This window comes from Lentzea sp. NEAU-D7 (assembly GCF_026242055.1).
Lineage (GTDB): Bacteria > Actinomycetota > Actinomycetes > Mycobacteriales > Pseudonocardiaceae > Lentzea.
The window spans coordinates 57,672-115,342 of the sequence record NZ_JAPJDL010000023.1 but is presented as its reverse complement, the minus strand read 5'-3'; the positions used below and the strand labels follow the sequence as shown (position 1 = coordinate 115,342).

At 72.1% G+C, this 57,671-nt stretch carries 23 protein-coding genes and 1 pseudogene (2 of these 24 cut by a window edge); 8 read left to right on the top strand and 16 right to left on the bottom strand.

The window, feature by feature from the left end; genetic code table 11:
- Positions 1–367, bottom strand: partial view of a sensor histidine kinase gene (locus ORI60_RS35615; RefSeq protein ID WP_266042405.1) — the 5' end (the start) only. The gene continues 740 nt to the left of window position 1, outside the view; 367 of the gene's 1,107 nt are visible here — the first part of the coding sequence; it begins with the start codon at positions 365–367; its stop codon lies beyond the left edge, outside the window.
- Between the two features lie 212 nt (positions 368–579).
- Here ORI60_RS35615 and ORI60_RS35610 point away from each other — a divergent pair, with 212 nt between their 5' ends.
- Positions 580–2,016: an alpha/beta hydrolase family protein gene (locus tag ORI60_RS35610; protein ID WP_266042404.1), complete on the top strand. Its 1,437-nt coding sequence runs from the start codon at positions 580–582 to the stop codon at positions 2,014–2,016.
- Between the two features lie 142 nt (positions 2,017–2,158).
- Here the strand turns inward: ORI60_RS35610 and ORI60_RS44800 are convergent.
- The 3 genes and pseudogenes from ORI60_RS44800 to ORI60_RS35600 form a co-directional block, all read right to left on the bottom strand.
- Positions 2,159–2,254 (bottom strand): annotated as a pseudogene (locus tag ORI60_RS44800) (hypothetical protein); the annotation flags it as partial.
- Positions 2,226–2,600: a hypothetical protein gene (locus tag ORI60_RS35605; protein WP_266042403.1), complete on the bottom strand. Its 375-nt coding sequence runs from the start codon at positions 2,598–2,600 to the stop codon at positions 2,226–2,228. The gene ORI60_RS35605 and the pseudogene ORI60_RS44800, both read right to left, overlap by 29 nt.
- A gap of 74 nt (positions 2,601–2,674) precedes the next feature.
- Positions 2,675–3,178 (bottom strand): hypothetical protein, encoded by a 504-nt coding sequence (locus ORI60_RS35600; protein WP_266042402.1) that lies wholly within the window; start codon positions 3,176–3,178, stop codon positions 2,675–2,677.
- A 135-nt stretch (positions 3,179–3,313) separates the two neighbouring features.
- On the opposite strand from ORI60_RS35600, the gene ORI60_RS35595 reads away from it, so the two are divergent.
- From ORI60_RS35595 to ORI60_RS35580, 4 genes are all read left to right on the top strand, one after another.
- Positions 3,314–3,829: a VanZ family protein gene (locus ORI60_RS35595; RefSeq protein WP_266042401.1), complete on the top strand. Its 516-nt coding sequence runs from the start codon at positions 3,314–3,316 to the stop codon at positions 3,827–3,829.
- Between the two features lie 165 nt (positions 3,830–3,994).
- Positions 3,995–4,327 (top strand): zf-TFIIB domain-containing protein, encoded by a 333-nt coding sequence (locus ORI60_RS35590; RefSeq protein WP_416234543.1) that lies wholly within the window; start codon positions 3,995–3,997, stop codon positions 4,325–4,327.
- A gap of 317 nt (positions 4,328–4,644) precedes the next feature.
- Positions 4,645–6,180 (top strand): MFS transporter, encoded by a 1,536-nt coding sequence (locus ORI60_RS35585; protein ID WP_266042400.1) that lies wholly within the window; start codon positions 4,645–4,647, stop codon positions 6,178–6,180.
- A gap of 42 nt (positions 6,181–6,222) precedes the next feature.
- Positions 6,223–6,831, top strand: a complete 609-nt coding sequence (locus ORI60_RS35580; RefSeq protein WP_266042399.1) for a TetR/AcrR family transcriptional regulator — start codon at positions 6,223–6,225, stop codon at positions 6,829–6,831.
- 122 nt (positions 6,832–6,953) lie between these two features.
- On the opposite strand, the gene ORI60_RS35575 is transcribed toward ORI60_RS35580, so the two are convergent.
- Together ORI60_RS35575 and ORI60_RS35570 are read right to left on the bottom strand one after the other, a co-directional pair.
- Positions 6,954–9,527, bottom strand: coding sequence for a BTAD domain-containing putative transcriptional regulator (locus ORI60_RS35575; RefSeq protein ID WP_266042398.1), 2,574 nt, complete (start codon positions 9,525–9,527; stop codon positions 6,954–6,956).
- A 28-nt stretch (positions 9,528–9,555) separates the two neighbouring features.
- Positions 9,556–9,768, bottom strand: a complete 213-nt coding sequence (locus ORI60_RS35570) for a hypothetical protein (RefSeq protein WP_266042397.1) — start codon at positions 9,766–9,768, stop codon at positions 9,556–9,558.
- Between the two features lie 757 nt (positions 9,769–10,525).
- On the opposite strand from ORI60_RS35570, the gene ORI60_RS35565 reads away from it, so the two are divergent.
- From ORI60_RS35565 to ORI60_RS35555, 3 genes are all read left to right on the top strand, one after another.
- On the top strand, positions 10,526–13,429 hold the full coding sequence (locus ORI60_RS35565) for an AfsR/SARP family transcriptional regulator (RefSeq protein ID WP_266042396.1): 2,904 nt from the start codon (positions 10,526–10,528) through the stop codon (positions 13,427–13,429).
- A 145-nt stretch (positions 13,430–13,574) separates the two neighbouring features.
- A complete protein-coding gene (locus ORI60_RS35560; protein WP_266042395.1) occupies positions 13,575–14,987 on the top strand; it encodes a class I adenylate-forming enzyme family protein in 1,413 nt (470 codons plus the stop codon).
- A 588-nt stretch (positions 14,988–15,575) separates the two neighbouring features.
- A complete protein-coding gene (locus ORI60_RS35555; protein ID WP_266042394.1) occupies positions 15,576–16,142 on the top strand; it encodes a carboxymuconolactone decarboxylase family protein in 567 nt (188 codons plus the stop codon).
- Positions 16,143–16,244: 102 nt separating this feature from the next.
- On the opposite strand, the gene ORI60_RS35550 is transcribed toward ORI60_RS35555, so the two are convergent.
- The 10 genes from ORI60_RS35550 to ORI60_RS35505 all read right to left on the bottom strand — a co-directional run.
- Positions 16,245–16,511: a DUF5988 family protein gene (locus ORI60_RS35550; RefSeq protein ID WP_266042393.1), complete on the bottom strand. Its 267-nt coding sequence runs from the start codon at positions 16,509–16,511 to the stop codon at positions 16,245–16,247.
- A 78-nt stretch (positions 16,512–16,589) separates the two neighbouring features.
- Positions 16,590–17,333, bottom strand: a complete 744-nt coding sequence (locus ORI60_RS35545; protein ID WP_266042392.1) for a thioesterase II family protein — start codon at positions 17,331–17,333, stop codon at positions 16,590–16,592.
- A complete protein-coding gene (locus ORI60_RS35540; protein WP_266042391.1) occupies positions 17,330–18,391 on the bottom strand; it encodes an HAD-IIIC family phosphatase in 1,062 nt (353 codons plus the stop codon). Before ORI60_RS35540 ends, ORI60_RS35545 begins: the two co-directional genes overlap by 4 nt.
- On the bottom strand, positions 18,388–19,527 hold the full coding sequence (locus tag ORI60_RS35535; protein WP_266042390.1) for an acyl-CoA dehydrogenase family protein: 1,140 nt from the start codon (positions 19,525–19,527) through the stop codon (positions 18,388–18,390). The genes ORI60_RS35540 and ORI60_RS35535 overlap by 4 nt, the downstream gene beginning before the upstream one ends.
- Before the next feature lie 11 nt (positions 19,528–19,538).
- Positions 19,539–19,790, bottom strand: a complete 252-nt coding sequence (locus ORI60_RS35530; RefSeq protein WP_090062986.1) for an acyl carrier protein — start codon at positions 19,788–19,790, stop codon at positions 19,539–19,541.
- 45 nt (positions 19,791–19,835) lie between these two features.
- Positions 19,836–20,687 carry a 3-hydroxyacyl-CoA dehydrogenase family protein gene (locus ORI60_RS35525; RefSeq protein WP_266042389.1) on the bottom strand — a complete coding sequence of 284 codons (852 nt, stop codon included), beginning with the start codon at positions 20,685–20,687 and terminating at the stop codon, positions 19,836–19,838.
- 108 nt (positions 20,688–20,795) lie between these two features.
- Complete coding sequence (locus ORI60_RS35520) at positions 20,796–23,582, bottom strand: type I polyketide synthase (RefSeq protein ID WP_266042388.1); 2,787 nt, start codon at positions 23,580–23,582, stop codon at positions 20,796–20,798.
- Between the two features lie 7 nt (positions 23,583–23,589).
- Entirely contained in the window at positions 23,590–32,385 is an 8,796-nt protein-coding gene (locus ORI60_RS35515; RefSeq protein WP_266042387.1) for a type I polyketide synthase, read from the bottom strand.
- Positions 32,386–32,415: 30 nt separating this feature from the next.
- Complete coding sequence (locus ORI60_RS35510; protein WP_416234544.1) at positions 32,416–38,721, bottom strand: type I polyketide synthase; 6,306 nt, start codon at positions 38,719–38,721, stop codon at positions 32,416–32,418.
- 103 nt (positions 38,722–38,824) lie between these two features.
- On the bottom strand, positions 38,825–57,671 hold the 3' portion of the coding sequence (locus tag ORI60_RS35505) for a type I polyketide synthase (protein WP_266042385.1). It continues 3,272 nt past the right edge of the window; 18,847 of the gene's 22,119 nt are visible here — the last part of the coding sequence; the start codon falls outside the window, past its right edge — the gene reads right to left on this strand; its stop codon occupies positions 38,825–38,827.

Here is a 57,671-nt window from a genome sequence, read left to right as displayed (position 1 = left end):
CGCCGTCCGTCGCCCAGCGCAGGCAGGCGAGAACGGCCCCGATCTCCACGACGGTGACGGCGACGAGTGTCACGCGCCTGCTCGACTTCGCGGCCACCGCGTAGAGGGCCACCAGCAGTGCGATGTCCGCGGGCAACTGGACGTCCACCAGCCATTGGACGAAGGCCGCGGTCGCCACCGCGCCGAACACCACGAGCGGAGCCCTGCGCCGCCACACCAGGGGCAGCGCGAGCGCGGCGGTGAGCGCGGCGGCCGCCGGCAACTCCGCCGGCGCAGACGTGGTCAGGACGTGCAGCAGCAGAAGCGCGGGCAGCAGCCAGTCCCACACCGCCGGCGGCAGCCGGGACGCCCAGCGCCGCTCGGTCATCACACGGCGATGGTAGGCCGATGCCCCCGCCTCACACATGAGCCCGCCGTCTGATCGCGGCGAGCCGGATTGCGACCACGGTAGGAGTCCACCTACCTCCTGCAGTCGTAGTCCGGCCGCTGATCCAGGCGCTCGATTGCCACCGGGGACGGCACTGAGATCGCGCCTGGGGAGCGATGTGGCCGCGTGGGCCCGGCGCCGACCATGACCGGGTGAACGAGATCATCACGGGACTGAACCTGTCCCCGCTGGAAATCCTGACTTTCCTAGGTGCCGTCGCGCTGGTGGTGGTGCGCTGGTTACCAGCCGCCGCCCGTCCACGCGTCACCATCGCGGCGGGGACGGTGTTCCTGCTGTCCGCGATCGCGCTCTGCGCGACAGGGCTCCGCTGGCAACTGCTGCCGGTGCTGGCGGGCGCGATCGTCGCGGCGCCGTTCGCCCTCTCCCCGCTGGTGCGAGGCCGTGCCCGGCGGGCCCGCTGGTGGCTGGCGTTGCCGGGTTCGATGGCCTGCGCCTGCCTGATCACCGCGGGCCCCGTGACGGCGTGGGCCTTTCCCGTCCCCGACTTCCCGGAACCCTCCGGCGGCTTCGCGGTCGGCACGCGCGTGCTGCAGTGGACCGACCCTGACCGCCCCGAGACCTTCACCGCCGATCCGCAGGACCGGCGCACGGTCGTGACCCAGCTCTGGTACCCCGCGCGGAACAGCCCGGCGGACACACGCCGTGCCCAGTACCTCGGACGCACCGAGGACGAGGCGCGCACCGTCTCCGAAGCACTCGCCCGAGGAGTCGGCCTGCCGGGTTTCCTCTTCGACGGCCTTCCGCACGCCCGCACCCGCGCCGTTCCCGATGCCCCGGTGGCCGGCGAGGGAGGACGGTTCCCGATCGTGCTGTTCTCGCCGGGGTCCGGCGGTGTCCGCACCCAGAACACCGCGTGGGCGGAGCAGATCGCCAGTCACGGCTACGTCGTCGCCGCGCTCGACCACCCGTACGACTCCGCCGCCGTCGTGCTCGCCGACGGCCGGACGATCACCACCGCGACCGTCTCCACCGGCGACCGGGACGAGGACGACAGGCTGGCCGAGGACTGGACGGCGATCCGGGCCGCCGACCTCGGCTTCGCGCTGACCCGGCTGGAGGGCCTCGACCGAGGCGACGGCGCCGACCCGCTGGCCGGGCGCCTGGACACCGGCCGGGTCGCCGCGACCGGTCACTCCATGGGCGGTGCCGCCGCACTGCAGGCGGCCAGGCAGGACCACCGGGTCGACGCCGTCATCGACCTGGACGGCTACCCCCGCGGTCCCCTGACGCCCGACCTCCGCCAGCCGGCGCTCGCGCTCACCCAGGCCATCACCCCGGACACCGATCCGCGCTACCTGCCGCAGCTCACCGAGGTGCTCACGCGCGGCACGGCGACGAACTACCGGCTCACGATCCCCGGCGCCGCGCACCTCACGTTCATGGACGGCCCCCTGTACCTGCCGCCGGTGCCCGCGCTGGTCGGCTCGCTGGGTCGCGACGAGAGCCAACGCGTCGTGGCCGCGGCCACCCTTGCGTTCCTGGATTCCTTTCTGCGCAACGGATCAAGCGACTTGGCAGGCGCTTTGTCGACTCACGGTGAGCTCAGTGTGTTCGACCAGGGCAGCTGAGCGCGGATCAGGCGAGCCCGAGTGCGGGGAACTCCACCGCCACAGCCGGTGCGCCTGCCAGTTCGCGCCAGGCGCGGTAGGTGAGTTCATCCGGGCTGATGACTCCGTACGCCTCGTGCAACGCAGCAGTGCAGCGCCGTGCCAGCCGCATGAGCTCGGCGGTGACCACGGGGCGTCGCAGCGAGGAGGTCCAGTTGGGTTGTGCGACGTCAGGTGGGGCCCAGTCGAACCTGCGCAGCTGGAACTCGTCGGCGTCCGGAACGACGTCCGTGGCCGGCGCTGACCTCGGTGGTGAACCGGAGCTGCGGGTCGTCGAACGCGATCACCTTCGCCGGCGGGCTGCGGTGGTCGGCCCGCTTGAAGCCCTCGGCGGCCGCCTTCGGGTCGCGTGCGGTCACGACGTAGCCGCCTGGTTCGCTGGAGCTGACCTCGACGGGCATGCCGCGGTAGGTGCCGGGACGGGAGAGGTCGTAGCAGTCCAGCACGTCGTCGTGCGCGAGTCGCCTCACGAAGGTGCGGCGCCCCGTCCTGGTGAACGACTCGTCGACCGGGTCGTTCGAGGAGATCCACCACTTGCCGGGCATGTGCTGCAGTCTGTACGCAACGTCGCGATACCTGACGAATCGGCCGGGCACGGTGAGGTGGTCGCTGTCCTGGTTCACCGGTGTCCGGCCTTCCGGTCGAGCTCGATGTCCTGAAGGGGACGCAGATGTGCGCGAATCCGGTCGAACTCGGCCGCCATCTCCGGGGACGCGAGGAAGTCGTCCAGGTCCGCTGACACCTCGTGGTCCACCGCCTCCAGCGAGCGGATCGCCAGCTGCACGACGAGCTCGGGGTCGCGGTCGGTGAGGAAGCCCGCCCAGTGCTCCAGGACTTCCAGCGCCCGCAGCACCTGCGGGTCCATGTCCCCGTCCGACAGCGTTCCCCCGTCGATCGTGTCGAGCCACGCGCGCAGCCGGTCCGGCGCACTGCCCGCCGGGTCGGTCCGCGCCCGCGCGAACGCCTGCCGGGCGTCGTCGTCGAACTCCGCCTCCGCCGCGTCCGCGAGGTCGTCGTCCGCGGTCAGCCTGACCACCGTGGCCGCGCCGAACCGGTGCCGGCTCTCGTCGTCGGCTGCCGTGACCAGGTCGCGGACGGCCTGCTCGACCTCGTCGTAGCGCACGGCGGTATTCAACCAGGACGGCCAGACGCGCGTTGGCGACGATCCCGCGGAGTCGTGGCCAGATCCGCGTTCCTGCCGCGTTCAGTAGGCTCGCCACTTCGAATTCCGTTGTGGGGCGGGGGAATCTGAGCTGTGGTGGATCAGGTGTGGTGGGCGCTGGACGCCGTCGTCTTCGTGTTGTCGGATCCGCTGACCTCGGGCGGGCTGGTCGTCGGAGCGGTGGTGCTGGGCGCGGGCGCGTGGTTCGCGGCGCGGAGGTTCGGGTGGCGGCCGGTCCACTCCGTGTTCGCGGGGATCTTCCTCGGTCTTGTGCTCGCCCTGACGTTCTCGCGGTCCCAGCCGAGCTGGGCGTTGGTCGGCACCCAGTTCTGCCTCCTCAACGGCTTCTCGCTGCACGGGGTGTCGGAGCTGTTCAACGCGCTGCTGTTCGTGCCGCTGGTGTGGTGCGCGGTGCTGGCGACGCGGCGGCCGCTCGCGGTGCTGGTCTCGGCGGTGGCGATGAGCGCGGTGATCGAGGTCCTGCAGCCGCTCGTCGGGCGCGGTCTGTGCGAGACGCAGGACTTGTTCAACAACAGCACCGGAGCCGTGGTGGCGGCTGCTCTCGCGGCCGGATACGTGGCGTTGCGCGACCGCATCGCGGTACACCGATAATCGGGATCCCCGTTCAGCCGAAGTCATGCGCACCTGAACCCGTCAAGTGACATCGAATGGGCGCGCAATTACCGGGCAGTTACCGCCACAGGTGGGCGAGTGGGTCGGCCGTGGGATGAATCGCCCTATCCTGGCTTTATGATCTGCCCAAAATGCCAACGCGCCATGCACACCTTCGACCGGAACGGGGTTCACCTCGAGCAGTGTGAGAACTGCCGGGGCATCTACCTCGACAACGGCGAGTTGGAGCAGATTCTGCAGTCCTACCGAGCCCATCTGCTGTCCACCGAGTTCCGCCAGACCTCCTCTCCCCTGTCGACGCCCCCGCCCTACCAGCCTGCGCCGATGTCGGCACCGCACCACCCGGCACCGCCGTCCCACAAGAAGAAGGACGACTTCTGGGGCGACGATGACGACTTCTTCGGTGAGAGCAGGGACTCCCACGGGAAGAAGAAGAAAAAGGACAAATGGGGGTTCCTCGATGACATCTTCGGCTGAGGCCTGACGGCCCGGGAGAAGCAACGCAGGATTCTGGCGGCGAGCGTCCGCATTGCCTGGACCAGGCGGTGCACGGCGCTCGCCGGCTGTTCAGCCTGCCTTCGGCAGGAGCAATGCAGAAGCGCCGCAAAGCTCAGGTGCACGCACATGTGGCTCATGCACCAGGAAACACCAGCGAATCCTCGGCGCGACCGCGTGCCTTGGACCGAGACAACTCCGGAGTTGCAGATGTGTCGAGCCGAGCGACGCAGAGGACCGCGCGGGCAGCACGCGTGTGTCCGAGTTCCTTGCTGCCGCCGCACAGCGACGGTCGTCGCATGACCAGCCGGGCGGCGGGCTACGCGACGATATTCGTGTCGTGCCTCGCGCAGCTGATCGTCACGGTGGACATGACCGTGCTGTACCTGGCGGTGCCCGAGCTGACCGTCGAGCTCGGCGCTTCCAGCGTGTCGATGCTGTGGATCGTGGACATCTACGGGTTCACGATGGCAGGCCTCCTGGTCACCATGGGCAACCTGGGCGACCGCGTGGGACGGCGGAGGATGCTCGTGTGCGGCGTCGTCGCGTTCGCGGTGGCCTCCGTGCTGACGGCGTACGCGCCGACCGCCGAACTGCTGATCATCGCGCGGGCTTTGCTGGGCGTGGCGGGAGCGGCGATCCTGCCCACCACGACGTCCTTGCTGCGAGTCGTCTTCACAACGCAAAAGGCTCGCACGGCCGCCGTGGGCGCCAGCGCGGGCGTGTCCGCGGCGGGCTTCGCGGTCGGACCGATCCTCGGCGGAGTCCTGCTGAACCAGTTCTGGTGGGGCTCGGTGTTCCTGGTGAACGTCCCGATCGCGCTGCTGATCCTGGTCGCGGCCAAGTTCATCCCGGAGTCGCGCGCGCCGCACCGGCTGCGGCTGGACCTGGCCAGCGTGCTGCTGTCCGTCGTCGGCGTGGTCGCGGTGGTCTACACGATCAAGTCCGTCCTGCACGTGGGTCTCGGGCAGCCGACGGTGCTGGGCGCGCTGGTCCTGGGGGTCTTCGCGCTGGGGCTGTTCGCGCGGCGCCAGCTGCGGCTGCCGGTTCCGCTGATCGACCTGCGGCTGTTCCGCAGCCGGGAGTTCACGTCGTCCGTGGGATCGAACCTGATCGCGGTGTTCACCTTGTCGGCGTTCGGTTTCATCGTCAGCCAGTACTTCCAGCTGGTCCTCGAATGGGCACCGCTGAAGGCGGGACTCGCCTACGTGCCGGGAGCTCTGGCCGCCGTGGTGGCGGGCGGCGTCCTCGCCGCGCCGGCCATCGGCAGACTCGGCCGCGGGTACGCGGTGGCGCTGGGACTGCTTCTCATCGCGATCGGTTTCGGCATGCTCGCCACCGTCCAGATGGACTCGCCGTACGGCTTGGTCGTCGTCGCGCAGATCGCGGTCGGTGCGGGCGCGGGTCTCACCCTGACGGTCACCGGTGACACGATCCTCGGCACCGTTCCCCGGGATCGCGCCGGCGCGGCCGCCGCCATCTCGGTGACCGCGTACGAGTTGGGTGGTGCGCTCGGCATCGCGATCGTCGGAAGTGTCATCTCCGGGATCTACCGAGCGCAGCTCGTCCTGCCCCAGGGCGTTCCGCAGGCGACCGTCGAGCGGGTCCAGGAGTCGTTCAGCGCGGCCGTCGTCTCCGGCCTGCCGGAACCGGCCGCCACAGCCGTCCAGACGGCCGCGACCGAGGCGTACCTCGGCGGCATCCGCACGAGCATGATGTTCTGCGCCGCCATCACGGTCCTCCTCGCCGTCGTCGTCGCGAGGTTCCTGCGCGGAGTTCCCAAGGTCATCGAAGAGGAACCGGCGCGCGAGCAGGACTCCGCACTCGGCACCTGAGCAGCTCTTCGTTTCACCACAGCATTGAGCACAAAGGAAAACATGCCGAAAATCGTGATCGCAGGAGAGCGGCGGAAGGAGGTCGGCGACGCCGTCGTTCGGATCATGGTCCGAGCGGGTGTCGACGGCGCCTCCCTGCGCAACCTCGCGGACGAGACCGGACTCTCCATCGGAGCCATCCGGCACTACTTCGAGAGTCACGACGAGCTGGTGGTCTTCGCGATGCGCGAACTCGGCCGGCGCATCAGGCGCCGGGTGGCCTCCCGCTTCGACCGGCTGCCCGCCGACGGTCTCAGCAGCGCTGTCCCGGTCGCGGAACTGCTGGCCGGGCTTCTCCCCCTCGGCCGGACACGCGAAGAGGACATGGCCGTCTGGCTGGACTTCGTCGGTGCCTCGCGGACGAAGCCCACGCTGCACGTGGTCGCGGCCGAGCACCACGAGCGCACGCGCCGCCTGATCACCAGGATCCTCGAGCAGGCCATCGCCTGCGGCGGACTGCCCGCGGAGCTGGATCTCGGCATCGAGTGCCTCCGGTTGAGCGCACTGCTGGACGGGCTCACCATGCAGGCGGTCCTGCACCCGCAGCACATCACGCCGGACCTCCTGGTGGACGTTCTACGACGGAACGTGCACTCGCTGACCAACGCGTGAACGGACGAGGACCAGGACCGCCGGCATCCCGGCGGTCCTGGTCCTCGTCGTCAGTGGAGATAGAGCTGAACGCCGGGCCGCGGTGGGGTGGGACGCGGCCCGGCGTTCAGCGTGTCGCCGGGTCATCCAGCCCGGCGGTCGGTGAGGTCGAGCGCCATCCGGTCGAGCCAGGCCCGCGCCCGCTCGTGCTTCGACGCCCGCTCGGCACGAGGGATCTGCTCGGCGACGACGTCGCGCACGAGCAGGTGCCGGAACCCGTACTCGATCTCCCCGGTCTCGCTGTTGCGGCCCTGACGGCGCAGGAAGTCCCGCTGCTCCAGCAACTCCAGCGCCTTGGCGACCTCGAGGGCGTCGCGTTGACCCGTCGCGGCGACCGAACTGGGCGACACGAGGTCACCGGTGAGCGCGGCGTCCTGCAGGACCGCCTTCACCTCGATCGGCAGCGAGTCGAGCTGAGCGGTCAGCACCCCGCGCACCGAGGACGGCACCGGCAGCGAGATGTCGTGCTGCAGCAACGGCGTGCGCGGATCCGCCACCATGCCGGCGTACTCGGTGGCGAACAGCGGGTTGCCGCTGGCACACGACACGAGCGTCTGCCACAGTTCCGACGGCAACTCCCGTGCCTGCAGCAGCGAGTTCAGCAGCTGACGGGTTCCGTTGTGGGACAGCGGTTCCAGGCTGATCGTGGTCGCGTTGCGCTTGCCGCCGAACCACGAGGGCCTGCGCTGCAGCAGCTCCGGTCGCGCGGTCGCGATCACCAGCAACGGCACGGAACCGGCGTTCTCACCCAGTTCCTCCACGAAGTCGAGCACCACGTCGTTCGCCCAGTGCACGTCTTCCAGCAGCACGATCAGCGGCTCGGACTCCGCGACCTCCTCCAGGAACCGCCGCCACACCGGGAAGTCCGGCCGCACCTCGGCTGCGGGCTCGGCCAGGCAGGCCAGGCCGGCGTGCAGCCGGTCGGCGAGCTCACCGACACCCACGAGCTTCACGAGGTCGGCGCGCAGGGTCGCGAAGGAGGAGAACCCGCTCACGACCTCGGCCAGCGGCCCGTAGCCGTGGTCGTCGCCGAAAGCCGTCGCGGTGCCGCGCAAGGCGGTCGTGCGGGAAGACGTGAGCTCGTTGACGAGCCGCGTCTTGCCCATGCCCGCCTCGCCGAGAATGGTCACGAAGTGCGGGCGGCGACGCGTGCGCACCTCGTCGAGGAGCCCTTGCAGCACCAGCAGCTCGCGCTCGCGCTCCACGAACGGCACGGCGGCCTGCGCGCGGCGGTTCGCGCCGCGCGGTGACACGCACGAGATCGCCTGCCAGCCTCCGGCCGGGGCGCTCTCGGCCTCCCAGATCACGGAGTCGGCGGCATCACGGGTCGAGGCGCACGCGCGCACCGTGCCCGATGGCGCCGATGCCATCAGCCGGCGGCACTGGTCGAGCAGGACACCACTGGCGGTGGGGAGGCCCGACGAGGGCAGGCGCACGAGAGCGTTGCCGGTCGCCACGCCGATCTGCACCTCGGCGACGGCGTCCAGCCGGTCGCGGATGGCGACGGAGGCGCGCACGGCGCGATCGGCGTCGTCCTCGGCGGTCCTGGGCGCACCGAACAGGGCCAGGAACACGGATCCGACGCTTCCGCCGACCACACCACCCAGCCGGGACACTTCGGCGGAGACGACGGAAGCGACTTCCTGGTGCACCGCGTCGACGTCCTCCGGGTCACCGTCACCGGCCGCGAGACCGAGCTGGGCGGACACCATCACGACGCTCACGAGCTTCCGCTCCGCGGTCGCGAGGTCCGGCGCGTCCACCACGGCCGCCGGAGCGACGGGCTCCACGGCGGGCCGCGTGACCACGACGGGCGTCCGCGCGGGAGCGGGGTCCTGGCCGACGGCGAGCAGATGCCTGCGCTGCACCGACGACGGAAGGTCCAGCGTGGGCGTGTGGTCGAGGATGGCGCGTTCGAGCTCCTGCAGTTCACGTCCCGGTTCGAGACCGAGTTCCGCCACCAGCGCCGCCCTCGTGCGGCGGTAGACGCTCAGCGCGTCCACCTGCCGGCCGCACCGGTACAGCGCGAGCATGAGCTGGCCGCCCAGGCGTTCGCGGTACGGCTCCAGCTCGATCAACGACTCGAGCTCGCCGATGATCTCCCCGTGCCTGCCGCAGGCGAGCTCCGCCTCGAAGCAGTCCTCCTGCACCGCCAGCTTCCAGTCCTTGATGGCGGTCAGCTCCGGCCAGTTGATCCCGGTCTCGGCGAGGTCCGCGAGCACCGGTCCGCGCCACAGGCCCAGCGCGCCGCGGAGCACCTTCGCGGCCGCGGGCCAGTTGCCCGCGGCGAGTTCGGCCCGTCCCTGTTCGGCCAGCTGCTGGAAGCGCGACAGGTCGAGGGAGTTCGGGTCCACGCGCAGCAGGTAGCCCGGCGCGTGGGTCAGCAGCATCGGGCCCCCTTCGGGGTTGCCGCCCGGCGAGGCGAGAACGCCTCGCAGCCCTGAGACGGCGTTCTGGAGCATCTTGCGCGCCGTGGGCGGGACGTCCCTCGGCCACAACGCGTGGAGCAACTTGCTCGTCGCCACCACCCGGTTGGCCTGCAACAGCAGGAACCCCAGAGCCGCGCGCTGCTTGACGCCGCCCAGAGGCACGGGTAATTCGCCGTCGAGGACTTCCAGTGAGCCCAGCAGGTGGAATCGCAAGGTTCTGACCTCCATCGGTGTTCGTCCGGTCACGGAGGACAGGTCAGCCCCAGGGGGTGTCGCCGCCCCGCGACGCGTCTCCGTTGAGCGGGAGGTCGGACGCCGTGATGGACCGTCCCCACGGGGTGTCGGTGCATGTGACCGAACCCCAGGGGGTGTCGCCGTCGGCCTGCGCGGTGCCGGCGAGGAAGGTCATCGTCAGCACCGCCGGGACAGCGGCGAGAACCAGGGCGGCTGCGGTCGCCTTGCGGAACATGTGGGTCTCCTTGGCTTGATCGGATCGCGGTCCGAGTCGTGATTCAGCACCTCCGTGCGGTGCCATGGTGCGAAGTTAGAAGTGCCGCCCATCGTCGGTCTATCGCGCGCACCATCGCGTATCAATTGGCCGTGATGGCAGCGGTCAGCGCGCCGATGGGACATCCACATAACTGACTCGCCAGTCAACGCTCTGCTGATACCCGGTCGTTCACCACAACCCCGAGAATGCGTCGCGACGCATGCGACACCGGAAAGGCTCGGCGATGTGAACGAACAGCCTGTGCCGCGCGATCCAGCAGCGATGGGACGTTCAGAGCAGGTGGTGACACGTCGCACAATTACCACGAGGACGGCCTGTCCAGTGGCGAGTTCGACATCGTGCGCGCGAGTTAATATGCGGTGACATCTTGGCCATGATCACGCCCAAGTGAGATACGCGCGAAGGCCGGTCGCATTGCCGCGCAGCGCGTATTGATACACAAGAAGATCTTGACAGCTTTCACTTCCAGCGTTAACTTCGGACAGGTCACGCGCTGTATGCGAGGATCACTCACATCGGGTTCAACTCCTTGGATGACCCCCCGCAGAACCACTGGCACACCATCGGCTGTCTTGATCAGAAAAAGGCACAGCGACCGGCACATCACAAATAAAGGCACGAGGGGTCGCCGATCATGAGCCTCGCCCCTGACGAGGAATTGATTTTCAAGCTACTGGGAACGATCGAGATAGTCGGGCCAAAAGAGCAGATATCGATGCCGCCGCGACGTCAGAGGACCGTCCTGAGCGCATTGCTGCTCGAAGCAAACCGCGTCGTGGGCATGGACCAGCTGATCGACGCCGTCTGGGAGCACACCCCGCCGTCGACCGCGCGAGCGCAGATCCAGATCTGCGTGTCCACGCTCCGGCGGGAGTTCAAAAGAGCCGGTGTCGACGCCCAGATCGAGACCCGTCAACCGGGCTACCTGCTGCGAGTCGCCGCGGACAAGATCGACGTCGTCCTGTTCGAGCGCCGCGTCGCCCTCTCCGACCTCGCCGTCCGCCAGGGCCGCCCGGAAGAGGCCGCGACGGTTCTCCGCTCGGCCCTGGCCCTGTGGCGCGGACCGGCGCTCAGCGGGGCCGGTGCCACGTTGCAGCACAAAGCACTCCGACTCGACGAGAAACGCCTGTCGGCGCTGGAGAACTGCGTCGAAATAGAATTGTCGCTCGGCCGCCACCACGCTCTCATCGACGAATTGCAGAGCATGGTGAACGAAAACCCGCTGAGAGAGCGCCCGCGAGGCCACCTGATGCTCGCCCTCTACCGCTCCGGCCGGCAGTCCGAAGCTCTCGACGTCTACCGCGCGGGCCGCGACCTGTTCATCGAGCGCCTCGGTCTCGAACCGAGCGACCACCTGCGCAAGCTCGAGACGGCGATCCTCACCGACGACCGGGGGCTGCAGCTCGACCAGGAGGAACCGGCTCCGGTCACCGCGCACAACGTCGTGTCACCGCACCAGCTCCCGGCCACCACCTCGGACTTCATCGGCCGCCAGGACGTGGTGGCGCGTGCTGAGAGCGTTCTCTCGGGCGACAACACGACGATGCACGTGGTGAACATCTCAGGCAAGGCGGGCATCGGTAAGAGCGCTCTCGCGGTCCACGTTGCCCATCGCGTCGCCACCGAGACCTACCCGGACGGCCAGCTGTACTGCGACCTGCGCGGTACCCAGGCACAACCGGCCACACCGGCCGAGGTCCTCGGCCGTTTCCTCTCCGCACTGGGTGCCGCGGGCTCGACGTTGCCCGACGGCGTCGACGAACGGGCGGACATGTACCGCAGCATGCTCGCCAAGCGGCGCGTGCTGGTCGTCCTGGACGACGCCGGCAGCGAATCCCAGGTGCACCAACTGCTTCCGGGCTCGCCGACGTGCGGTGTCATCGTCACGAGCCGGGCTCGTCTGACAGGTCTCGCCGGATCTCATTTGGTCGACGTCGACTGCATGAACTCCGACGACGCGCGGGAACTGCTGGGGCGCATCATCGGCAGCCAGCGGCTGGAGAGCGAACCGGCCGCCGTGACGGCGTTGATCGACGTCGTGGGAGGGCTCCCACTGGCGCTGCGCATCATCGGCGCGCGCCTCGCCGCCCGTCCGCACTGGTCGCTCGCCTCGATGGTCGGTCGTCTCTCCGACGAGCGCCATCGCCTCGACGAGCTCGTGCACGGCGACATGGTCGTGCGCGCCAGCCTGTCGCTCACCTACGACGGCCTCGAACCCGACGCCCGCCGCGTGATGCGGCTGATGTCGTTGCTCGAAGCGGAAAGCCTCCCCGTCTGGACGGCCACGGCCCTCACCGGCGACCCCCACCACGGGTTCGACCTCGTGGAGCGCCTCGTCGACGCACAGCTGCTGGACGTGGTGGGCAACGACGTCACGGGCCTGCCGCGGTACCGCTTCCACGACCTGATCCGCCTGTACGCCAAGGAACAGCTCGCCGCGCACGAGGCCACAGCCACGCAGCTGGCGTCCGTGGAGCGGGTCGCCGGAGGCTGGCTCGCGATGGCCGAGCAGGCGCACCGGCGCCTCTACGGCGGCGACTTCACCCTGCTGCACGGCCAAGGGAAGCGCTGGCAGCCACACGGACCGTACGTCGACCAGGTGCTGCAGGATCCGATGGGCTGGCTGGAAAGCGAGCGCGCGAACCTCTGCGCGGCGGTCCTGCAGACCGCGGACGCGGGCCTGGACGAGCTCTGCTGGGACCTGGCGATGACGCTCGTGACGTTGTTCGAGACCCGCAGTTGCTTCGACGACTGGCAGCACACCCACGAACGCGCCCTGGACGCCGTGCGCAAGGCCGGCAACAAGCGCGGCACCGCCGCCCTGCTGTGCTCGCTCGGTTCACTGCACCACGGCCAGCGGCGCATGGACGCCTCCCGCGCCGCGCTGGAGCCCGCGCTGGACCTGTTCACCGAGCTCGACGACGACCACGGGGTGGCGTTGACGCGCCGCAACCTCGGGCTGCTGGAGTACAACGAGGGACGCCCCGAGGTCTCGCGGCAGATCTTCGAGCAGTCGCTGGCCGGCTTCACGCGCGTGGGCGACGTCATCGGGCAGGCCCACGTCGTGTCGCACCTCGCGCAGCTGTCGCTCGACCGCGGCGAGCACGAACTGGCGTTCGGTCAGCTGGGCGACGCCCTGGCCATGTGCCGCGAGGTCTCCAGTCCGCGCGTGGAGGCCCAGGTGCTGTACCGGCTCGGCGGTGCGATGCTCGCGCAGGGGCGCTACGAGCAGGCGCAGCAGCTCATCACGTCGGTGCTCACGATGGTGCAGCGTTCCGGCGACATCGTGGGCGAGAGCTACGCTCTGCACTCGCTCGGCCTGATCCACGGCCGCATGCGCATGTTCGCGGAGGCCGGACGCCTGCTGCGGCGCGCGATCCGGCTGTGCGAGGAGAACCTCGACCGGCTCGGGGCCGCGCGGATCCAGCTCGACCTCGCCCAGCTGGTGTCGCAGCGCGGCGACACGTTCCACGCGATCGCCATCGTGGAGCAGGCGATGATGACGTTCCAGGAGCTGCGGCTCTCGCTGTGGGAGAGCAAGGCTCTGGCCGTGCTGGAGAAGATCACGGCGGAGAACCTGCTGTCGGCCGCGGGCACGTCGAACCGCGGCTCGGTGTAGGTCCGCCGGAGTTCGGTGCACAGTGCCTTTCGGGGCGCAGCAGGGAAAGAACCAATCAGTTCTTCGGTTACCGCGCAGTGGGCGGGAGGTGGGGTTTCGTGCAATAGCCTGATTCGCAATAGTCGTTTGGGAGGAGTTTGACCCTATGTCGGCAAAATTGTTCGCCCCGGACGTCACCCTTACTTTTGACGAGCTCGAACAGCGCGCTCTCAGCGCCGCGGACGTGCTGCGCGGCCGGGGTCTCGGCCTCGGCGACCGCGTCCTGCTGAAGGTCGACAACTCCGTTTCCTATCTCAGCACGCTTTTGGCGTTGATGCACGTGGGCGCATCAGTGGTGCTCGTCGACCACCAGCAGAAGCCCGACGACACAGCGCAGGCCTGCAGCCGTTCCTCGGTGAAAATGGTCATCGTCGACGACGACGCCCCCATTTCGGATCATCAGGAGATCGTCCACTGCTACGAGCTCGCGGTGGGCGCCTGTGGCCGTCAGCCGACCGACGCGGTGCTCGACTTCTCGGCGTGGTGCGCGCTGCCGGACAGCATCATCATGTGGTCCTCCGGCTCGACCGGCGAGCCCAAGGGAGTCGTGAAGAACGGCGCCCGGTTCCTGAAGAACCTGCGGCGCAACGCCGACCTCGTCGGGCACCGCTCCGACGACGTCCTGCTCCCGCTGCTGCCGTTCAACCACCAGTACGGGATCTCGATGATCCTCATCGCGTGGCTCGTGCGGTGCTCACTGGTCATCGCCCCGTACCGCCGGCTCGACCGCGCGCTGCGGCTCGCCGGGATGGTGGGCGCGACCGTGGTCGACGCGACGCCCGCCACCTACAAGAGCATCCTGAACATCGTGGAGAGGCGCCGTGCGTTCGCCGACGCCTTCAGCGACGTGCGCATGCTGTGCAGCGGTGCCGCGCCGCTCGACCCGGCGCTGTCCCGGCAGGCGCTGGAGGTCTACGGCCTGCCGTTGCTGGACTCCTACGGCAGCACCGAGATGGGCAACGTCGCGTTCGCGACACCGGACAACCCGATCGGCACGGGACAGCCGGTCGACGGAATCTCGGTGCGGATCCGCGGAGAGGACGGCGAGGAGCTCCCCGCCGGCGAGATCGGTGAGATCGAGGTGCTCGACCCGGACCTCATGGAGGGGTACCTCGGATCGGAGGGCACGGTGACGCCGGTGGAGCGGGGGTGGTACGCCACCAACGACTTCGGCTACCTCGACACCGACGGGAACCTGTTCATCGCCGGCCGCAAGACGGCCGTGCACCGCAACGGGTACACGCTGCACCCCGAGATCATCGAACACACGCTGGCCGCGCACGGCTGCGTCGCGATGATCGTGGCGCTGCCGTGCGAGCGACGTGGCTCGACCCTCGTGTTCTACGTGGAGGACGAGCAGCAGCGCGACCCGGCCCACTGGCGTGAGCTGATCAACACCGTCCTGCCGAAGTACGAACAGCCGAACCGGGTGAGCGTGCTCGAGCGCTTTCCGCTGAACCGGAACGGAAAGCCGAACCGCAAAGAGCTGGAACAGCTCGCACTGGCGAAGACCTCGTAGCACCGCTGCGGCACCGGCTGGTCAGGGAACTCGGTGAAGACGACCGGGACGGCCTGGCCGGCCTGCCGGATGCGGTGACAGCTCGGTTCAGCCCCGAAGCGGGCCCGATCTCGGTCCGGACCCAACCGGTCGGTCGAGCCGCGCCGGCGAACGCCTTGGTCGCGTGCGCCGCCATTCTGCTCCTGACCTGGCTCGTCGCGGAACGCCCCGCTTGACGACGTGCACGCCGAGCCGGGGGCTCACACGCCGCCGGTTTGCAGTCGGCACTGTTTGACTCTGCCGAGTTCCGCCCGGTTCGACCGAATTCGACAGGCCCGTTGAGGCCGTTCGGCTCAACGGATGCGGCACTGCGGCCGAACCCGGATCGACACCTGGAGTGCACCGAAGGTCACCGGTCGTGAACCGGGCACAACTCGGGCAAAATATCACGGGTGTGCGGTATCGGCCGCCACGTTCCACGGGTGTTTCATCGGACCGTGAGCGCGGCCGTACCTTCTTCCACCACGTGAACAGTCAGCACAATTCCGAACAGTTCCTCCGCGATCGAAGTCGCGCGCAGACTCTGCCACGGAACTCGGAGAATCGAGCATGATCAGTCACCAGGCCCGGAACGCCGACGACGTCGACGAATCGCCCCAGGAGCAGTTCGAGGTTCTCCGCGGTGCGGGCGGCTTCGCAAGACCGGACGTCGGCCTGATGGCGAAATCGCCGGCGCTGATCAACGCGTTCTTCTCCGCGTACGGTCATTTCCGCGGTGGGGGGACGTTCACCCCGGACGAGCAGCAGGTCCTGTTGCTGTCCAACGCGGTCGCGAACCGCAGCGAGTGGTCGGTCGCGTTTCACACGATGGAGGCTCTCGCGGAGGGCGTGGAGCTGTCCGCGGTGGAGGCGATCCGCCAGGGCATGCTGCCGAAGGATCCGCGACTGGCGGCGCTGTCCTCGTTCACCCAGTCGGTGATCGAGCTGCGCGGCCAGGTGGACGACGCGGAGGTGGCGGCCTTCCAGGCCGCGGGCTTCACGCGCGAGCAGGTGCTGGAGGTGATCACGGGCGTGGCCATCTCGGCGATGTCGGACTACGTCACCAACCTCGCCCGCCCGCCGCTGGAGGACGAGGCGCTCCCCTACTCCTGGAACGCCAGGGAACTGGGTTTCTAGCCGCACACGCCGTGCGCGGAGACCTCGGGGCGGCCGTGGACCGAGCCACCGATGCCGCGGGCTGTGAGGCCCGCGGCATCGGTGGCGATCCGGCGTCGCACCTCACTCGGCGACGCGGGTGCGTCCGATCCAGCGGAACACCACCTCGGTGCGCCCGTCGAGCGCGGCGCCGTCCCGTTCGAAGTGCTCGTGCCCGCCGTAGTGCGGGATCTTGACCTTCTTCTCCTCGCGGTGCACCCGCTGTGCGCGCGTCTCCTGCGGCAGGTCGGCGGGGCCGCCGTGCAGCACCGCGTCGACGAGGTGGCCGGAACTGCCGTCGGCGACGACAGCGATGTCGTTCACGCTCTTGGTCTGCACACCCTCGGTCATGGTGGGTCCCTTCGCTACGGGTGGGGAACTTCGCCTGCGACGTCCTCACTGCTGCTTGCCGGAGCTGGAGACCGGAACTCAGCCGGCCATCCTGCCGCGGACGACCTCGAGCATCTCCGGCACCCGGTCTTCCAGGTAGAAGTGGCCACCGGGGTAGGTGACCAGCGCCGAATCCGCGGACAGCTCCTGCCACGCGGCCAGTTCGGCGTGCTCGGCGCGGGGGTCGTCGGTCCCGCCGAACACCGTCAGGGGGATCGGCAGCGGCGGTCCGGGCACGTGCCGGTAGGTCTCGTTCACCGACATGTCCGCGCGCAGCAGCGGCAGGAACAGCTCCAGCAGCGACCGTTCCTTCAGCAGCACGTCCGGGAGGCCACCGAGCGCCCGCAGCTCCCCGACGAGGTCGTCGGTGGGCAGCGCGCGCAGTTCCCTGCGGGTGTTGGGCAGCTGCGGCGCGGGCCGGCCCGACACGAACAGGTGCCGGGGTGGCTGCCCGCCCCGCTCGACGATCCGCCGGGCGACCAGGTAGGCGACCAGGGCTCCGACGCTGTGCCCGAACAGGGCGTAGTCGCCGGTGAGCTCCGCGCCCAGACCGCTGATCACGTCGTCGGCCAGCGCTTCGGGGTCGTGGTGCGGGGTCTCCCGCCCGCGTGCCGCGCGACCGGGGAGCTGCACCGGGCAGATCGCCGGGTCGCCGTTGCCCGCGGTGCGCCAGCCGGCGTACACCGCCGCGCTGGCACCCGCGTGCGGGAAGCAGAACAACCGGGTCCCGGTTCCGGTGCTGCCGTAGGGAAGCCAGGACCGGGTGATGCTCGCCGTGGTCATTCGACGTTCACCTTCAGGTACGCGGGAGGCGGCTGGATCTGGTCGAGGCCGGACTCCAGCACCAGGCGGTTGTCGTCGCGGGAGATCTCGCTGAAGCCCGCGAACGCGTAGGTCACGTACATCACCCGGTTCCGCCCGGTCTCGACGAAGTCCGCCCGCAACCGGGCACCGTCCGCCTTCGCCAGCCGCATCACGTGGTTGAGCAGCACCGTGCCGACACCGCGGGCCATCACGCGGCACGACATCAGCATCATCCGCAGGTGCCACGCGGGCTGCCCGCGCTCCACGAGCGCGAGGCCGATCTTGCCGTAGCCGCCGTACTTGTCGGTCAGCGACGCGACCAGCAGCAGGTGGTCCGGCGAGGTGCGCAGCGCGTCGAGCTCGTCGTAGGAGTACGTGCGGCCGGTCGAGTTCAGCTGGTTGGTGCGGACGGTCAGCTCCTCCGCGCGCTGCAGGTCCTCCCGCTTGGCCCGGCTGATCGTGAACGTCATGTCCAAAGTGGACAGGAATGCCTCGTTGGTGCCCGTGTAGTCGAGCTCGGCCTGGTCACGCACCACGGCCGCGCGGTAGAGGTCGCGGCGCACGCGGGACTCGTCGGTGACGAACCTCGGCTGGAACTCCTCCGAGGCCAGCTCCGTGGCGATCCGCGCGGTGTCGACCGTCTTCACCGCGGGCAGCGCGTGCGCGACCTCCTCCAGCTCGAACGGCTGGTCGTCGACGAACGCGATGGCGTCCAGCCCGATGTTGAGCTCCTTGGCGATCCGCTCGACCGACTGGGACTTGGGGTTCCAGTTGATCTGCGGGTACAGGAAGTACTCGTCGAGGCCTTCCACCTTCAACCGCGCCATGGCGGCGTCGTGGTCGTTGCGGCTGGCCACCGAGTGCAGAACGCCGAGGGCGTCGAGCCGTTTGATCTCCTCCACGACCTCGGGACGCACCCGCACCGCGCTGTCCTCGAGCAGGGTGCCGTCCCACAGGGTGTTGTCCAGGTCCCACACCACGCACTTGATGCGGCCGCGCTTCGGCTTGACCGAAGCGACGACGTCCGTCTGCGTCACTGCGCCACCTCTCGATATGCCTCGGCCGCGATCGTCAGCTCCTGCACCTGGGTGCTGCCTTCGATGACCTCGGTGACCTTGCTGTCCCGGTACAACCGCCCGACCGGGTGCTCAGGGCTGAACCCGTTGGCACCGTGGATCTGGACGGCGTCTCCCGCGGCCTGCACGGCCGCCTTGGAGGCGTGGTACTTCGCCACCCACGTGGCCATGATCGTGGCCGGGTCGCCCGCGTCGCTGAGCGCGCCCGCCCTCTCGCACAGCAGCCGTCCCGCGTCGCGGGCCGTCACCATGCCGCTCATCATCTGCCGCACGTGGGGCAGGTCCCGCAACGGAACACCGCCGGCCGACCGGACCGACGTGTACTCCGCGCAGGCGTCGATCGCGGCTCGGATGATGCCGACCGCGCCGCACGCCACGCTGTAGCGGCCCAGGCCCAGGGCGTTGGTCATGACCGTCCCCGCCGCCCAGCCCTGCGGGCCGAGCAGAGCGGACGGTTCCAGCCGCACGTCGGTGAACTCGACCAGGGCGAGCATGCTCGCCGTGGTGCCCGCGACGTGCGGCAGCGCGGTGACGCGGACACCCGGCCGGTCGGCCTCGACCAGGAAGGTGCACATGCCGCTCCCGGTCGTCGCGAACACCATGAAGAGGTCGGCGACCTGACCGCCGGTGATCCACTTCTTGGTGCCGTTGAGGACCCACCCGTCCTGGTCCCGGACCGCCGTGGTGCCTTCCGCGGTGGCGTCGCTGCCACTGCGGTCGGGTTCGGTCAGGCAGAACGCGCCGAGCTTCTCGCCGCAGGCGAGTGCCCGCAGCCACTTCTCCTGCTGTGCCTGGTCGCCCCAGCGGTGCACCGACGCGCTGACCATCGAGTGCACGGTCAGCAGGCTGCGCAAGGAGGAACAGCCCCGGCCGATCTCCTCGTGCACGCGGCCGAGCGTGACCATGTCCATGCCCGCGCCGCCGAACTCCGAGGGCAGGAACGGCGCCCACAGGTCGAGTTCGGCCACGCGTGACAGGACCTCCCGCGGGATCCACTCCGCCCGCTCGAAGGCGTTGGCGTGTGGTGCGATCTCCAGATCGACGAACCGCCTGACCTCGGCGAGGCCGGCCGGTCCGCTCCGCGTCTCCGCTTTCATCACCGCTCCGCTCAGCCCACGGCGGCGGACGTCTGCCGCGCCACCAGGTCGGCCATCAGCGCGACGGACCGGAAGTTGCCCAGGTGGAGCTCCTCGTTCGGGATGCGGGTACCGAACGCCTTCTCGATGAACATGACCAGCTCCATCGCGAACAGGGAGTTCACGAAGCCGAGCGCGAAGATGTCCTCCTCGTCGGAGAAGGTCACGTCCGGGAACTTGGTCGTGATGAAGGTGCGGATCTGGGTGCGGGCGTCGTTCGACATTTCTGGACCTTTCTCGACTGGAAACGCGGGAACCGAGGGGCGAGATCAGCCCATGCTCTGGTAGACGTAGAAACCCTTGCCGCTCTTGCGCCCGTGCAGACCGGCGTCGGTCATCTTCTTGAGCAGCGGGCAGGGGCGGTACTTGCTGTCGTTGAACTGCTCGTAGAGCACCTCGACGCTGTACAGGATCGTGTCGACCCCGATGAGGTCGGCCGTTTCCAGCGGTCCCATCGGGTGGCCGAAACAGCTGCGGAACACCTCGTCGACGGTCTTCGCGTCGGCGACGCCCTCGTGGACCAGGAAGGCCGCTTCGTTGACGGTCAGCATGAGCACGCGGTTGGACACGAACCCGGGGGCGTCGTTGACCGGGATCGACTTCTTGCCGACCGAGTCCAGCAACGCGCGGACGACGTCCTTGGTCTGCTCACTGGTGTGGTAGCCGGGGATGAACTCGCACGCGGCCTTCATCGGCACCGGGTTCATGAAGTGCACGCCCATCACCTTGTCCGGGCGCGAGGTGAGAGCGGCGATCTTCGTGATCGGGATCGCCGACGTGTTCGCGACGAACACGGTGTCCGCCTTGCAGACCACGTCGAGCTGCGCGTACAGCGCGCTCTTGAGGTCCCAGTTCTCGGTGATGTTCTCGATCACGACCTCGGTCTCGGCGAGCAGTTCGAGCGAGGTGCCGGTGGTGATCGACGCGAGCACCGCCTCGGCGTCGACCTGCGGGCCGCCGAGCATCCGGCTCATGCGGCACTCCAGCTCGATCCGGGCGAGCGCCGCGTCCAGCGCGTCCGGGTCGTTGTCCACCAGGACCACGCTGTGCCCGTGCTGGGCCAGGTCCTGTGCGACGCCGGTGCCCATCACTCCGGCTCCGACAACTCCGACGTTCGTCATCGCTACTCCTCGACTGCATTGCTCATGGGGGAAGGGAAACGGCTCGGCCACGCCGGCTCCGGGCGTGCGCGGGCACGACGAAGCCGGGTTCGGCGAAGCGGTGTTCGGTCAGCGCGTGCCGCCGGTCTCGGCGGCCGCTCGGGTGCCCCTCGGGACCACGGTCTCGGACCCCGGGGCGGTGGGCTCGATCCAGTAGCGGTCGCGCTGGAAGGCGTATCCCGGCAGGGTCGTCTTCCTGGCTCCGCGACCGGACTGGTAGGCGTGCCAGTCGACGTCCACACCGGACAGCCAGAGCCTGCCGAGCGCCTCGGCCGCCGACTCGGTGTCCTGCCGGGGATCCGCTTCACCGGGAAGGGTGGGCACGAGGTGCGCCCAGGACCTCTGCGGGAAGTCGGGATGTCCCCGGAACATCGAGCCGAGCGACTGTCCCGCGCCGAGCTCGACGAACGCGGTGTCCGGCCGAACCGCTGCCAGGTGGGCGATCATGGTGGCGAACTGCACCGGGCGGCACATGTGCTCGGCCCAATAACCCGGGTCCTTGAGCTGCTTCTCGGTGATCGGCAGTCCGGTGACGTTGGACAGGTACGGCGTCTCGGGGGCACGCGGCTTGAGGTTCAGCCTCGCCCAGGCGGTGAGCTCCGCCGCCACCGGCCGCAGGGACCGCGAGTGGAACGCGTGGGTGGTCCGCAGCGGCCTGGCGGGCACGCCCTCGGCGGCGAGCTTCTCGGTGAGCTGGACGACGCCCTCGGGAGAGCCCGAGACGACGATCATGCGGGGACCGTTGACCGCGGCGACGTCGACGGCGAAGACCCCGAGGTCACCGACCAGCCCGGTCAGCTCGCTCTCCGACAGCGGCACGGCGGCCATCGCCCCGGCCGGCAGCGCCGAGATCAGCTTGGCCCTGGTGGCGACCAGGGCGGTGGCCTCCTGGAGGGTCAGGCTGCCGGCGAGCGCCGCCGTGGCGAACTCGCCGACGCTGTAGCCCGCCATCACCGAGGGCTCGACGCCCCAGGCCGTCATCAGCTTTCCCAGCGCGTAGTCGACGGCGAAGACGCCGGGCTGGACGACGACCGTGTCCGCGGGCCCGCCATCGCCGGTGTCTGCTTCCGGTGCGCGGCCGAGCAGGGCGGCCAGACCTCCGCCGCCGGCTTTCCTGGCACCGACCAGGCGGGCGACGGGGTCGAAGCCGAGGTGCTCGCGGAACAGCTCGGCGCACTCGTCGATCGCCGCGCGGAACACCGGTTCGGAGGCGTACAGCCCGCCGGCCATGCCGTCGTACTGCTCCCCCACGCCGGCCAGCAGGAACCCGGCTCGTCGCGTGCTCGCACCGTTCTCGGCGAGCACGCGGGTCTGCGAGGTCAGCGCCTCCGCCGCGTCGGCGCTCGACGAGACGACGGCCATGCGCCGGTGGCCGAACATCCTGCGGCCGCACTGCAGCGTGTAGGCGGCATCCGCCGGATCCGCCCACCGCGCGGCGTCCGCGGCCAGCCTCGTGGTCGCGGCGTCGGCCGCTTCTGCCGTGTGAGCCGACCAGACCAGCAGCTGGTGCGGACGCGCCGGCGGGCGCACGTCGTCCTCCACCGCCGGCGCCTCCTCGATGACGACGTGGACGTCCGCGCCGCCATAGCCGTGCGCGTTGACGCCGGCCAGCCGCGGCCGTTCGCCCCGCGGCCAGTCGGTCAGCTCCGTCACCACGGCGAGCCTGTCGCCGGAGGTCTCCAGCCGCGGGTTCGGCGCGGAGAAGTTCACGGCGGGCGGCAGCTTCTCGTGGTGCAGCGCGAGAGCCGCCTTGATCAGCCGGGCGATCCCGCCCGCCTGGTTGATGTGGCCGAGGTTGCCGTCGGTCGAGCCGAGCGTGACCCGCTCGACGCCGTCCACGCCGAAGACCTTCTGCAGCGCCATGATCTCCACGGCGTCGCCGAAGGGCGTGCCCATCGCGGTCACCTCGACGTGGTCGATCTCGGCGGGGTCGACGCCCGCCACGGCCATCGCCTCGGCCATCACGGCGGTCTGCCCGGGGACACCGGGCACGCCGAACCCCTGGCGGCCGTTCCTGCCCTCGTGCAGCGCGGCCCAGCCGCGGATGACCGCGTAGATGCGGTCCCCGTCGGCCTGCGCGTCCTCCAGCCTCCGCAGGACGACCACGCCGAGGCCGTCGCCGGGGATCTTGCCGTTGGCACCGGCGTCGAGGACGCGGCTGACGCCGTCCGGGGAGAACTCGCCGCCCTCGTGGTAGAGGTAGCCGGGGTGCTGCGGGACGATCACCGAGACCGCGCCCGCGACGACCACGTCCGACTCGCCGGCGAGCAGGCTGCCGCAGCCGGCGGCGACCGCGGCGAGCGCGGTCGAGCTGCAGCTCTGGACGCTCACCGACGGACCGGTGAGGTCGAGCGCGTAGGACACCCGCGACGGGAGCAGGTCCTTCTCGTTCTGCAGCACGAGGTGGTCGGGCCCGTAGGTGAGCACGGCGTGGTCGTTCTGCAGCAGGTTGGACAGCAGGTAGGTGCTCGGCGCACCGCCCGCGAACACCCCGACCAGGCCGTCGAAGCGGCCGGGGTCGATGCCCGCGTCCTCCAGCGCGTGCCAGGAGCACTCGAGGAACAGGCGGTGCTGCGGGTCGGCCACCTCGGCGTCGGACCTGCTGAAGCCGAACAGGCCGGCGTCGAACCGGTCGACGCCGGACAGCACGCCCGACGCGGCGACGAAAGCGGGATCGTCCACCAGCTGCCGCGGCACACCGGCCGCCAGCAGCTCGGCCGGGCTCATCCTCGTGATCCCGTCCCGTCCCGCGCACAGATCGGCCCAGAACCTGTCGATGTCCGGAGCGCCGGGGAAGTTCCCGGCCATGCCCACGATCGCGATGTCGTGGCTGGTGTCGCGTTCTCGCGTGGTCACTTGGTCCTCACCTTCGGGTTCCGGCCTGGCGCCTGCGCAGGCCTCCGGCGCGCGCCCGGCGGCGTTCACCGCGGGCCGACGCGTCCTCGGCCACGTCCGCGAGGTCCGGTCCCGCGGCCGTCTCCGGCGCGGCGAGCAGGGTCGCGAACTCGGCGATGGTCGGCTTCTCGAACAACATCGCCGGCGCCAGCTCGACGCCGAGCTCCTTGCCGATGCGGCCGATCACGACCAGGCCGATCAGCGAGGTGCCGCCGAGGTCGAAGAACCGGTCGTCGACACCCACCTGCTCGAGTCCCAGGCAGGCCTGCCAGATCTCGGCCACCTGCTGCTCGGCCGGCGTGCTCGGTGCCACGTACGGGGTGCGCAGCTCCGGACGGGGATAGCGCTTGTCGTCGGACAGGTCGACCGCCGCGCCGCCCACGAGGGCGTCGAGGGAGTCGAGCTGCGACAGTGCGGCCAGCGCGTCGGACAGCTCCAGCGACAGCACCGCCACCTGCGTCTCGCCGGAGGCCACGATGCGGGACAGCAGTTCGGTCCCCTCCTCGGTCGGGATGCCGAACTCCTCGCGGAACCGCTTGGAGCTCTCCTGCATCTCGGCCGAGTCGGCGAGACCCGCCGACGTCCAGGGGTCGAGCTGCCACGGTCCCCACGCCACCGAGACGACGCGCTTGGCGACCCCGCCCGTGTTGGCCTCCACGACCGCGAAGGAGTCGAGGAACGCGTTCGCCGCCGAGTAGTCGGTCGCGCCGACGCCCACGGTCAGGCTCGCCACCGACGAGTAGAGCACCAGCAGTTCCACCGGGTCGTCGCGCAGCGCGTCGGCCAGGGCGAGCGTGCCCGCCACCTTCGGCGCGAGCACCGCGGCCGCCTGCTCCTCGGTCTTGGTCTGCAGCAGGCCGCCACCCGCGACGCCCGCCGCGTGCACGACGCCGTGCAGCTCACCGAAGTGCGACCGCACCTCCCGCACCAGCGTGGCGACCTGGGCGGGGTCGCTGACGTCGGCCTGGGCGACGAACACCTCGGCGCCCAGGGCACGCAGCTCCGCCACGGCCATGAGCACGCCGCTGGTCTTGTCGTTGACGCCCTTCTCCGCGATCCAGGAGTCCCAGGTCTCCTCCGGCGGCAGGCCCTTCCGGCCGGCCAGCGCGAGCCGGGTGCCGAGCGGGGCCAGCCGCCGCGCCAGGGCCAGGCCGAGCTCGCCCAGGCCGCCGGTGATGAGGTAGACGCCGCCGGGGCGCCAGGCGTCGGAGTCGGCGACCTCCGGCAGACCGACCACCTCGAAGTCGCGGACCCAGCGGCGGCCGTGCCGCCACGCGACCACGCCGACACCGTCCACGGTGTCCGAAGTGGACGCCGCCAGGGCGTCGAGCTCGCGCAGCGCCTGGCGGGCGTGGTCGCCGTCCGGTCCGAGGTCGGCGTACTGCGACCGGACCAGGGGGTACTCCGCGGCGATGGCGCTCGTGATCGCCGCGATGGTCGCGGCGTGCGGGTCCTTCGCGTCGCCGTCGAGGACCTCGAAGCCGTTCGCGGCGAGGCTGAGCAGCTCGACGCGGCGGTTGGCGCACTCCGCGCCGATGGCCTTGCCGAGCCGCATCAGGCTGTAGAAGCCGCTTTCCTGGCCGGTGTCGGCGAGACCGTAGGCGTGCACGATCCGCACCGGTTCCCCGGTGGTGCCCGCCAGCAGAGCGCGATAGCCCTCCTGGTCCTGCGGCCGGGTGTGCGCGTGGACGACCTCGTGCCCGGCTTCCCTGGCCAGTGCGGCGAACCTGTCGGCGAACTCGCCCGGTTCGGCGAGGAGCACCAGCGGTCCCGCGGTGGCGGGCAGCGGACGGCTGTTGTCGCGCCGCCAGGTGGGCACGTGGGCCTTCAAGCCGTCGTACGACGGCATCCCGGCGTTCGCCGCCGCGGTGGCGGTGCTCGCGGGTGCCACCGAACCGGTGTGCGCCGCGACCTCCGGCCAGTAGCGGGTGCGCTGGAAGCGGTAGGCGGGCAACGGGACGAACACGCGTTCCTCACCCGCACCGCTCGCCCAGTCCACTGGAACGCCGTGCTCCCACAGAGCACCGAGCGCGGCGAGCCACGACCGGCGGCCTTGCTCCAGCGGCAGGCCGACCACCGGCGTCGACGCCGGGGACCCGTTCACCGCGTCAGTGCTCAAACCCGCCTCGACGAGGACCTCCGCGTGCCGGTCCAGCACCAGGAGGCCGTCGGCGACCCGGTCGGACCCGCCGGCCCAGTAGGCCGCGTCACGGACCTCGGACGCGGTCAGCGCGGCACCGGTGCGCGGTGACACGACGGTGACCGCGGGCTCCGCCGCCGCGGCGGGCACCGTCCCGTCCAGGGCCAGCGCCAGGCCGTCGGCCGGGGACAGCATTCCGCCCACGACCGCGGCGACGCACTCCCCCACCCCGGTGCCCAGCACGACGGCGGGAACCAGGTTCCGCGAGGCGAGCAGCCGCGCGAGGCCGTACTCGACCGCGAACACGGCGGCACGCTCGTCGGCCTCCGCCTCGCCGTACAGCGCGCCCAGCAGGTCCACCCGCCCGTGGAGCAGACCGGCGCACTCGTCGATCGCGGCGCTGAACACCGGTTCGGTGCGGTACAGCTCCTCGGTGGTGCCGCGCCAGGCGCCGGGGTCCGCCGGGAGGACGAGACCGAAACGGCGCTTCTCCTCGACGACCGACCCGGTGACGCCCGCCCGCAGGGACGCGATGGCGTCCGCGGTGTCGCGCACCGGCAGTGCGGCCCTCACCGGCAGCGCGCTGCGCCCGGACTGGGTGGTGTGCGCGACGTCGGCCAGTTCCAGCTCCGGGTGCGCCTCCAGGTGATCGGCCAGCGCCACGGCGTTCGCGCGCAGGCTGGACTCGCTGTGCCCGGACACCGTGAGCAGCTGCCACGGTGAGCCCGGCCGCGGCGCCGGGGCCTGCGGTGCACGCTCGAGTACGAAGTGGACGTTCGAGCCCGACCAGCCGAACGAGCTGACGCCCGCTCGCAGCACGCCGTCGGAGTCGGCGGGGAAGGGCATCGCGGTCTGCACGGGACGGACGGGACCGTCCAGGGTGACGACCGCGTTGGGGGTGGTCATGTTCAGGTTGGCCGGGATCTCGCCGTGTTCCAGCGCGAGCACGGTCTTGACGAGACCGGCCATGCCGGCGGCGGCCAGGGTGTGGCCGACGTTGGACTTGACCGCGCCCACGTACAGCGGCTCCGGCGCGGAGCGCTCGCCGAACACCTCCTGCAGGGCGGTGAACTCGATGGCGTCGCCGAGCTGCGTGCCGGAGCCGTGCGCCTCGACGTAGCCGATGTCGTCGGTCCGCACGCCCGCGTCGGCGTGGGCGGCGCGGATGACCGCGATCTGCGCGGCCCGGTTGGGCGCGGTGAGACCGTTGCTGCGGCCGTCCTGGTTGGTCGCCGTGCCGCGGATCAGCGCACGGGTGCGCTGCCCCGGCTCGACGTCCTGGGCACGGCGCAGGACGACCACGCCGCCGCCCTCACCGATCACGTACCCGTCGGCGGACTCGTCGAAGGTTTTGGTGCGGCCGTCGGCGGCGAGCATGCTCATCTTGCAGGACTGGACGAACACCTCCGGGTTGATCATCGTGGAGGAGGCGCCGACGATCGCGATGTCGCACTCGCCGCGGCGCAGGCTCTGCACGGCCAGGTGCATGGCGCTGAGCGCGGAGGAGCACGCGGTGTCCACGGTCAGGCAGGGACCGCGCAGGTCGAGCTGGTGCGCGATCCGGCCGGCGGCCGCGGACAGCGAGCTGCCCAGGCCGAAGTACGGGTCGTCCCCGGCCTCGGCACCGTCGACCTCCAGCTGGCGCATGCTGTACTGGATGGTGTCGATCAGCCCGGCGAACACGCCGGTGCGGCTGCCGCGCAGTTCCTCCGCGGTCAGCGAGGAGTCCTCCAACGCCTCCCAGACCAGCTCCATCAGCAGCCGGAAGCTCGGGTCGGTGCGGCGCGCCTCCTGCGGCGAGAGCCCGAAGAACCCGGCGTCCCAGCCCGCGATGTCGGTGACGAACGCGCCGTGCTGGGTGTAGGCCTTGCCCGGCGCGGTGCGGTCGGGGTCGAGGTAGTCGGCGGCGTTCCAGCGGTTCGCCGGGGCCAGGCTGACGAGGTCCTTGCCCTGCATGAGGTTCTGCCAGTACTCGTCGATCGTGTCGCTGCCACCGGCGAAGCGGCAGGACATGCCGACCACGGCGATCTCCTGGCCCTGTGCGGTGTTCGCGCGCACGGCGGCCTTCGTCGCCGAGGGCTGCTCCCGCGGGCCGAGCTCGGCGAGCAGGTGTGCGGCCAGGGCGGCCGGGCTCGGGTGGTCGAAGACGATGGTGGGCGGCAGCGCGAGGCCGGTCTCGGCGTTGAGGCGGCCGCGCAGCTCGACCGCGGTGAGCGAGTCGATGCCCAGCTTGGTGAACAGCTGCTGGGAGCTGACCTCGTCCTGGTGGCCCAGCACGGCGGAGGTGTGGGTGAGCACGAGCTGGTGCAGCACGCGCTCGCGCTCGGCCTGGGGCATGCCGGAAAGCCGCGTCCGCCAGGCCGTGGTGACCTCGGCGCCCTCCTCCGCACGCCGCGCGTCGGCCTCGGCGATCGCCACGACCTCAGGCAGGTCGGCGAGCAGGGGGCTCGGTCGCAGCGCGGCGAACGGTGGTGCGAACTTCGGCCAGTCGAACGCCGCCACGGTCAGCGCGGTCTCGTCCCGGCCGAGCGCGCGTCGCAGTGCGAGGACGCCCAGTTCCGGTGCCATGGCAGGCACTCCGAGGTCGCTGAGCAGCGCGTCCGCCTGCCCGCTGACACCCATGCCGACCTCGCCCCAGCGACCCCAGGCGACGGAGGTGGCGGGGAGACCGCGGAACCGGCGCTGCTGGGCGACGGCTTCCAGGTAGGCGTTCGCGGCGCCGTACACGCTCTGCGCGGGGTTGCCGACGGACGCGGCGATCGAGGAGAACAGCACGAAGGCGTCCAGGTCGAGCCCGTCGGTGAGCTCTTCGAGGTTCCGCGTGCCGGAGACCTTGGCGCGCAGCGCGTCCACGTAGGAACTGCGGCCGATCTTCTCGATCGGCCCGACTTCGAGGACTCCCGCGAGGTGGAACACGGCGCGCAGGTCGTCGCGGACGTCGTCGACGACGTTCGCGAGCGCCTCACGGTCAGCGACGTCGCAGGCGACGATGGAGACCTTGGCGCCCAGGTCCTCCCGCAGGGACTCGGCGCCTGGCGCGTTCTCGCCGGTCCGGGAGACCAGCACCACGCGGTCCGCGCCCGTCTCGACGAGCCAGCGGGCGACCACCCCGCCGAGACCGCCGGTGCCGCCGGTCACCAGGACGGTGCCGCGCGGCTTCCAGGAACGCGCAGGCTCGGCGTTCTCGGCGTGCGCCAGGCGACGACCGAACGCACCCGTCGCGCGGATCGCCACTTGGTCCTCACCACGAGGTCCCGTGACCACGGCGCCGAGGAGCGCGCTGACCCGATCGGACGGCTCGGCCGGAACGTCGACCAGCCCACCCCACGACCGCGGGTGTTCCAGCGCGGCGGCCCGGCCGAAACCCCAGAGCTGCGCCTGGACCGCGGAGGCGGGCGCCTCGTGCGGACCGGTGGCGACGGCCTGGCTCGTCAGCGTCCACAGTGGAGCTTCGACCTCGCGGGCCGCCAGTTCCCGCACCAGCGACAGGGTCGCCTCGGCGCCGAAGGACAGGCCGCCGGTCTCGTGCTCGTCCAGCCCGACCAGGGAGAGCACACCGTCGAACGCCGGCACACCGTCCAGTGCGGTAGCCACGGACGCCTGGTCCGGCGCGTCGAGCACCACGTGCTCGACCTGGGCTCCCCGCAGTGCCGCAGCGGCGGCGTCGGTCCAGTCGCCGGACCGCGGTGAGGACACCAGCAGCCAGCGCCCGGACGCCGTCGCCTGCACGGGCGTGAACTGCTTCCAGTGCACGCGATATCCCAAAGCGTCCACTTCGGACTCGTTCGCCCGGGAGCTGCGCCAGCGCGCCAGCGCCGGGAGGAGGTCGCCGAGAGGGGCCTGCGCGTTCGGCAGGTCCAGCTCCGCGGCCAGTTCCTCGGCGTCGCCGCTCGCCACGACGGACCAGAACCGGGCGTCCTCGCCACCGGTGCCCGCCGTGACGTCCCCGGCGTCCTCCAGCCAGTAGCGGCGGCGCTGGAACGGGTAGGTCGGCAGGGGGACGACACGGGCGCCGGTGCCACCGAGGTAGGCGGCCCAGTCGACCTCGACGCCGTGGACGTGCACCGCGCCGAGCGCGGAGACCAGGGTGTGGACCGGATCGCGGTCCTTGCGCTGGGAGGCGGCGAACACCACGCCGTCCGGCAGCGCGGAACGGCCCATCGCGGTCAGCGGGGCGTCCGGTCCCAGTTCGAGGAACGCGGTCACGCCGCGCTTGTGCAGGGTCTCGACGGCGTCGGCGAAGCGCACCGCCTCGCGGGCGTGCTCGACCCAGTACCGCGGGTCGGTCAGCCGCTCGGCGAGCTCACCGGTCAGCGTGGAGACGACCGGGATGGCGGGCTCGCCGTAGGTGAGGTCACCGGCGACCTCAGCGAACTCGGCCAGCATCGGGTCCATCAGGCTGGAGTGGAAGGCGTGCGAGACCCTCAGGCGCGTGGTGCGGCGGTCGGTGAACCGCTCGGCCACCGCGAGGACGGCCTCCTCGGCTCCGGACAGCACCACCGAACGGGGGCCGTTGACCGCGGCGAGGCACACGTCGTCGCTCAGGTGGGGGCGGACCTCGTCCTCGGTCGCCTCGACCGCGACCATCGCCCCACCGGCGGGCAGCGCCTGCATCAGGCGGCCCCGGGCCAGCACCAGCCGCGCCGCGTCGGCGAGGGAGAGCACACCCGCGACGTGGGCGGCGGCCAGCTCACCGATCGAGTGCCCCGCGAGCAGGTCGGGGACCACACCCCACGAGGTGACCAGGCGGAACAGCGCCACCTCGAAGGCGAACAGCGCGGGCTGGGCGAACTCGGTGCGGTTCAGCACTTCGGCGTCGTCGCCGAACACGACCTCGCGCACACCCGGCAGGTACTCGCAGACCTCGTCGAACGCGGTGGCGAAGGCCGGGAAGGCGTCATGCAGCTCGCGGCCCATGCCGATCCGCTGCGAGCCCTGGCCGCTGAACAGCACGGCCAGTTTCCCGGCGGTCGCGAACCCGGTGACCGTCCCGGCCTCGCCGCCGGCCACCGCGCGCAGTCCGGCGGTCAGTTCCTCGGGGGTGGCGCCGACGACGACCGCGCGGTGGTCCATCGCCGCGCGGGTGGTGGCCAGCGACAGCGCGACGTCCACGGGCTCGTTCGGGACCTCGTCCGCGCTGCGCAGCAGCGCCGCGGCCTGCGCGCGCACCGCGGCAGGAGAGGCTCCCGACAGGACGTAGGGCACCACGGCCGGTGCCTGGACCTCCCGTGGCGGCAGCGGCTCTTCCGGTGCCTGTTCCAGGATGACGTGGGCGTTGGTACCGCTGATGCCGAACGAGGACACGCCCGCGCGGCGCGGCCTGCCCGTCTCCGGCCACGGCCGCTGCTCGGCGAGCAGCGAGATCGTTCCGGCCGACCAGTCGATGTGCTCGGACGGCCGGTCGACGTGCAGGCTCGCCGGCAGGACGCCGTGCCGCATCGCCTCGACCATCTTGATGACCCCGGCGACGCCCGCGGCGCACTGCGTGTGCCCGATGTTCGACTTGACCGACCCGATCCACAACGGCTCGGTGCGGTCCTGGCCGTAGGTGGCCAGCAGGGCCTGGGCCTCGATGGGGTCGCCGAGCTTCGTGCCGGTGCCGTGCGCCTCGACCGCGTCCACGTCCGACGGGGACAGCCTCGCGCCGTCCAGCGCCTGGCGGATCACGCGTTGCTGGGACGGGCCGTTCGGGGCGGTCAGGCCGTTCGACGCGCCGTCCTGGTTCACCGCGGAGCCGCGGATCACCGCGAGCACCGGGTGGCCGTTGCGCCGGGCGTCGGAGAGCCGCTCCAGCACCAGCACGCCGGCGCCTTCCGCCCAGTTCGTGCCGTCGGCGGCGGCGGCGAACGGCTTGCACCGGCCGTTCGCGGCCAGTCCGCGCTGGCGGGAGAAGTCGACGAACGGGCCGGGGCTGGCCATGACCGTCACCCCGCCCGCCAGTGCCAGCGTCGACTCCCCCGTCCGCAGCGAGTGGGCGGCCAGGTGCAGGGCCACCAGCGACGACGAGCAGGCGGTGTCGATCGACACCGACGGCCCCTGCAGGCCCAGCACGTACGAGATCCGGCCGGACACCACACTGCCCAGGGTCCCGGTGGCGAGGTACCCCTCGTACTCCCCCGGCACCGCGGTGAGGCGGGTGGCGTACTCGGTGTTCGTGACACCGGCGAACACGCCGGTGGCGCTGCCCTTGAGCGAGGCCGGGTCGATGCCGGCGCTCTCGACGGCCTCCCACGCGGTCTCCAGCAGCAGCCGCTGCTGCGGGTCGGTCGCCTCGGCCTCGCGCGGCGAGATGCCGAACAGCTCCGCGTCGAACTCGTCCGCGTCGTGCAGGAAGCCGCTTTCGCGGACGTAGGTCGTGCCCGGCCGCTCCGGGTCCGGGTCGTAGAGCCCGTCCAGGTCCCAGCCGCGGTTGGTGGGGAACGGCGAGACGGCGTCGCCCCCGGTGCTGACGAGGTCCCACAGCTGCTGCGGCGACCGGACCTCGCCGGGGTAGCGGCAGCTCATCGCGATGATCGCGATCGGCTCGGCCTGGCGTTCCTCGGACTCCCGCAGCTGCCGACGGCTCTCCCGCAGGTCAGCCGCCATTCGTTTGAGGTAGTCGACGTACTGCTCTTCGGTGGGCATCGGTGATGGCTCCTATGACGGCTGGGCTGGTCAGCGCGTGCCGAACTCGTGGTCGATCAGCGCGAGGATGGTGTCCGGGGTCGCGGTGTCGAGATCGCTTCCGGAGGAGTCCGAGCGCTTGGCCGTCCAGTCGGACAGCAGGCGCTGCAGACGCCGGTCGACCTCGGTGTCGCCCGGATCCGTGCCGGCGAGCATCGCCTCCAGCCGGCTTATCTGTTCGATCAGCGCGGTGCCCTCCGGCTCCGCGTCACCGGCCAGTTCGGTGTGCAGGAACGCGGACAGCGCGGCCGGGCTGGGGTAGTCGAAGACCAGCGTCGAGGACAGCCGCAGCCCGGTGGCGGCGCTGAGGCGGTTGCGGAACTCGACCGACGTGAGCGAGTCGAACCCGAGGTCGCTGAAGCCGCGGGCGGGCTCGACGCTGTCCGCGCCCGTCCTGCCGAGCACCAGCGCGGCCTCCCGCCGGACCAGGTCCAGCAGGAACTCGTCGCGCTGGGCCGGTGCCAGGCCGGCGAGCTCGCGCAGCAGGTCGCAGGACTGCTGCGCGGTGGCGGCCCTGGCCCGCACGCGGCCTGAGGCGCCGACCAGACCGCGCAGCAACGGGGACATGGAGGTGTCCGAGGCGTGGGCGCGGACCGTGGCGCGGTCGACCTTCAGCGCGAGCAGGACCGGGTTGGCGGTACCGACGGCGATGTCGAACATCGCCATGCCCTCGGAGGACGTGATGGGCGGGAAACCGCTGCGGCGCAGGCGTTCCTCGCCCTCCTCGCCGAGCCGGCCGCCCATGCCGCCCGACCACAGGCCCCACGCGATCGAGTGGGCGGCCAGTCCGTCGCCGCGGCGTCGGGCGGCCAGGGCGTCGAGGAAGCTGTTGGCCGCGGCGTAGTTGGCCTGTCCCGCGTTGCCGAGCACGCCCGCCGCCGAGGAGAACAGGACGAACCAGCGCAGTGGCAGGTGCCGGGTCAGCTCGTGCAGGTGCCCGGCGGCGAGAACCTTGGGGGCGAAGACGCGGTCCACCCGTTCCGGGGTGAGCGCGTCGACCAGGCCGTCGTCGAGAACGCCCGCCGCGTGCACGACACCGGTCAGCGGGTGCTCGGCCGGGATGGCGCCGAGCAGGTCCGCCACGGCGTCGCGGGAGGCGAGGTCGCAGGCGGCGACGGTGACCGAGGCGCCCAGACCGGTCAGGTCGGCGGCCAGCTCGGCGGCGCCCGGCGCGTCCGGACCGCGGCGGCTGGCCAGGACCAGGTGCCGGACACCGTGCTCGGTCACCAGGTGCCGGGCGAGCACGCCGCCGAGGTCGCCGGTGCCGCCGGTGATCAGCACGGTGCCGTCGGCGTCGGGACCGCTCGGGATGGTCAGCACCAGCTTGCCGATGTGCTTGGCCTGGCTGAGGTGGCGGAACGCCTCCGGCGCCTGCCGCACGTCCCAGACGCGGGTCGGCAGCGGCGTGAGCACACCGCGGTCGAACAGCTCGACCACCTCGGACCACATCCGGCTGAGCAGCTCCAGCTCGGCCTCGATCAGGTCGAAGGGCCGGTAGAGGACTCCGGGATGCCGCGCGGCGACCTCTTCCGGGTCGCGCAGCCCGGCCTTGCCCATCTCCATGAACCGGCCGCCGCGCGGCAGCAGCCGCAGCGAGGCGTCGACGAACTCACCGGTCAGCGCGTCCAGCACGACGTCGACGCCGCGCCCGCCGCTGGTGGCCGTGAAGTGCTTCTCGAAGTCGAGCGTGCGGGAGTCGGCGATGTGGCCGTCGTCGAGCCCGGCCTCGCGCAGGACGTGCTGCTTGCCGACGCTCGCGGTGGCGTAGACCTCCGCGCCGAGGTGCCGGGCGATCTGCACGGCGGCCATGCCGACGCCGCCGGCGCCCGCGTGGATCAGCACCGACTCGCCCGCGCTGAGCCCGGCCAGCTCCTTGAGCCCGTAGTAGGCGGTCAGGAACACCAGCGGGACCGAGGCCGCGGTCTCGAACGACCAGCCGTCGGGCACCCGCGTCACGTAGGCGCGGGGCGCGGTGGTGACCGTGCCGATGCCACCGGCGGCCACGCCCATGACGGCCTCGCCGACCGACAGGTCCGTCACCCCGGACCCGACCTCGACCACCACGCCCGCGACCTCGTTGCCGAGAGGGCCGGGCTCGCCGTCGAACATGCCGAGCACGTTGAGCACGTCGCGGAAGTTCAGGCCCGCCGCGGCGACGGAGATCCGGACGTCGTCGGCCGCCAGCGGTTCCAGTGCCTGCGGGTACGGCTCCAGGCGCAGGTTGTCCACGGTGCCGCGGGCGGTCATGCCCAGGCGCCAGGCCGGGCCGGCCGGTGCGACGAGCTCGTCCGCTCCCGGCAGCGGGGCCAGGCGCGGCGCGGCGAACTCACCGCCGCGCAGGAGCAGCTGCGGCTCGCCCGTGGACAGGGCCGCCGCCAGGTGTGCCGAGGTCGGCTCGGTGTCGGTGTCGATCAGCACGTACCGGCCGGGGTGCTCGGACTGGGCCGAGCGCACCAGGCCCCAGACCGCGGCGGCCGCCGGGTCGGCCTGGTCCGTGCCGGCCGCGTCGCGGGTGAGCACCACCAGGGTCGTGCCGTGCAGGCGCTCCTCGGCGCTCCACCGCTGGAGCACGGCGAGGACGCGGTGGGTCTCCGCCAGCGCGGTGGCAGCCACGTCGGCGGCTCCCGTGCGCACCGGGAGCACGACGACCGGCGGGGGCGGGACCTCGTCGTCCAGGTCGTCGGCGAAGGCCCACTCGACGTCGTGCTCGCCGGAGACGGCGAGCGGTGTCCAGTCGAGGCGGAACAGCGAGTCGAGCGCACCCGGTTCGGCCGACCTGAAGTGGTCGGCGCTGATCTGGCGCAGCAGGAGCGCACCGATGGTGGCCACCGGAGCGCCGGTGCCGTCCGCGACCCGGAGCGTGACCGCGTCCGACTGGCCGGGGGTCAGCCGCAACCGCAGCGCGGTCGCGCCGATCGCGTGCAGGGCGACGTCCTGCCACAGGTAGGGAACACGGGGACCGGAGTCCTCGTCCGCGGTGAGACCGATGGCGTGCAGGCAGGAGTCGAGCAGCGCCGGGTGCAGGCCGAACCTGGCCGCGTCCTTCTGCGCCTCGCCTTCCTCGGGCAGTCGCAGCTCCGCGTAGACCTCGTCGCCGAAGCGCCAGGCCGCCCGCAGACCGCGGAACACCGTCCCGTACTCCAGGCCGTTGCGGGCGAAGGCCTCGTAGACGTCGTCCAGGTCGACGGCGGTGGCGCCGCGCGGGGGCCACTCGGCGAGGTCGAAGTCCGGTGCCGCGGCGGAGGGGCTCAGCGTGCCGGAGGCGTGCTGGACCCAGGTCCCCTCTCCCGCGCGGGAGTGCAGGGACACCGGCCGGCGGCCCGACTCGTCCGGCGCGGCCAGCACGACCTGCAGGTCGCGGGCGCCGTCCAGGAGCACCGGCTCGAGCAGGGTGAGCTCCTCCAGGTGCGGGCACCCGGCCTCGTCGCCCGCGCGGAGCGCCAGCTCGACCAGCGCCGTCCCCGGCAGGATCGTGGTGCCGGCGACGGCGTGGTCCGCGAGCCACGGGTGGGTCGAGAGCGACACCCTGCCGGTGAGGACGAGCCCGGACCGGTCGGCCAGCGCCACCGACGCGCCCAGCAACGGGTGGCGGGCGTCGGCCAGGCCCAGCCCGGCCGGATCTCCGGCGCTGCCCGAGGACTGCAACCAGAAGCTGTCGTGCTGGAACGCGTAGGTGGGCAGGTCCACCGCGCGGGCCCCGGTGCGTTCGTAGAACGTCCGCCAGTCCACGCGCCCGCCGCGCACGTGCAGCGCGGCGAGGGCGGTCGTCGCCGTCACCGGCTCGGAACGGCCGGCGCGCAACATCGGCACGGCGAGCACGTCCTCGTCGGGCAGGACGCGGGCGAGCATGGCGGTCAGCACCGAGTCGGGTCCCAGTTCGACGAACCGCGAGACGCCCTCGGAGCGGAGCCAGGTGATCGAGTCCGCGAACCGGACGGGCTGCCGCACGTGCCGCGGCCAGTACCCCGGCGCGGTGACCTCGTCGGTGCCGGCCAGCTTGCCGGACACGTTGGACACCACCGGGATGCTCGCGGCTCCGTAGGACACGCTCTGCGCGACCGCGGTGAACTCGGCGAGCATGTCGTCCATGCGCGCCGAGTGGCACGCGTGCGTCATGCGCAGCCGCTTGGTCTTGCGGCCCCGCCCGGCGAACGACTCCGCCACCGCGAGGACCGCGCTCTCGTCGCCGGACAACACCACCGCGTCCGGACCGTTGACCGCACCGATCTCGACGCCGTCGGTGAGCGCGGCGCGCACCTCTTCCTCCGAGGCCTGGACGCTGACCATGGCACCGCCGGCGGGCAGCGCCTCCATGAGCCTGCCGCGCGCGGCGACCATCTTCGCCGCGTCCGGCAGCGTCCAGACACCGGCCACGTGCGCGGCGGTGAGCTCGCCGATGGAGTGGCCCGCGACGAAGTCGGGACGCACGCCCCAGGACTCCAGCAGCCGGAACAGCGCCACCTCGACCGCGAACAGAGCCGGCTGCAGGTAGCTCATCCGGTCGAGCAGGTCCTGGTCGTCGCCGAAGACCACGCCGGCGAGCGAGCGGTCCAGGTGCTCGTCCACCGCCGCCACCACCGCGTCGAACGCCTCGGCGTAGGCGGGGAAGGCCCGGTACAGCTCGCTGCCCATGCCGCAGCGCTGGCTGCTCTGCCCGGTGAACAGGAACGCCGTGCGCCCGATCAGCGGGGTGCCCGTGACGACGGCGGGCGAGGGCGAACCCTCCGCCACCGCGGTCAGTCCGGCCACCAGGTCGTCACGGGTCGAGCCGATCACCGCGGCCCGCCGGTCGAGCGAGGCCCTGGTGGTCGCGAGCGAGCAGGCGAGGTCGAGCGGATCGGATCCGCCCACCGCGTCTAGCAAGCGGGACGCCTGCGCCCGCAGTCCGTTCTCGTTCTTGGCCGACAGCACCCACGGCAGCACCGGAGGAGTCGCCCGTTCGACGTTCTCCTGCTCCTCCATGACCTGTTCGAGGATGACGTGGGCGTTGGTGCCGCTCAGGCCGAACGACGACACCGCGCCGCGGCGGGGACGGTCGACGGCGGGCCAGGGGCGCTCGCCGGTGAGCAGTTCCACGGCGCCCGCCGTCCAGTCGACGTGGGGCGACGGCTCGTCGACGTGGAGCGTGCGCGGCAGCACGCCGTGCCTCATGGCCTCGACGACCTTGATGACCCCGGCGACTCCGGCGGCCGCCTGGGAGTGACCGATGTTGGACTTGATGGATCCCAGGTACAGCGGCACGTCCCGGTCCTGGCCGTAGGTGGCCAGCAACGCCTGCGCCTCGATCGGGTCGCCGAGCCGGGTGCCCGTGCCGTGCGCCTCGACGAAGTCGACGTCCGATGTGGACAGTCGAGCGTTCGCCAGCGCCTGGCGGATCACCCGTTGCTGCGACGGACCGCTCGGAGCGGTGAGCCCGTTGGAGGCGCCGTCCTGGTTGACCGCCGAGCCGCGGACGATCGCGAGGACGCGGTGCCCGTTGCGGCGGGCGTCGGACAGCCGTTCCAGCACCAGCACACCGGCGCCCTCGGACCACCCCGTGCCGTCGGCCGCGGCGGCGAACGCCTTGCACCGCCCGTCGACGGCCAGCCCGCGCTGGCGGGAGAACTCGACGAACGTCTCCGGCGTGGACATCACCGTGACCCCGCCGACCAGGGCCAGCGAGCACTCACCGGTGCGCAGGGCGTACCCGGCGAGGTGCAGTGCGACCAAAGAGGACGAACACGCGGTGTCGATCGTCACCGCCGGGCCTTCCAGGCCGAACGTGTAGGACACCCGCCCGGACAGCACGCTGTTGGACGAGCCGGTGCCCACGAAACCCTCGATGTCCTCGGACACCGACGTCAGCCCGGACACGTACTCCGTGCGCATCGCGCCGGCGAACACCCCGGTGGCGCTCCCCCTCAGCGAGGCGGGGGCGATTCCGGCGCGTTCCAGCGCTTCCCACACGACCTCGAGCAGCAGGCGCTGCTGCGGGTCCATGGCCAGCGCCTCGCGCGGCGAGATCCCGAACAGCTCCGCGTCGAACCTGTCCGCGTCGTGCAGGAACCCGCCCGCGGTGGTGTAGGTGGTGCCGCGGTGGTCGGGGTCGGGGTGGTGGAGCGAGCCGACGTCCCAGCCCCGGTTCTCCGGGAAGCTGGTGACGCCGTCACCGCCCTGCTCCACCAGTCGCCACAGGTCCTCCGGCGAGGCGATCCCGCCGGGGTACCGGCAGGCCATCCCGATGACGGCCAGCGGCTCGGATGCGCTCTCCTGGACTTCGTCCAGGCGACGCCTGGTGTCGCGGAGCTCGGTCGTCAACCGCTTCAAGTAGTCGAGCGTCCGGTCGTCGCTGGTCATGCCGCTTCCTCCTTGTGACGGTGCCCTGTGCGGGCACCGCCACGAACGGAAAGGTCGAAATGGGTCAGAGTTCGTTGTCGAGCAGGGAGAACATGTCGTCCAAGGTGGCCGCCTCGATGTCCGCCCGGTCGTCCGTGCCCGCACGGGTCTTGTCCCGCCACAGCGCGACCAGCTGGCGCAGCCTCGTCTCCACCCGGGCCCCGTCGGTGTCCGCCGGGTCGAGCGCCGACAGCGCCGCCTCCAGGTGGGTGATCTCACTGTCCACACCGGATATTCCGGTGGCGGCAGCGGGGACCACTTCGGCCTGGAGGAACTCCGACATGGCGTCCGGAGTCGGGTAGTCGAAGATCAGCGTCGCCGGCAGGCGCAGGCCGGTGGCCTCGCCGAGCTGGTTGCGCAGCTCGACCGCGGTCAGCGAGTCGAAGCCCAGGTCGGTGAACGCCCGGTCGGGCTCGATCGTGTCCGGCCCCGCGTGACCGAGGACGGCCGCCGCCTGGCGGCGGACCACCGCCAGCAACGCCTGCCGGGCATCGGCCTGGGACAGCCCGGCCAGACGCCGCTTCAGCTCGTCCGCCTGTCCGGCCGAGTCGGCCGAGGCCGACCGGCGGGCGCGCTGCGGCGGCACCAGTGCCCGCAGCAGCGGCGGAACCGAGGCCGTCTCGGCGAGTGCCCTGAGCCTCGCCACGTCGAGCTTCATCGGCACCGTCGCCGGCGCCACCATGGACGTGGCCAGGTCGAACAGCGCCAAGCCCTCGGTCGCGGTGAGCGCACCGAAACCCTCCCGTGCCATCCGGCCGGCGTCCGTGGCCGCACCCATGCCGTCGGCCCAGAGGCCGTAGGCCAGGGACGAGGCGGGCAGGCCCAGTGAGCGCCGGTGTTCGGCGAGCGCGTCGAGGAAGGTGTTCGCCGCGGCGTAGTTCGCCTGGCCCGGCGTGCCCAGCACGCCCGCGGCCGAGGAGAAGAGGACGAACATCGTCAGGTCTCGCCCGCGGGTCAGCTCGTGCAGGTTCCAGGCCGCGTCCACCTTGGGGCGCAGGACCTTCTCCAGCCGGTCCGGCGTCATCGAGGTGAACAGGCCGTCGTCGAGCACGCCGGCCGCGTGGACCACACCGGTCAGCACCGGGATGCTGTCCAGCAGGTGTTCCAGTTCGGACCGGTTCGCCACGTCGCACGCGGCGACGCGGACCTCGGCGCCCAGCCCGGTCAGTTCGCGGGCCAGTTCCGCCGCGCCCGGCGCGTCCACGCCGCGCCGGCCCACGAGAACGAGGTCCCGCACGCCGAACTCGGTGACCAGGTGCCGGGCCAGAACCGCGCCGAGGCCACCGGTACCGCCGGTGACGAGAACCGTTCCGCTCGCGTCGAGCACCCGCGGCACGGTCAGCACGACCTTGCCGGTGTGCTCGGCGTGGCCGAGGAAACGGGCCGCCTCGGGAGCCTCGCGGACGTCCCAGGACCGGATCGGCAACGGGTTGAGCACACCCGACTCGAACATCGTGATCAGCTCCTCCCACATCGCCGCGATCCGTTCGGCGTCCGCGTCGGTCACGCGGCACGCCCGGTGAGTCACATCTGGATACTGCCCTGCGAAATCGCTCGTCGGGCGAAGATCGGCGTTGACCATTTCCACCCATCGCCCACCGCGCGGCAACAGCCGGGCCGACGCGTCGGTGGACTCGCCGGGAAGCGCGTTGAGGACGACGTCGACGCCGCGGCCGTTGCTGGAGGCCAGGAATCGCTCCTCGAAGTCCGAGGAGGCGATGCGGCTGTCTGGCAGGCCCGCCGTGCGCAGGACGTCCCATTGGCCCTCACCGGCCGTGCCGTAGACCTCCGCACCGAGGTGGCGGGCGATCTGGACAGCGGCCATGCCGACGTCGCCGGCCGCGCCGTGGACCAGCACCGCCTCCCCCGCGGACAGACCGGCCAGGTCGTTCAGCGCGTACCAGGCGGTCAGGAACGCCCGCGGCACGGAGGCCGCCTGTTCGAACGTCCACCAGTGGGGAACCTTGGTGACGAGCGCGCGATCGGTGCGGACGACCGGACCGAAACCGTTGTGCACCAAGCCCATCACCGCGTCGCCGACGCGGAGGTCCGTGACCTCCTCCCCCACCTCCACGACGATGCCCGCGGCTTCGAGACCGACCATCCCGGCGTCGCCGGAGCTGGCACCCGCGGCACGGACGCCGATCCGGATCTCCCGTGCCGCCAGCGGTGCGGCGGCTTCCGGGAAGGGCTCGAACGCGAACTGGTCCAGGTCCTCCCCGCTCGGGGCGCCCAGCCGCCAGACGCGTTCACCCGGCGGCGGGACCAGTTCCGGAGCGCTGCTCGCACGGACCAGGCGGCAGGCGTGCACGACACCGTCGCGCACCGCCAGCTGCGTTTCCTCACCGAGGTGCGCGAGCGCCAGTTCCACGTCCTGCTCGGAGGCGTCCAGCAGCACCAACCGGCCGGGGTTCTCCGCCTGGGCACTGCGGATGAGACCCCAGACCGAGGCCGTGACCGGGCTGACCTCGTCGCACCCGCGCACCCGCACCGCGTGGTGGGTGAGCACGACGAGCTTGCCGTCCGGGTCGCGCTCGTCCGCCAGCCACGCCTGGACGGTGGCGAGCGTGCTCGCCAGCACGTCGTGCACGGCGCGCGGAACCGCTTCCGCGGACGGGTGCACCCTGAGCACCGTCACCGGTGCCGTGGTCTGCCCGGCCTCGTCGTGGTAGGCCCACGCGACCGGAGCACCGCCACCCGCGACCGGGATCCACTCCGCCCGGAACAGCCAGTCCGAAGTGGACGGTTGTGCGCTCAGCTGCTCCTTCGAGACTTCGCGCAGCAGCAGGGATCCGACGGTGAGCACTGGTGCGCCCGCGGTGTCGGTGAGTTCCAGCCGGACCGAGTCGGGGCCGGTGGGCGTGACCGTCACGCGCACCGCCGTCGCGTTCGTGGCGTGCAACGAGACGTCGCGCCACAGGAACGGCAGACGCGCGGTCGCCTCTCCGTCGAAGCCGAGCAGCCCGATGGGGTGCAGGGCCGCGTCGAGCAACGCCGGGTGGATGCCGAAGCGCGGCACGTCACCGTGCGCCACGTCCGGCAGCACGACTTCGGCGAAGATCTCCGCGTCCCGCAGCCAGGCGGAGGTGAGGCCCTGGAAGACCGGGCCGTAGCTCAGGCCTGTGGCCTCGAGGTCGGCGTAGAGGCCTTCGACCTCGAGGACTTCCGCGTCCGCGGGCGGCCAGGCGACCGCGGCCGGGGGACGGCTCTCGTCCGGCGTGAGCACACCCGCCGCGTGCTGCGTCCACGGTTCCTCGACGGAGGCGTCCGCCCGCCTCGAGTACACCGCGACCTCGCGCCCGCCGTCCTCGGCCGCGGCGCCGACGACGACCTGGACGGCCAGCCCGCCCTGGTCGGGCAGCACCATCGGCGCCGCCAGGGTCAGCTCGGCCACCCTCGGGCAGCCGAGCTCGTCGCCCGCCCGGACGGCCATCTCGATCAGCGCCGCGCCGGGGACCAGGACCGCACCGAGCACGGTGTGGTCCGCGAGCCACGGCTGGGCGGTGCGGGAGAGCCTGCCGAAGCAGATCAGCCCGTCCCCGTCCGCCGTCGTCACGGTCGCGCCGAGCAACGGGTGCTCGGTCGTCGTCAGTCCGAGCCCGGCGGCGTCGCCGCTCACCGGACCGCTCTCCAGCCAGTAGCGCTCGCGCTGGAAGGCGTAGGTCGGAAGCTCGGTGCGCCGGGCACCGGTGCCGGCGAAGAACGCCTCCCAGTCCACGGTCACGCCCGCCGCCACCAACCGGCCGAAGGCGGCTTCCGCGGACTGCCGCTCACCGCGGTCCTTGCGCAGCAACGGGACGAACACCGCCGCGTCGCTCGCGCAGTCGTGGCCCATCGCGGACAGCACGCCGTCCGGACCCAGCTCGACGAACCTGGTGACGCCGGCGGCTTCCAGCTCGCGGACGCCGTCGGCGAAGCGCACGGTGTCGCGCACGTGCCGCACCCAGTACAGCGGGTCGGTCAGCTCACTCGCCGGCCGGCCGGTCACGTTCGACACGACCGGGATCGCGGGCTCGCGGTAGTCCAGTGAGCGCGCGACCTCCTCGAAGGCGGCGAGCATCGGGTCCATCAGCACCGAGTGGAAGGCGTGCGAGACCTGAAGCCGCTTCGTCCGGCGGCCGCGGGCCCGGAACTCTTCGGCCACGGCCAGAGTCGGACCCTCCACACCGGACAGCACGACGGCGGACGGACCGTTGACGGCGGCCAGGCCGACCTCGGCCGTGAGGTGCTCGCGCACCTCGTCCTCGGTGGCCTCGACGGCCACCATCGCGCCACCCGCGGGCAACGCCTGCATCAGCCGTCCGCGCGCTTCGACCAGCTTCGCCGCGTCCTGCAAGGACAACACGCCGGCAACGTGCGCCGCGCTCAGCTCGCCGATGGAGTGACCGGCCAGGAAGTCCGGTTGCACACCCCACGACTCGACCAGCCGGTACAACGCGACTTCCAGCGCGAACAAAGCCGGCTGCGCGTTGCCCGTCTGGTTCAGGACCTCGGCGTCGTCGATCTCCCGGATACCGGGCAACAGGGCCAAGATCTCGTCATAGGCCTCAGCGAAAACAGGGAAGGCCGCGTACAGCTCACGACCCATCCCCAGCCGCTGGGAACCCTGCCCCGTGAACAGGACGGCGAGCTTTCCGCTCAGGGCGCGGTCGGCCGTCACGTTCGCCGCGGGCTGCCCGTCCGCCAGGGCGGCGAGCCCGGCGCGCAGGTCGGCGGGGCCACCCGTCACGACGGCACGCCGTTCGTGCACGGTGCGAGTGGTGACCAAGGAGTACGCGACGTCCACCGGTTCCGCGAGCTCGGCGTTGAGCAGGCGCTCCGCCTGCGCCCGCAGGGCGTTCTCCGTCCGTCCGGAAAGGACGTACGGGAGCAGCACCGGCGGCTTGACCTCGCGCGGCGCCACCGGCATGTCCGGTCCCTGTTCGAGGATGACGTGCGCGTTGGTGCCGCTGATGCCGAACGCCGACACGGCCGCACGGCGGGGGCGGTCGTGCCGCGCCCACGGCCGGGCCTCGGTCGCCAGCTCGACCGCGCCCTCGGTCCAGTCCACGTGCGGGGACGGCGAGTCGATGTGCAGGCTCGCCGGGATGATCCCGTGCCGCATGGCCTCGACCATCTTGATGATGCCGGCGACACCGGCCGCCGCCTGGGTGTGGCCGATGTTCGACTTGACCGAGCCGAGCACCAGCGGCACGTCCCGGTCCTGACCGTAGGTGGCCAGCACCGCCTGCGCCTCGATCGGGTCGCCCAGCGCGGTGCCGGTGCCGTGCGCCTCGAGCGCGTCGACGTCCACAGTGGACAGCCCGGCGGACGCGAGTGCCTGGCGGATCACCCTCACCTGGGACGGTCCGTTCGGCGCGGTCAGGCCGTTCGACGCACCGTCCTGGTTCACCGCCGAACCCCGGACCACGGCCAGGACGCGGTGACCGTTGCGCTGGGCGTCGGACAACCGCTCCAGGAGCAGGAACCCGGCGCCCTCCGACCAGCCGGTGCCGTCCGCCGCCGCGGCGAACGGCTTGCACCGGCCGTCGGCGGCCAGGCCGCGCTGCCGGGAGAACTCGATGAACGGGTTCGGCGTGGCCATCACCGTCGCGCCGCCCGCCAGCGCCAGGTCGCAGTCACCCGACCGCAGCGCCTGCGCCGCGAGGTGCAGCGCGACCAGCGACGACGAGCACGCGGTGTCCACCGACACCGCGGGACCCTCCAGCCCGAAGGTGTAGGAGACCCGGCCGGACAGGACGCTGTTCGCGCTGCCGGTGCCAAGCAGGCCCTCGAACCCGTCGGGAGTGCTCGTCAGGCGGGAGGCGTAGTCGTTGTACATCACGCCGGCGAACACACCGGTGGGGCTGCCCTTGAGCGCCGCCGGGTCGATCCCGGCGCGCTCGAAGGCCTCCTGGGCGGTCTCCAGCAGCAGGCGCTGCTGCGGGTCGACGGTCATCGCCTCGCGGGGCGAGATGCCGAAGAACTCCGCGTCGAAGTCCGCCGCGTCGAGCAGGAACCCGCCCTCGCGGGTGTAGCTCTTCCCGGTGCGGTCGGGGTCCGGGTCGTACAGGTCCTCGAGGTCCCAGCCGCGGTCGGCCGGGAACGGCGTGATCGCGTCGGTGCCCTCCGCGACCAGCCTCCAGAGGTCCTCCGGCGAGCGGACGCCACCGGGGTAGCGGCAGCTCATCGCGATGATCGCGACGGGCTCGTCGGACGCGCCGGAGCGCGCCGCCGGGACCACCGCGGTGGCCGTCGCGCCGAGGAGCTCGGTGCGGACGTACTCGGCCAGCGCCAGGGGCGTCGGGTAGTCGAAGATCAGCGTCGCCGGCAGCCGCAGGCCGGTGGCCTCGCCGAGCCGGTTGCGCAGCTCGACCGCCGTGAGGGAGTCGAAGCCCAGCTCGGTGAACGCGCGGCCCACCTCCACCGCGGCCGTTCCGCTGTGGCCCAGCACCTCGGCGACGCGCGCCCGGACCAGGTCCGTCACGTGCGTCCGCTGGTCGGCGTCGGAGAGCCTGGACAGGGTGGCCAGCAGTGCCGACACCGCCTGGGCGTTCACGGCGCTGCGCAGGCGCGGCACCCGGACCAGGCCGCGCAGCACGGCCGGGATCGGCGAGGTGCGGGCGTGGGCCTGCAACGTGGCGAGGTCCAGCTTCACCGGCACCGGCACCGCCGTCCGCGCGGCGAGCGCGGCGTCGAAGAGCGCCAGACCCTCCTCTTCGGACAGTGCGCCGAAGCCGTCACGGCTCAGCCGGTCCGCGTCGGACCCGCCGCCCATGCCGTCCGCCCACAGGCCGTAGGCCAGGGACCGGGCGGGCAGCCCCTCGGCGACCCGCTGCTCGGCCAGGGCGTCGAGGAGCGCGTTCGCCGCGGCGTAGTTCGCCTGGCCGGGGCCACCGAGGATGCCGGAGACCGAGGACAGCAGGACGAACTGGCTCAGCGGCCGGTCGCGGGTCAGCTCGTGCAGCGCCACGGCCGCTTCGGCCTTCGGGCGCAGCACGGTGTCGACCCGCTCGGGCGTCAGTGCCGTGACCACGCCGTCGTCGAGCACACCGGCGGCGTGCACTATTCCGGTCAGGTCGGGGATCGAGTCCAGCAACGCGGCCAGGGCGTCGGTGTCCGCGACGTCGCAGGCCTCGACCCTGGCGCCCAGCTCGGCGGCCAACTCGGCCGCGCCGGGTGCCTCCAGGCCGCGGCGGCTGGTCAGGACCAGCTTCGTGACGCCGTGCACCCGCGAGAGGTGCCGGGCCACCGCGGCGCCGATCCCACCCGTGCCACCGGTGACGAGGACGGTGCCCTCGCCCCACACCGCCGGGTCGGCGGTGCTCGCCCGGACGAGCCGGGGCGCCAGCGCCTCGCCGTCGTGGACGCGGACCTGGGGCTCACCCGTGGCGAGCGCCGTGGTCACGTCGTCACCCTGGACGAGGACGAACCGGCCGGGGTTCTCCGACTCCGCGCTGCGGACGAGGCCGCGCACGGCCGCACCGGACAGCGACTCGTCGGTCACGACGACCAGCCGCGCGTCGGCGAACCGCTCCTCGGCGAGGAAGCCCTGGATCGCCGCCAGGGTGCTGTGCAGGACGTCCCGCGGGTCGCCCGCGGCGACGTCCAGGACCAGCGCCGCGGGAACGTCCTGGCCGGCCTCCTGCAGCGGCAGGTGCTCGACCGGCGCCCCCTGTGCGGGCACGGGAACCCAGGACAGCTCGTACAGCGGCTCGTCGGTCGTGCGCAGCTGCTCGGCGGACGCCGCGCGGACGACCAGTGAGCCGATCGTCGCGACGGGAGCACCGGTGCTGTCGGCGACGAGGACCGAGACCTTGTCGGTGCCGGTCGAGGTGACCCGGACGCGCAGCGTGGTCGCGCCGGTCGCGTGCAGGGTCACCGAGCCGAACGAGAACGGCAGGCGGGTCTCCTCCCCCGCCATGAGCCCGATCGTGTGCAACGACGCGTCGAGCAGCGCGGGGTGCAGGCCGAACCTGCCGGCCTGGTCGTGCTCCGCCTCGGGCAGCGCGACCTCGGCCCAGACGTCGTCGCCGGCGCGCCAGGCGGCCTCCAGGCCCTGGAACACAGGTCCGTAGACCAGTCCGGCGGACGCGAGGTCCTCGTAGAACCCGTCGAGCTCCACTGCCTCGCCTGCGGGCGGCCAGGCCGCCAGGTCGAACGCCGGGGCGGACGTGACGGGCGACAACGTGCCCGCCGCGTGCTCGGTCCACGACCCGTGTGCACTGCGGGAGTGCACCGACACCGGTCGTCGGCCTGCGCTGTCGGCAGCGCCGACGAGCACCTGGACGTCGAGCGATCCGGACGCCGGCAACAGCAGCGGCGCCTGGACCGTCAGCTCCTCGACCGTGCCGCAGCCGGCTTCGTCACCGGCGCGCACGACCAGTTCCAGGAGCCCGGTTCCCGGCATGAGCACGGCGCCCAGCGCGGCGTGGTCCGCGAGCCACGGGTGCGTGGCCAGGGACAGCCGGCCCGTGAGGACCCAGCCGTCACCGTCGGCGAAGGGCACGGCCGCACCGAGCAGCGGGTGCTCGGTGGGCACGAGACCGACGGCGGAGACGTCCGCGCCCCCGCCGGAGGAGGCGAGCCAGAACCGCTGGTGCTGGAACGCCGAGGTCGGGAGGTCCACGACCCGCGCGCCGCTGCCCGCGAACACCGCGGACCAGTCGACCTGCTCACCCCTGGTGTAGGCGGCGGCCAGCCCGGTCAACGCGGACGTGACCTCGTCGCGGTCCTTGCGCAGGAACGAGGTGAAGAGGCCGTCGGAGCCGTCAGCGCCCATCGCCGACAGCACGCCGTCCGGACCGACTTCGAGGAACCGCGTGACGCCCTTGTCGTGGAGGCAGGACAGGGCGTCGGCGAAGCGGACGGTCGCCCGGACGTGCTCGACCCAGTGGTCCGGGTCGGTCAGCCGGTCGGTGACGAGCTGCCCGGTGACCGTGGAGACGACCGGGATCGACGGCGCCGCGTAGGTCAGCGACTCCGCCACCGCGCGGAACTCGTCCAGCATCGGCTCCATCAGCACCGAGTGGAACGCGTGCGAGACCGGCAGCCGCTTGGTGCGGCGGCCGAGCTTCTCGAACTTCTTGGCGACCTTGAGGGTCTGCGACGCCGAACCGGAGAGCACCACGGCGTTCGGGCCGTTCACCGCCGCCAGGGAGACCTTGGGCGACAGGTGTTCCCGGACCTCGTCCTCGGTCGCCTGGACGGCGACCATCGCTCCGCCGCTCGGCAACGCCTGCATCAGGCGGCCCCGCGCGGACACCAGCTTCGCCGCGTCCTCCAGTGACAGGACCCCGGCGACGTGCGCCGCCGCGATCTCGCCGATCGAGTGACCGGCCAGGAAGTCCGGGATGACACCCCACGACCGGACCAGGCGGAACAGCGCGACCTCCAGCGCGAAGATCGCGGGCTGGGCGTTGCCGGTCTCGGCCAGCACGTCCGCGTCGGTGATCTCCCGGACACCCGGCAGGTACTCGCAGACCTCGTCGTAGGCCTCGGCGAAGACGGGGAACGCCTCGTAGAGCCCGGAGCCCATGCCCAGCCTCTGCGAGCCCTGGCCGGTGAACAGCACCGCCGTCCGTCCGGAGAGGACCCTGCCGGTCGTGACCGACGCCGCGGTCTCCCCGGCCGACAGCGCCGTCAGACCGGCACGCAGCTCCTGCGCGGTCGAGCCGACCACGACGGCGCGGTGGTCGTGCGAGGTGCGCGTGGTGGCCAGCGAGAGGCCGAGGTCGGCGTGCTGACCGTCGACCCCCAGCAGCCGGACGGCCTGCTCGCGCAGCGCCTCCTCGCTGCGCCCGGAGAGCACCCAGGGCACGGCGGGAAGTTCCGCGTCCTCGCGCGGCGGCACGGACACGTCCGGAGCCTGTTCCAGGATCACGTGCGCGTTGGTGCCGCTGATGCCGAAGGACGACACGGCGGCACGGCGCGGCCGGTCCACCTCGGGCCAGGCGCGCTGCTCGGTGAGCAGGCTGACGTCGCCGGACGCCCAGTCCACGTGCGGCGTCGGCTCGTCCAGGTGCAGCGTCGCCGGCAGCACGCCGTGCCGCAGCGCCTGGACCATCTTGATGACACCGGCGACACCGGCCGAGGCCTGGGTGTGGCCGATGTTCGACTTGATCGAGCCTAGGTAGAGCGGCTCCTCGTCGCGTTCTTGGCCGTAGGTGGCGAGCAGCGCCTGGGCCTCGATCGGGTCGCCCAGCGGGGTACCGGTGCCGTGCGCCTCGACGACGTCCACTGTGGACGAGGCGATGCCCGCGCTCGCCAGTGCCTGGCGGATCACCCGTTGCTGCGACGGGCCGTTCGGCGCGGTCAGGCCGTTCGACGCACCGTCCTGGTTCACCGCCGAACCCCGGACCACGGCCAGGACGCGGTGACCGTTGCGCTGGGCGTCGGACAACCGCTCCAGCACCAGCACACCGACGCCTTCGGACCAGCCGGTGCCGTCGGCGCCGGCCGAGAAGGACTTGCACCGGCCGTCGGCGGCGAGGCCGCGCTGACGGGAGAAGCCGATGAAGGTGTCCGGCGTGGCCATGACGGTGACACCGCCCGCCAGCGCCATCGAGCACTCACCGGTGCGCAGCGCCTGCATCGCCCAGTGCATGGCGACCAGCGACGACGAGCACGCCGTGTCGACCGTGACGGCGGGGCCCTCCAGGCCCAGGGTGTAGGCCACGCGCCCGGACAGCACGCTGCCGGACGTGCCCGTGCCGATGAAGCCCTCGACACCGTCGGGCAGCACGCCGAGGCGAGCGCCGTAGTCGTGGTACATCAACCCGGCGAACACGCCGGTCTGCGAGCCCTTGAGACCGGTCGGATCCACCCGTGCGTGCTCCAGCGCCTCCCACGAGACCTCCAGCAGCAACCGCTGCTGCGGGTCCATCGCGAGCGCCTCGCGCGGCGAGATGCCGAAGAACTCCGGGTCGAAGTCGCCGGCGTCGTGCAGGAACCCGCCCTCGCGCGTGTAGGTCTTGCCCTGCGCGTCGGGGTCGGGGTGGTAGATGCCGTCGACGTCCCACCCGCGGTCCTCGGGGAAGCGGGTGACGCCGTCGCGGCCGTGGGTGACGAGGTCCCACAGGTCCTCCGGCGACCCGACGCCACCGGGGTAGCGGCAGGCCATGCCCACGATGGCGATCGGGTCGTCGCCGAGTGCCACGGGAGCGAACGCCGGCGTGGCCGGGTCGGCCAGCTCGTCGACGAACTCGGCCTGGACGAACTCGGCCAGTGCCAGGGGCGTCGGGTAGTCGAAGATCAGCGTCGCGGGCAGCCTCAGACCCGTGGCCGCGTCGAGGCGGTTGCGGAGCTCGACCGCGGTGAGCGAGTCGAAGCCCAGGTCGCCGAACGCGCGGTCGGTCTCGACCGCGTCCGGCGTGGTGTGGCCCAGCACGAGCGCGACCTCGGTGCGGATCAGCTCGAGCAGCTGCCGCAGCCGCTCGGCCGGGGGAAGCGCGGCCAGCCGCTGGCGCAGCCCGGCACCTTCCTCCGTGCGCGCGGTGCGGCGCGGGCGCACCTTGACGAGGCTCCGCAGCACGTGCGGGACCACGCCGGTGGCCTTGGCGGCGTCCCTGACCGCGGCGACGTCGAGCCGCATCGCGACCGGGTTCGCGTCGTCGCCCAGCGCGAGCAGGTCGAACAGCGCGAGGCCGTCCTCGGCCGGCAGCGCCGCGAAACCGGCGGGGCCGGCGGCCTGGCCGTGGCCCATGCCCTCGTCCCACAGGCCGTAGGCGATCGACGTCGCCGGCAGTCCGAGCGCACGGCGGTGGGCGGCCAGCCCGTCGAGGAAGCCGTTCGCCGCGGCGTAGTTGGCCTGGCCCGGCGCGCCGAGCGTGCCCGCGATCGAGGAGAACGTGACGAACAGGTCGAGGCCGGTGGTCAGTTCGTGCAGGTGCCAGGCGGCGTCGGCCTTCGGACGCAGCACAGCTTCGACGCGCTCACGGGTCATCGCGTCGAGCACGCCGTCGTCGAGCACACCGGCCGCGTGCACGACACCGCGCAGCGGCTGGTCGGCGGGAACGAGCGCGAGCGCCGTCTCCAGTTGGTCGCGGTCGGCGACGTCGCACGCGGCGACGGTCACCTCCGCACCGAGCTCGGTCAGCTCCTGCACCAGAGCGGGTGCGCCGGGGCTGTCGCCACCGGAACGGCTGACGAGCAGCAGGTGCCGGACGCCGTGGTTCTCGACGAGGCGGCGGGCGACCAGCGCCCCCAGGCCGCCGGTGCCACCGGTGACCAGGACCGTCCCGTCGAGCGACCAGTCGTCGCGGCCGGTCGCCTTGGCGCGGACCAGCCTGGGGGCCTTGAGCTCGCCGCCGGCGAGCAGGACCTCCGGTTCACCCGTGCCGACCGCCGCGGCGACGTCACCGTCGCCGTGCACCAGCACGAACCGGTCGGGGTGCTCGGCCTGGGCGCTGCGCACGAGCCCGCTCACCGCGGCGTGCGCGGGAACACCGGGGGTCGTGCGCACGACCAGCTTGGCCTCGCGGCCCTCGGCCAGCCACGACTGCAGCAGCTCCAGGACCTCGACGGTCAGCACGTCGGCCGCACCCTCGGGAACGATGTGGACGAACGCGTCCGCGGCGGCCTCTTGGCCGAGTGGCAGGACGTTCGCCTGGGTGCCGGGCGTGACCGGCACCCAGTCCACGGTGAACAGGGCGTCGCGCTCCGCGGAGCCGACCGGACGCAGCTGCTCCTCGCTGATCTCCCTCAGCACGAGCCGGGAGACCGAGAGCACGGGAGCGCCGGTGACGTCGGCCACCCGCAGCGACAGCGCGCCGGATCCCGCCGGAGCGAGCCGGACGCGCAGCGCGGTCGCGCCGGCGGCGTGCAGCGTCAGGCCGGCCAGCGAGAACGGCAGCCGCGCCTGGCCGCCGGAGAGCCCGACGGCGTGCAGCGCGGCGTCCAGCAGGGCCGGGTGCAGACCGAACCGGCTGACGTCGGTGTCCGCGGGCAGCTCAACCTCGGCGAACGTCTCCTCGCCCCGGCGCCACGCGGCACGCAGGCCGCGGAACACCCCGCCGTAGTCCAGTCCGGCCTCGGTGAGGGCCGGGTAGAAGCCGTCTAGGTCGACCGGCGCGGCGTTCTCCGGCGGCCACACGGTCTCCGGTGCTCCGGATTCGCCGCCGTCGCGGGCAAGCGTTCCGATGGCGTGCAACGTCCATTCGTCGTCGGCGTCGGCGCCCTCGGGGCGCGAGTGGACGGTCATGGACCGGCGGCCGTCCGCCTCGGAGTCCGAAATGGACAGTCGCAGCTGCAGGGCGGTGCCGCCGAGCACCAGCGGTGCCTGGAGGACGAGCTCTTCGACCGTGTCGCAGCCGACCTCGTCGCCCGCCTGGACGGCCAGTTCGGCGAACGCGGTGCCGGGCAGCAGGACCGCGCCCATCACCCGGTGCCCGGCGAGCCACGGCTGTGCGTCCAGCGAGAGCCGGCCCGTCAGCACGAGTCCCCCGCCGTCCGGGAGCGTGACGGTGGCGCCGAGCAGCGGGTGGTCGAGCGCGCCGAGACCCAGGCTCGGGGCGTCGCCCGCCGCGGGCGTGGAGTGCAGCCAGAACCGCTGCTGCCGGAAGGGATAGGTCGGCAGGCCGACGACCGCCGCGCCGCTGCCGGCGAAGAACTCCTGCCAGCCGACCTCGACGCCGTGGCAGTACAACGTGCCCAGCGCGGTCACCAGCGAGGTCGCCTCATCGCGGTCCTTGCGCAGGGACGGGACGAACACCGCCTCGACCGAGTCCTGCCCGAGCCCGGACAGGGCGGCATCGGGACCGATCTCCAGGAACCGGGTCACGTCCAGGCCGGCCAGCGTCGTCAGGCCGTCGGCGAACCGCACCGGCTTGCGCACGTGCTCGACCCAGTACTCCGGTGACGTCACCACACCGGGGCCGACCAGGGCACCCGTCACGGTGGACACCATCGGAACCACCGGTTCGCCGTACTCGATCGACTCCGCCACCGCGCGGAACTCGTCCAGCATCGGCTCCATCAGCACCGAGTGGAACGCGTGCGAGACGGCCAGCCGCTTGGTGCGGCGGCCGAGCTCCTGGAACTTCTCGGCGACCTCGAGAACCGACGACGCCACGCCCGACAGCACCACGGAGCTCGGGCCGTTCACCGCCGCCAGCGAGATCTCCGGCGACAGGTGTTCCGCGATCTCGTCCTCGGTCGCCTGGACCGCGACCATCGCGCCGCCTTCGGGCAACGCCTGCATCAGACGGCCTCGCGCGGACACCAGCTTCGCCGCGTCCTGCAACGACATCACCCCGGCGACGTGCGCCGCCGCGATCTCGCCGATCGAGTGACCGGCGAGGAAGTCGGGCGTCACACCCCAGGACCGGACCAGGCGGAACAGCGCCACCTCCAGCGCGAAGATCGCGGGCTGGGCGTTGGCGGTCTGGCCGAGCACGTCCGCGTCGGCGATGTCCCTGATACCGGGCAGGTACTCGCAGACCTCGTCGTAGGCCTCGGCGAAGACGGGGAACGCCTCGTACAGCCCGGTACCCATGCCCAGCCGCTGGGAACCCTGGCCGGTGAACAGGAACGCGAACCTGCCGGGAGCGGCCAGGCCGGTGACCACGCCGGCCGCCTGGCCGGTGGCGGCGAACGCCGACAGCGCGGCGAGCACGCCCTCGTCGTCGGCGCCGACCACGACGGCACGCCGTTCGTGGGACTGGCGGGTCGTGACCAGCGAGTAGCCGACGTCCAGCAGTGACTGCGCATCCGTGGCGGCGGCGAGCCGGCCCGCCTGCTCCCGCAGGGCTTCCTCGGAGCGGGCGGACAGCACCAGCGGCACGACCGCGGGCGGGTTCGCCTCCGCCTCCTCGGCGGCGGACGCGGGGACGTGCTCGAGCACGACGTGCGCGTTGGTCCCGCTGAAGCCGAACGACGACACGCTCGCCCGGCGCGGCCCGCCGGTCTCCGGCCAGTCGACCTGCTCGGTGAGCAGCCGGATCGCGCCGCGGTCCCAGTCGACCTGACCGGACGGGGAGTCGATGTGGAGGGTGCGGGGCAGCACGCCCCGGTTCATCGCCTCCACCATCTTGATGACACCGGCGATGCCCGCCGCCGCCTGCGTGTGGCCGATGTTCGACTTCACCGACCCCAGCCACAACGGCTCCTGCCGGTCCTGGCCGTAGGTCGCGAGCAGTGCCTGCGCCTCGATCGGGTCGCCGAGCCGGGTGCCGGTGCCGTGCGCCTCGACCGCGTGGACGTCCGAAGTGGACAGACCGGCATTGGCCAGCGCCTGCCGGATCACCCGCTGCTGCGACGGTCCGTTCGGCGCGGTCAGACCACTGGACGCGCCGTCCTGGTTCACGGCGGAACCCTTGAGCAGGGCCAGCACCGGGTGACCGTTGCGGCGCGCGTCGGACAACCGCTCCAGCAGCACCATGCCGACGCCCTCGCCCCAGCTGACGCCGTCGGCGCCGTCGGCGAAGGCCTTGCAGCGGCCGTCGAGCGCCATGGCCTGCTGCTTGCTGAAGTCGATGAACGGGCCGGGAGTCGACATCACGGTCACACCACCGGCGAGAGCCAGCTCGCACTCACCCGACCGCAGCGAGTGGGCCGCCATGTGCAACGCCACCAGGGACGACGAGCAGGCGGTGTCGACGGACACGGCCGGACCCTCGAAACCGAAGGTGTAGGCGATGCGTCCGGACATCATCGAGCCGGAGGTCCCGGTGCCGAGGAACCCCTCGACGTCGTCGGGAATCGTCTTCAGCTGCGAGGCGTAGTCGTGGTAGATCGCACCGGCGAACACACCGGTCGCGCTGCCGCGCAGGTCCGCCGGCTTGAGCCCGGCGCGTTCGAACGCCTCCCAGGAGACCTCCAGCAGCACCCGCTGCTGCGGGTCCATCGCCAGCGCCTCGCGCGGCGAGATCCGGAAGAACTCCGGGTCGAAGTCGCCGGCGTCGTCCAGGAAGCCGCCGACCCGCGTGTTCGAGACGCCCTGCTTGCCCGGCGTGGTGTCGAACAGCGCCGCCAGGTCCCACCCGCGGTCGTCCGGGAAGGGGGTAATCCCCTCGCGGCCCTCGGCCACCAGCGACCAGAGGTCCTCCGGCGAACGCACCCCGCCGGGGAAGCGGCAGCTCATGGCGACGATCGCGATGGGGTCGTCGGAGGCCGCGACCTGCGCCCGCACCCGGGGCGTGCCCGCCACCCCCAGCTCGCCCAGCAGCTCGGCGCGCAGGAAACCCGCCAGCGCGACGGGGGTCGGGTGGTCGAACGTCACCGTCGACGGCAGCCGCAGGCCGGTCGCCGAGCTCAGGCGGTTGCGCAGCTCGACGGCGGTCAGGGAGTCGAAGCCCAGGTCCAGGAACCCGCGGCCGGGCTCGATGCCGCCCGGGGTCACGTGGCCGAGCACCAGCCCGACCTCGGTGCGGACCAGGTCCAGCAGTTCGTGGTCCTGCTCGGCCTCGGTGAGCGAGGCGAGCCGGCGCGCGAGCGAGGAGCCCCGCCCGGCACCGGACTGCGCGACGCGCCTGGCCGGCGTGCGCACGAGACCGCCGAGCACGGCGGGCAGTGAGGTGCCCCGCGAGGAAGCGCGGAGCGCGGGCAGGTCCAGCTTGATCGGGACGGCGACGGGGGCGGCGGCCGCGAGCGCGGCGTCGAACAGCGCCAGCCCTTCCGGCACGGTGAGCGCGGGCGTACCGCCGTTGCGCAGCCGGGCGAGGTCGGCGTCGCCGAGGGTCTCCCCCATGCCGACCGCCCACAGACCCCACGCCATCGACTGGCCGGGCAGGCCGAGGGCCCGCCGGTGCTCGGCGAGCGCGTCGAGGTAGGCGTTCGCGGCGGCGTAGCTGCCCTGGCCCGGCGCGCCGAGCACGCCGGCGGCCGAGGAGAAGGTGACGAACAGGGCCAGGTCGTGGTGCGCGGTCAGTTCGTGCAGGTACCGGGCGGCGTCGGCCTTCGGCCCCAGCACGCCCGCCACCCGCCGCGGGGTCAGCGAGTCGATCGTGCCGTCGTCGAGCACGCCCGCCGCGTGCACCACGCCGGTCAGGTCGACGCCGTCGAGCAGTGCGGCGAGCGCGTCGCGGTCCGCCACGTCGCAGGCGACGGCCGATACCTCGGCGCCCAGCGCGGTGATCTCCTCGACCAGTGCCGCCGCTCCGGGGGCGTCGAGCCCGCGGCGGCTGGTGAGCAGGAGCCTGCGGACGCCGTGATCGGTGACCAGGTGCCTGGCCACCACGGCGCCCAAGCCGCCGGTGCCACCGGTCACCAGCACCGTCCCACTCGGCTCGGCGGCGCGCGGCATCGACAGCGCGACCTTGCCGATGTGCTTGGCCTGGCTCAGGAAGCGGAACGCGGCCTTGGCCTGGCGCACGTCCCACACCTTCACCGGCAGGGGTTCGAGCACCCCCTGGTCGAACAGCTCGACCAGGGCGGTCCACATCTGCGCGGTGCGCTCGGGCCCGGCCTCGCTCAGGTCGAACGCCTGGTAGCGCACGTCCTGGTCCAGGGTGGCCACGTCACGGACGTCGGCCTTGCCCATCTCCAGGAAGCGGCCGCCCGGCGCCATCGTCCGCAGCGACGCGTCCACGAAGTCGCCCGCCAGCGCGTTGAGCACGACGTCGACCTGGCCGAACCGCTGCTCGAAGTCGAGCGTGCGGGACGAGGCGATGTGCTCGTCGGCGATGCCCGCCTCCCGCAGCACGTGCTGCTTGCTCTCGCTGGCCGTGCCGTAGACCACGGCACCCAGGTGGTTCGCCAGCTGGGTCGCGGCCATGCCCACACCACCGGCGGCGGAGTGGATCAGGATCGACTCCCCCGCTTTCAGCTCGCCGAGGTCGACCAGCGCGTAGTAGGCGGTGAGGAACACCAGCGGCACGGTCGCGGCCTGCTCGTACGTCCACGCCGCGGGCTTGCGGGTGATCATCTGACGCTCGACCACCGCCTCGGGGCCGCCACCACCGGCGACCAGGCCCATCACCTCGTCGCCCGGTGCCAGGTCGGTGACGGAGGCGCCGACCTCGGTCACGACGCCGGCGAACTCGCTGACGAGCAGGCCGGCCTCGCCGCGGTACATGCCCAGGACGTTCAGCACGTCCCGGAAGTTCAGGCCCGCCGCGCGCACGGCGACGCGGACCTCGGTCGGTGCGAGCGGCTGCGCCGCCACCGGCTCCAGCACCAGGTGGTCGACGGTGCCCTTGCCGGACATGCCCAGCCGCCAGCCGCCCGCGGGCGGGACCAGGCGGCCGGTGGTCTCCGTGGCGACGAGACGCGGCACCAGGAGCTCGCCGTCGCGCACGGCCAGTTGCGGCTCGTCGCACGCGACGACGGCGTCGGTGATCTCGGCGGTGTCCACCAGCGCGAAGCGGTCGGGGTGCTCGGACTGCGCGGAGCGCACCAGGCCCCAGACCGCGGCCACGGCCGGGTCGACGGCAGGGTCGTCCGCCGCGGCCGAGACGGCGCCGACGGTCTGGACGAGGAGTTTCGCGGTCTCGAACCGCTCCTCGGCCAGCCACGCCTGGAGCACGCCGAGCGCGGCGGTGACCGTGGCGTGCACGTCCTCGCCCTGGGCGCGGTACACGACGACCGGGGGGACTTCCTCGCCCAGCTCGTTCCACCGCACCCAGCCGGGCGCGTCGGTGACCGCGGAGGTGACCGGGTTCCAGGCGAGCTCGTAGAGCCCGTTCTGGTCGGCGGACGTGCGGATCTGCTCGGCCGAGACCGGCCGCACGGCCAGCGAGCCGACCGTGGCGATCGGCGTGCCCTCGCCGTCGGCGACCCTCAGGGTGACCGCGTCGGTGCCCGCCGGCGACAGCCGCACCCTCAGGTCGGCGGCGCCGGAGGCGTGCAGGGTGACGTCCGACCAGGCGAACGGCAGCCGGGCCTGGCCGCCCTCGTCGGCGGCCAGGGCGTGCAGGGCGGCGTCGAGCAGCGCCGGGTGCAGGCCGAACCGGCCC

Bases quoted from the DNA above. Each gene is read 5' to 3' on its own strand.
- ORI60_RS35530 (WP_090062986.1), bottom strand. From the start codon at position 19,790: ATGTCGAACGACGCCCGCACCCAGATCCGCACCTTCATCACGACCAAG.
- ORI60_RS35585 (WP_266042400.1), top strand. From the start codon at position 4,645: ATGACCAGCCGGGCGGCGGGCTACGCGACGATATTCGTGTCGTGCCTC.
- ORI60_RS35555 (WP_266042394.1), top strand. From the start codon at position 15,576: ATGATCAGTCACCAGGCCCGGAACGCCGACGACGTCGACGAATCGCCC.
- ORI60_RS35590 (WP_416234543.1), top strand. From the start codon at position 3,995: ATGCACACCTTCGACCGGAACGGGGTTCACCTCGAGCAGTGTGAGAAC.
- ORI60_RS35535 (WP_266042390.1), bottom strand. From the start codon at position 19,527: ATGAAAGCGGAGACGCGGAGCGGACCGGCCGGCCTCGCCGAGGTCAGG.
- ORI60_RS35565 (WP_266042396.1), top strand. From the start codon at position 10,526: ATGCCGCCGCGACGTCAGAGGACCGTCCTGAGCGCATTGCTGCTCGAA.
- ORI60_RS35605 (WP_266042403.1), bottom strand. From the start codon at position 2,600: ATGCCCGGCAAGTGGTGGATCTCCTCGAACGACCCGGTCGACGAGTCG.
- ORI60_RS35550 (WP_266042393.1), bottom strand. From the start codon at position 16,511: ATGACCGAGGGTGTGCAGACCAAGAGCGTGAACGACATCGCTGTCGTC.
- ORI60_RS35525 (WP_266042389.1), bottom strand. From the start codon at position 20,687: ATGACGAACGTCGGAGTTGTCGGAGCCGGAGTGATGGGCACCGGCGTC.
- ORI60_RS35545 (WP_266042392.1), bottom strand. From the start codon at position 17,333: ATGACCACGGCGAGCATCACCCGGTCCTGGCTTCCCTACGGCAGCACC.
- ORI60_RS35515 (WP_266042387.1), bottom strand. From the start codon at position 32,385: ATGCCCACCGAAGAGCAGTACGTCGACTACCTCAAACGAATGGCGGCT.
- ORI60_RS35570 (WP_266042397.1), bottom strand. From the start codon at position 9,768: ATGTTCCGCAAGGCGACCGCAGCCGCCCTGGTTCTCGCCGCTGTCCCG.
- ORI60_RS35580 (WP_266042399.1), top strand. From the start codon at position 6,223: ATGCCGAAAATCGTGATCGCAGGAGAGCGGCGGAAGGAGGTCGGCGAC.
- ORI60_RS35575 (WP_266042398.1), bottom strand. From the start codon at position 9,527: ATGGAGGTCAGAACCTTGCGATTCCACCTGCTGGGCTCACTGGAAGTC.
- ORI60_RS35560 (WP_266042395.1), top strand. From the start codon at position 13,575: ATGTCGGCAAAATTGTTCGCCCCGGACGTCACCCTTACTTTTGACGAG.